A 57,671-nucleotide genomic window follows, 5' to 3' on the forward strand; every position below is an offset into this window, starting at 1 on the left:
TATCATTCCTCTTTTGTATATTCTAGTGAAATGACACAGATTTCTAAACACTACCAGGGTTTAAAAAACCTCTACTTTCCAACCTTTTACTACTCATACTAGTTAAATTACATTTTTTTCGTACTGCGACTCTAGTTTTAATGAATTTTTTAAAATTTTTAAGTTTAAGCTGGTCAAGCACAGCATCCTTCAAATACCCACTCATATATCCGCCTTTTAGTAGCTATAAATTTACTTAACTAGTCTTAGTTCAACCTTTTCTCTATCCAAAACGTAAATGTGGGCATCGTCGAAGTTTAAAATATACCTTTTTACTCTTTCATGCGCCATTACAGTTTTTTCGTATGAGAGAAGCTTGTCCGGCTCTGTGATTGCATCATGGACTTCAAGAAGGATGTTATTCTCGGATGTTCAGAAACTTCGTTTTTACCGTTGCTATGTTGCTCGATTAAATCAAGCAACCTTAACTCAAACTTGTTGGGCATATGACCTCCTTGAGAGGCAATATATAACCCAACAACCAATATAAGGCTTAAAAAACTCATTATTGCTAGCAGCCCCACCCTATGCCTCCTTTCGATTTAGTTTTCTTAGCATGTTTCTTATTGGGTGATTTGCTACTACAGCAAGTGTAGATATATTAAGCACAACTACGCCATACTGATAAAACGGAGTGATACGATTAGAATCGAGCAAACCATGTGAGACAAACTGCAACATTTGCAATGTCGACATTAAAAATGTGATATAGAGGCAGTTCCTTGCTGTCGGTGAAAATGAGCAACCTCTTATTTTGTGTAAGAAGAACAGAGCAGCAGCAAAAGCCATCGAACACGAGAACATACTAAAGTAAAAAAACTGTTGCAAAGCAAACTACTCCATTCCTTGAATGGTCACTATATGCTGCGCGAGGTTTGAACTCGTAAAATGAAATACCATTACAGTAAAAGCAGATAAAAAGCATGAATGCAATTCGTGATCTTGGATTGTTTTCAAGCTACTTTTACCGCCAAAGAACAAGCTCCAGCGCCGATTTTTGAAATTAAACAGTATGTACAGAACAATTAAGACTTCAAACATCCGAATTGCCCATCCAGTGATCACAAAAAAGTCACTCATGCTTTTCCCTAAACTACTTTAATTAGTTATTTTCTCGATTATCTATGCCTGAGGTGGAATAATGCCATCCCCACCACCGCCATTGTAGCTATTTCGGCTCTCAGCCTTTGGTGGCACGATACCGTCACCACCACCAGTTACGCGTTTCAATTCTTTTACATCAAGTGACTTGGAGTTCATTTTAAATCCTTATTTATTAAAGTTAATTAATCCTTACACTTGTTCACACAATGTTAATACAATTAACGCTACATGACAACAAGAAAAGTTAGTTTATCGCAATCAATAGTAACAGTTACACCCACTAAGAGTTTTTGTAGTCCTAGGGGGTGCTTTGAACAAGAAAGTTAACGGTGGGTGTTTTTGATGATTTTTGATGATTTCTCTCTAAACACTTGCCGAACAGTCAAAGAGCACACCCTAATGGCGTGCTCTTTAGCAAAGATTAAATCACCGAAAGCTCAACCTTGATATTGCCGCGAGTGGCATTTGAATATGGACACACTTCATGGGCCTTTTCTACCAGTGATTGCACGGTTTGTTTATCTATATCGCCCATGGCTACGGTAAGTTTCACTGCCAAACCAAAGCCGCCATCGGTTGGGCCAATGGATACTTCAGAATCAATGTGCGTATCTTCTGGTAAGTCGACTTTGGCTTTGCCTGCAACCAGTTTTAAGGCGCCTATAAAACACGCTGCATAGCCTGCTGCGAATAACTGCTCTGGATTTGTGCCTGGGCCATCGTCACCGCCTAAGCCTTTTGGTGTCGATAATGACACATCTAAACGACCATCATCAGATTGAGCTGAGCCACTACGGCCACCGGTTGCTTTTGCTTTGGCAGTGTACGCGAAACTTTGTAATTCTTGCATAAACGACTCCTATTTGAGTTTTAAGATGCTTGACTGAATTCTTACAAGCACAACAAATTAGTTTGCACACAAAATAATAAACCATATACAGCCAATTGCAAATACTTTGCACACAAACTAAAATGCATTTATTGGTTTTTCAGAACAAAGCAAACATGAAGTATCCACAATTAAAGTTAGATAATCAGATTTGCCATCGCTTATATATGGCGTCTAATGGTATAGCTCGCGCCTACCGGCAATGGTTAGAGGAGCTGGAATTAACCTACCCCCAATACGTTGTGATGATGGCGCTGTGGGAAAAGGACAACATTAGTATTGCTGAATTACTGGAAAAAACAGCCATCGATGGCGGTGCCATGACACAGATCTTAAAAAAAATGGGCGACAAACAATTGCTCAGCATCGTTAAAAACGCACAAGATAAGCGTAAGCGCGTGGTTAAATTACAACCTAAAGGTGTTAAATTGCAGCACCAAGCGGCGCTGATCCCAAAGCAGATCCGCTGCCGCTTTCCTAGCATTAATGAAACAGAAGCCCACTTGCTAATAGGATTACTTGATAAGATTAATCGTGATATATCGCTTAAGGACGGTGAGTAACTTAACCAAACAGACTACTCATTATTTCTTTGGTTATTCTTGGCTATACTTGAAGAAGATCACTGAGGAATTCTTCATGAAGAGAGTCAACTTACTCGCATTGGCTGCTGCCACTTTAGTAGCAGCCTGCAACATCTCTGCCGCTGAACACCCAAACCATGTCATAGCTCCAAAGCCAATAGAGGAAATTAAGGAACACGCTGAAAACGAGTGCGAACGTGATAAAGACAGAGCGGAAGCTGCTCGAGAGCGTGCTAAAGAGCGCCAAGAAACCGCCAAAGAGCACGCTGAAGATGAGCGCGAACGTGCCAAAGACACAGCGGAAGCTGCTCGAGAACGTGCTAAAGAGCGCCAGGAAGCCGCCAAAGATCGTGCTGAGGATGAGCGCGAACGCGCCAAAGACAGAGCTGAAGCCTCCCGTGAGAAAGATAAATCACAGTCACAGTGGCGTCGAGAAGAAGCCAAAGAGCAGCGCAAAATGGCCAAAGAGCGACGTAAAGCAGAAAAAGAAGCCCGTAAACAGGTCAAGAAAAATCGCAAAAAGTGCAAGGGCGATAAAGAAAATTGTGATGGTTAAAGCGACCGAGCTCAGCGCTAACAAATCAGAAGTGAGTAGCTCAAGCTAAATACCCACAGCCACCTTGAACTCCAATTCATAGTGGCTGCAACTTTATAAAAGCTTTTGTTGCCAATAATAAAAGGCTAAATGCTTGCCATTTAATCAGCCCCTTGGCGTTTTCAGTTTGCACCCAACTCGCTCTGTGCGACAATGACCCCTAATAAATAGATACTCATTGCAAAACTAGCAGGTATTTGGCTCAATGGCTGAACAAAACGAACAACCACTTCAACCAACGATTTATTGGCACGACTTTGAGAGCTTTGGCGCTACGCCACAAAAAGACCGGCCCAGTCAGTTTGCTGGGATCCGTACCGATTTAGATTTGAACATTATTGGCGAGCCCCTCATTGAATACTGCCAACCAGCGCCAGACTACCTGCCCCAGCCCCAAGCTTGCTTAGTGACCGGGATCACGCCGCAATTGGCCATGCAAAAAGGCCTAATTGAAGCGGAGTTTATGGCCAAAATCCACAACGAGTTTGCCCAACCGCAAACCTGTGTTGCCGGTTACAACAGCATTCGCTTTGACGATGAATTGACCCGCTACAGCCTGTACCGTAACTTTTATGACCCCTATGAGCGCGAGTGGCAAAATGGCAATAGCCGCTGGGATATTATTGATCTGGTGCGAGCCTGTTATGCGCTGCGCCCTGAAGGCATAGAGTGGCCTCTGCGTGAAGATGGCAACCCAAGCTTTAAGCTCGAGCATTTAACCGAGGCAAATGGCATTGAACACGGTGCAGCCCACGATGCTCTAAGCGACGTCACCGCCACCATCGCTTTAGCGAAATTAATTAAAACCAAACAGCCTAAACTTTATGATTTTTACTTTAATCACCGCCATAAAAAGGCAGTAAATGAGTTAATTGACGTATACAACATGCAACCCTTGGTGCACATTTCCTCGATGTTTTCGGCAGCTCAAGGCTGCACCACCTGGATTGCGCCAATGAGTTTTCATCCTGTGAATAAAAATGCGGTGATCTGTTTTGATTTAACCCAGCCGCCAGAAGTGCTTGAACAGCTTGACGTTGAGCAATTAAAAGCACGCCTTTACACCAAACGCAGCGAACTCAGCGAAGAGCAATTACCCGTCGGTTTAAAACTGGTGCACATTAATAAGTGCCCATTTATCGCGCCGGCGAAAACTCTACTGCCAGAAAATGCAGAGCGTCTAGGCATCGACCGCGAGGCCTGCTTAGCCAATCTTAAATATTTACGCGCAAGACCTGAGTTAAGAGATAAAGTAGCAGAGGTTTTCACCGAGCAAAACGGCTTTGATAAGCCAAGCAACCCGGATTATCAACTCTATGATGGCTTTACCAGTAAAGCCGACAAATCAAAGTTTGCCATTATTCGTGAAGCCTCTCCAGAGCAATTAGCTGATCTACAGTTAGATTTTGAAGACGCCAAGTTTCACACTCTGCTGTTTCGTTATCGAGCTCGTAACTGGCCTCAGACCTTATCACCACAAGAGCTTGATAAATGGCGTAAGTATTGTCAAAACAAGTTGATGCATAATGAGGATAACCCGTCCATTTCGGCCGAAGATTTTATGCTCGAGCTAGAAAACCTGGTTGCCGAGCACGAAGGCAACGAGCGTAATATGACTATTTTAAAGTCGCTCTATCACTACGCTCAAAGCCTGTAAAACACAGCTCACTGCAACCATGGCAGTGAGCTTTGTCATTAGCCATTACCAAGTACTTTCGCCGGATCGGTTTTAGTCGCTTGCCACGCAGGGTAAAGGCTCGCAACAGCTGCCATAATAAAAGTGGCTGCCAAACTAATATAGATGTCCGTCCATACTAATTTGCTGGGCAAATACTCAATAAAGTACACCCCTTGCAGTGGGTTATTGTCACTCAGGTTTACCCAAGCTTTAAAAAACTCAGGAATGTTAATGGCTAAAAACACCCCCACCACACTGCCTATTACCGCCCCGATTGCCGCATAAGTGATCCCTTGAATGGCAAAGGTGGCAAATAGGGTGCTGTCTTGTGCCCCCATGGTTTTTAAAATGGCAATGTCGGCACGCTTTTCTTTAACTTCCATCACCATTGATGAAATAATATTAAAACTCGCCACGGCAATAATTAAAAAAACCACTAAGTAAACAATGGTTCTCACCATCTGAATATCCTGGTACAAGCCACCTTGAGTACGAAACCACGAAGACACATACACTAAATCAGGCAAGGTTTTACCCGCTTGAGTGGCGATTTGGTGTGCTTGAAAGACATCGCTAACCTTGGCTCGCAAGCCCGTTACCGCATTACTCTCCATTGCCATGGCTTGTTGTAAGTCCTGAATTGGTAACAGTGCCAAGGTTTGGTCCAATGGCCCACCCATGGCAACCAGTCCAGCCACGGTGGCGGTTAAACGCTTGGGCGCAGCTAGCGGGTTGTCAGCATGACGATTGGCCACCAGCAATTGGATGCTGTCCCCGACCTCGACGGCGAGCTTTTTTGCAATCGCTTGACCAATTATGATTTCACCGGATGCTAATTGCGATAATGATTTTTCAGCAACAAACTCACCCACACTGGATACCTTTGTATGCAAATGTGGCACAATGCCTTTTAGCTGAGCGGCTTTTAACACCCCTTTATACTGCAGCATTGCCGTGAGGTTTATCTCAGCCGTGGCAGCAACAATAGCAGGATGCCGCTCTAGTAATTCAACTTTATCCGGCCAATTGGCAATGGGTTCATAAGGTGCTTCATAGCTGACCTGTGGCACCACCGACAATAAACGCTGCTCAAGTTGCTCTTCAAAGCCATTAATAACCGAAAGAGCAACAATTAACACCGTCATCCCCAGCATCACCCCAAGAGTTGATGCCCGAGTTAAAAAGCCAATAAAGCCAAGCTGACGTTTCGACTCACGAAAACGTTTGCTCAAAAAATAACTAAGCATGCTGGTATTCACCTACTTTGCCATCGTCGAGCTGCACCGCCCGACCAAGCTTATCTGCCAGTTCTAAATCGTGGGTCACTACCACAAAGCTAGTATTGAGCTGCTGATTTAATTCATTCAATAAGTCGTATATTTTCAGGGCATTGTGCTTATCTAGGTTACCTGTGGGTTCATCGGCTAATACCAGCGCCGGCTCGGTGACCAGTGCCCTTGCAATAGCGACCCGTTGTCGCTCGCCGCCAGACAGCTCAGAGGGTTTATGTTGAGCCCGGTGACTAAGCCCCACTTTTTCCAACATGGTCAGCGCTTGAGCATTGGCAGTTTTTGCGTCTTTGCCTGCAATTAACAGCGGCATGGCGACATTTTCTAACGCCGTAAATTCCATCAATAAGTGATGAAATTGATAAATAAAGCCCAGGTGTTGATTGCGAAACTCGGCTTGTTTTTTTCGTGATAATTTACCGACTTCCACCCCTTTGATTTTCACCACTCCCTCAGATGCCTTGTCCAACGTACCAAGAATATGTAAGAGCGTACTTTTTCCTGAGCCTGAGCTGCCAACAATGGCCAGCATGTCCCCCTGCTTGACGGCAAGGTCGACCCCTTTTAGTACTTTGACTTGTGTTTTGCCATCTTGGTAGTTTTTGACCAGCCCTTGGCAATGTATTACTAATTCACTCATATCTTAAAACCTCAGCTGGTAACACATTAGATGCTCGTTTTGCCGGATATAAAGTGGCAATAAAGCTAAGCAAAATACTGCCACACGCCATCATCACTAAACCAAGCATCTCAATTCTTACAGGCAGTGTTGCGCCGCCTAATAGGTTCAACCCCAATAACTGCAACACCTCATTAATGTAATTCGATAACAACAGCCCAGCCACAACCCCAATGAGGGTGCCAATCAAGCCGTTGTACATGCCTTGTGCCATAAACACTCGAGCAATCATTGCCGGCGTAAAGCCCAGTGTTTGCAGTATGGCCACTTCTCCTTGTTTTTCACTGACCATCATCGACAGTGCAGAAACAATGTTAAACACAGCGACGATAATGATCAGTCCTAACAGCAATGACATCACCCTTTTTTCCATGGCCACCGCAGCAAATAAGGTCCCTTGTTGGGTTTGCCAGTCTTGGTATTCCAGCCCCTGTAATTGCTCACCAAGTTGTTGATAAAAACCTTCTAATTCAAAAGCATCATAAAGATGGATATTAAGGTCGTATTGCGTTGGCTGCTTACGCATTAACCGCTGTAAACTTTTACCATCGGCAAAGGCTAGGTAGGTATCGGCTTCACTTTGGCCATCATAAACCGCTGCCACCGTAAATAACCGCTGCGTTGGCGTGCGCCCCAAAGGGGAATAGCTGGTGTATTCTGGTAGGATAACGCGCACTTGCTGACCGACACTCACTCCCAGCTTGTTAGCTAGGTAACGGCTGATGGCTAATTGATATTTTTGTTGTTGTAAGTGCTGTAAACTGCCAGCCTGTACGCTCTGTTGTAAAACACGGTTTGATTGCGCAAATAGTCCCTGTAACTTCACCCCCACCAAATCTTGATTGGTTTGCAATATGACATCACTGGCCAAGTAAGGCGATACTTGTTTGACTAAGGGGTGATTACTTAAGCTTTTGCGCTTTTCACTGCTCAGTTGCTCACTGTTTTTGACTTGAATATGCGGGATTAAATCTAACATCGCAGACTTTAAACTTTGTTCAAAGCCATTCATTACCGAGCTGACGGTGATCAAACTCATTAGCCCTAATGCAATACCTGCAATGGAAAAAAAAGAAATAAATGAAATAAATGCATTGCCCTTAGCAGCACGGCTATACCGCAAGCCAACAAACAAGCTAACTGGTTGAAACATAATTTATCTCGTCAAACTTAGCTGCGCCGATACTACCATATACCAAGCGTAAGTGAGGACTGAAAACGAAGAAAAAATGTGACAATATTTGAATAACAAAGCGCTGAAACGGTTTAGCACGTTTAAACGCTAAAAATCACCACTGAGCCATAGTAACAGCGAAAATGGTTACTGAGCACGGTTAAGCAAAACCTAAATTTTAGGCCTAGTGCGATTGCTCTTCTGCCCTCAAATGACGAGCAAGCAGCTGGACGATATCCGATTTTTGATACGGTTTTGTGATGACATCATCAAATAAGGCATTGAGCTCTTTTTCTTGAAAGACATCGGCGGTGACCGCTACTTTCGGTTTGCTTACCCCTTGTGACTTGAGTTGCTTCAAGGCTTCAATCCCAGACATTCCTGGTAAATTAATGTCTAGTAGAAAAATGTCGAAGCTTTGCAAACTGGCTTTGCTGAGCAAGGCTTCGGCATCGTCAAAAATGGTAAATTGACAGCCAAGCTGTTGCAATACTGCCTTAATTAACATTTGATTTAGGGGATTGTCTTCAACAACGCACACCCGAACGTTATCAAACTGCGTTTGCTGTGGTGTCGGTGCTAGAGTTGTCGAAGAGCAAGCCTCAATTGGCAAGGTGATGGTCACCACAGTGCCTTTTTTTAGTGCACTGCTGAGTTTAATGCTACCAGCCATTAACTCGACTAATCATTTGGTGATGCAAAGTCCAAGGCCGGTGCCTTCTTTTCTTTGCATGCCTACTTGTTTGTATTTATCAAACAACAGCGCCTGATCTTTTTTACTGATCCCCACTCCCTGATCGGCCACTTCAATATGTAACTGTTCATCGATAAGAGCAAAGCGGACATTCACTTTTTTACCCTTAGGGGTAAATTTAATAGCATTGCCCACTATATTGGTAACGATTTGTGCTAATTTGGTTTTGTCGAGATAAAAAGCGCGGCCACACAAATCACTATCGATATCGCTATGCAGAGTTATCCCGCCTTGTTTTGCCTTTACGCTGAGCATGTTGATAATGCGCTTTAAAAACGCATCCAGCACCACACTTTGTGGTTTTAACTCCATTCTACCAGCGTATATCTTTTCAAGGTCGAGCACTGAATTGACAATTTCAAGCAGTTGCTGGCCACTGAAATCGATGTTTTCAATGTAATTTACCTGCTCTGCCGGTAAGGTTTGCACCTCAGGCGCGTTTTTCAAAATCTCACTAAAACCGGTAATAGCATTCAATGGCGTGCGTAATTCGTGGCTAATGGTGGATAAAAACTCATCTTTTGCCTTACCGAGTTTCTCCAACGCTTTTATTTTCATTCGTAGCTCAAGCTGCGCTATCACCTGCTTTGCTAGTATTTCTAGCGCCAGCTTTTGCTCATCGTTTAATTTACTGGGCTGGTCACTGATAGCAAATAAAGTGCCTATCGCTTGGCCGTTTGGGGCTTTTAAAGGCGCGCCTGCATAAAAACGGATTTTGGGCTCGCCAGTTACTAAGGGATTGTCAACAAAACGGGCGTCTTGCTCGGTATCTTCTATTTCAAAAATATGTTGCTGTAAAATCGTGTGGGCACAAAAAGCAATATCGCGGCTGGTTTCACTGGCGTCTAACCCCACCTTAGACTTAAACCATTGACGGTCATCATCCACTAAACTCACTAAAGAAATGGGCGTGCCACAAATAACTGCTGCAAGTTGAGTAATGTCATCGAAGCATTGCTCAGCCTCGGTATCCAATACCTCGTAGAGTTTGAGAGTTTCTAACCTTTGTGTTTCTTCTTTTGGCAGCGGCGCGCTTTGCATTATTGATTTGCTCCTTAATATCCATCTATGACTCTAGCACTTAGCATAAAGCTAAGCCATGATCATTGAGATACACTGTGAATTTTATTCCTTCGTCGATTACCTGAACACCATATTATAGCTCGGCACTACTTTAACAGCTGCTTTGATGCTAGTGTTGCTGTAATAGTGTAATAAACGGTATAACAATTTAGATGTTTTGGTCGGAAAAAGAAAAAGGCACCATTGAAATGATAGTCGCCATGGTGCTTTCGGGCACTATTGGCTATTTCGTGGTTAGTTCGGGGCAGTCTTTTTGGAATGTGGTTTTCTTTCGCTGTGTTATCGGCGCCATCTGCTTACTTGCGTATGTTGCCTACACCAAGCAGTTTTCCCGCCAGCTTTTAACGCCACAAGCCTTTGCTGTGGTGTTACTTGGCGGTATGACACTGGTCGCTAATTGGCTGTTGCTGTTTGCCTCTTTTGATTACATTGCGTTTTCTATCGCCATTATTGCCTACCACATGCAACCCATCATGTTAGTACTACTCAGTGCCATTATTTATAAACAGTTACCCAGTGTTGCTGTGATGTTTTGGCTCAGCACCGCTGTGGTTGGCTTATGGTTAGTGGTTGATGTAGATTATCAAAATCTTGTAGCAGTGCTTATTTCAAACTCCGAGGACACTGCAGTGTATGGCCTTTTACTTGCCCTTGGTGCGGCATTTTTTTATACCCTAACCACGTTACTGACCAAAAAGGTCAGTCATCTGCCCTCGGCGGTAGTGGCGGTGATCCAAATTTTATTTGGGGGCTTGTTTTTATTGCCTTGGGTGGATTTTTCCGCACTGCCAGAATCCACTATCCAGTGGGGGCATATTTTCATGCTGGGTGTGGTGAACACCGGTTTTATGTACGTGATAATGTATGACGCGTTTGCCCGCTTACACACCACGGTAATCGCCATTTTATCCTTCATTTACCCCATTGTGGCGCTGCTGGTCGACTTCGCGGCCTTTGATCACACCATATCGTTATTGCAAGGTATTGGCATTGTGCTGATATTAACGGCGGTTGCAGCTGTGAAGTTAGATTGGCGGTTAGGCCGGTTATTTCGGCCCCGACGCCAATCGCTTTAATTGCTAAAAAGCGTTATTTAACGCGGGGTTTAAACTCCAATACTTGAGCATTAATGCAATATCTGTCGCTGCGATTTGGCCCTTCATTCTCGAACACATGACCAAGATGAATACCACTGCTTTTTGAGCGTATTTCGGTGCGAACCATACCATGGCTTAAATCACGGTGGTACGTCACACTACCAGCCACCGGTTGGGTAAAGGACAACCAGCCAGTACCGGAGTTAAAACGGTCTTGTGTATCAAACAGTGGCTTGCCACTGAGCTTATCGACGAAAACACCGTCTGGGGTATTTTTAAAAATGTCATATTGCTGGCAAAATGGCCGTTCAGTGCCTTTTTGAAAGGCGATTTCATACGCCTCCGACTGCCCTAATTTAAATGCGCCCAGCGCTTGGTAGAATGACTCTCTATCCATAAAACCTTGGAACCCTGCTACTTCTTCACCGTTTTCTAGAAATAGAATCGTCGGTGTCGCCCAGGTCGCGGTAGTAATACTGAGTTGCTGCAATTGATCTGCATAGCGGTAATGCAAAGGGATATCCCCCTGATAGTCGTTAAGCACTTGGGTTTTTAGCTTTTCACAATATGGGCAGTAATTTTTAGCATCAATAATGACGATGTGTTTGCCTGTTAAGAGTGTGCTATTATCTTGCTCTTTGGTGGTTACCGGAACAAAAGTAACGCCTGTGCTGTGATCTGGGCAGTAACCATTGGGGTTTTTGGCCAAATAATTTTGGTGGTACTCCTCAGCTGGGTAAAACTTCCTTAAGGGTTTTATGGCAGTGGTGATCTCGCCGAAACCAGCCTTCGTCAATAAGGTTTGAAACTGCGCTTTGGTTTGCTCTGCGGTGTGTTTTTGCTGTTCATCGGTGTAAAGCACAATAGAACGGTACTGGCTACCAACATCATTGCCTTGACGATTTTTTTGCGTCGGATCATGGGTCTCAAAGTATTGCTGTAATAGACGCTCAGTACTGATGAGGTTGGCATTATAAGTGACCTTAACCACCTCGGCGTAGTTATTTGGGTCGAAGCGGCGACTGGGCTTGGTAATTTCTCGATAACTAGGGTAAAACCCTTTACCATCCGCGTAACCGGACTCTGCATCTAACACGCCTTTGATGTTTTCATAACGCTTTTCTGGGCCCCAAAAACAACCCGAGCCCAAAACCAATGTTTTGATATGACTACTGGCGCCTTCGACATCAACCGGCATTTGCGAATTAGCGGTTAATCTACTTGAGTAGGTGCTGGCAGCAACCATGCTTAGCATTAACATAGCGATACTAATTAATTTCATGCTCTCCCCTTATAAATTGTCATCAATCGCTTAATGCCCGTGAATGAACTAAATTAATTGCACTGCGTACAGATAAAGACCGCCTGCTTTGCTGTAATATTTCATCTTAATGGTTTTAGATACGTAAGGAGTGCTTGTATAGTTTGCACTGTTAGCAAAGCTGCATAATCACGTTATAAGGAGAAGCTGTGAGTAAGATCAGCGAAAACATCTATCAAAAGTTAACCAATGACGACGCAGCAAGGGCATGCAAAGCCATTGACGACAAAGCATGTAAGGAAGTTCCAGGCAACTATTTATTGATCCTCATCAGTCAGCTATTCAGCAAGCTAGGTGACGCCCTGCTTAACCCTAAAATCACTTTGCCTTGGTTGATGCAGGCCTTAGGCGCTCCCGCTTACATGATTTCTGCGTTGGTCCCGATCCGAGAGTCTGGCTCGCTCATTCCCCAGCTGATCATAGGACAGTGGGTTCGCAGTCAGTCTCGGCGTAAGTTTTTATGGTCTTTAGGGGCTCTAATTCAAGCTCTTTGCGTTGCCGCCATGGCAGCGCTGGCATGGCAACAATCTGAAAACCTCATGTATGCCTGGTTAGTTTTGGGGTTACTGGTGGTGTTTAGTCTCGCCCGCAGCCTCAGCTCAGTTTCATCAAAAGACGTACTGGGTAAAACCATTCCAAAGCAAAAGCGCGGCCAGCTTAATGGTCAAGCCGCTTCGTTGAGTGGTCTAGTCACGGTTACTTTTGGAGTTGGTTTATATTTAGCCGCCACCACACTCGATAATGTTAATTTCGTCTTAACACTGGTATTAGCCGCGGTCTTCTGGGTCGTCGCTGCCTTGTGCTTTGTGCAAATTAAAGAATACCCAGGTGCAACTGAGGGTGGCAAAAACGGCATACAGCAAATTAAGGAAGAAGTAAGCTTATTGAAAACCGATCCGCTATTGAAAAAATTCATTTTAGCGCGCGGGCTGCTATTGAGCTCAGCCTTAATTCCGCCCTATTTTACTGTGCTCGCACAACAGCACCTTGGCGCCGGAGCTTGGGTTCTGGCATTACTGCTCGCGGTATCGGGCTTAGCCAGCTTATCCAGCGGCGCTTTTTGGGGCAAGATGGCCGACCACTCAAGCAAACAGGTAATGATACTCGGTGGCCTTATCACCGTTGCCATTACCAGCCTACTGACACTAAGTTCGTTCTTTTTCCCTGCGCTTTTGGCACAATTATGGTTTATTCCGCTGTGTTACTTTATTATTGCCATCGCTCACCAAGGCGTTCGAGTCGGCAGAAAAACCTATGTGGTTGATATGGCTGAGGGAAATAAACGCACCAGCTATGTCACCTTAAGTAACACCATTATTGGTCTGGTATTACTGCTGACCAGCTTAATGGGTGCCGTGGCCGCCATTTACTCCATCGAAGTACTGTTGATTTTGTATGTTTGCATCACTATTGCCGGTGTGACGGTAACCGCCAAACTTGACAATGTCACTGAACGGTAAAAGTCGTTAACTCAACGACAAAAAGTGTCAAAAACACTCATTTTAAGGTAAAACACAGCAATTTTAGTTATCTGAGGATAAATCCATGTCTTTGAAAACTCGCCTTTCAGCCTTGGCGTTGGCATTAACAAGTGCTACCGCAGTGCAAGCTGCGAATATCGAATTTAATAGCAAACTTGTCGATGCCGATGCTCTTGTCATTTTTCAAGCAGGAGAAAGCAGCACTGACTTAGACTTTTTAGACCGTGATACACGCAAACAATTACAGCGCGCTATCGCCGCTGACCAATTTAAAGGCGGCTATGGTAAAACACTCGAAGTGTTGGCCCCTGTCGACTCTGACTATGAGCGAATTTACCTAGTTGGTGTCGGCGATAGCGAGCAGTTAAATGCCAGCAAAATGACCAAATTGGGTGGTAATTTACATGCCACATTTGAAGCCAAAGAGCTGGCTAATGTTGCCCTTGCTTTTGATAAGTTAAGCGGTGAATTAGACAATGCCGAGCTTGCGGCACAATTTGCTCATGGTGCAAACCTTCGTGACCACACTTTTGAAGTATACAAAAAAGAGCCCAGTACTTTTACTGTTAGTTACCACATTGATGTGGCAGACAAATCCGCAGCGAGCAAACACTATGAAACACTAGCACACATTCAAGCTGGGGTATTTTTGGCGCGTGATTTAACCTCTGAAGTTGCCACGGAAATGACACCGGTTGACTTTGCCAATGCTGCCAAAGCGCTTGAACAATATGGTGTCGAAGTCAAAGTATTGGAGCCTAAAGAAATCAAAGAGCTGGGCATGGGTGCACTGGAAGCCGTAGGTCGCGGAAGTGAGCAAGGTGCTCGATTGGTGGTGGCCCATTATAAAGGCAATGATAACACCCCTATCGCGTTGGTGGGCAAAGGGATCACGTTTGATTCAGGTGGTTATAACATCAAAACTGGCTCTTCTATATCTCGTATGAAGTCGGATATGGCCGGTGCTGCTGCAGTGCTTGGCACCGTCAAAGCAATGGCAAAAGCCAAAGCAGACGTAAACGTTGTGGCCGTTATGGGCATGGCAGCCAACATGGTGTCGCAGCATTCATTTGCACCGGGTGATGTTCTGCGAACTGCTGAAGGGTTAAGTGTTGAAGTGCTTAACACCGACGCCGAGGGCCGCTTGGTACTATCAGATGCATTATGGTATGCCCGTGAATTCTACAAACCTGAAATCATGGTCGACGTGGCTACGCTAACAGGTTCAAAAATTCGTGCCGTCGGTAACCGTTACTCTGCAATTTTCTCTGAAGACGATTACCTTATTAACGAGTTTACTAGTGCTGGTAAGGTAGTAAATGAGAACGTGTGGCGTTTACCGCTAGGTTATAAAGACAAGCTAAAGTCGAACATTGCGGATTTACAAAACATTGGTTCAGGTGGACCAGGTGCAACAACAGCAGCAACGTTCCTACAGCAATTTACTGGCGATACCCGTTGGGTACACATTGATATCGCCGGTAATGCCCTAGCCAGTTCAGCCAAGGACGAAGTGCCTGCAGGCGGCACAGGCTATGGCGTACGTCTACTAAGCGAGTGGTTATTAAATAACAAATAACCGCTAGGTTACTGCAAAAAGCCAAGCCATGTCGCTTGGCTTTTTTGTGTCGGCTCGAAAATATCGACAACATTTTGTTAAAACACCGTCAACTCTGGGTTGTTGGTAGCAATAATTTCGTTTCATTTGTCAGGTATGATATAAAATTCAGCAAACCAATAAGATGAGCGTATTGCATTCATGTCTGATATTCAGTGTTATCTGCTGGGAGAAAACGCCCTAGTCGTCGAATTAACAGCTCACAGTAAGAGTGACAATAAGGAAGCGCAAAAGCCCTTTGCTTTGCAACAATGGTTGGCTAACAGCAGTGACTTTATTGATATCGTTCCAGCAGAGCGGTCCGTTACCGCTTATTTAAAGCCTGGTTGCGACAGTCAAGCTTGGCAAGCGGCGATCCTCGAGCAGTGGCCGGAGCTTGAAGTGGGCCAGCTGGAGCCAAACCACCATACTATTGAGGTTAACTATGCAAGCCATCCCGACTCGGATTTAGCTGCCGTTGCCACAGAGCTTGGCTTATCTGAAGAGCAGGTTATCGCGCTTCATAGTGGCGCAGAGTTCCAAGTTCAGTTTATCGGCTTTTTACCTGGATTTGCTTACCTAAGTGGTTTGCCAACACAATTGCAGTTGCCGCGTAAAACCACTCCTGCCACCAAAGTGGCAAAAGGCAGTGTTGCCATTGCCGGCGCTTACAGCGCTATTTACCCAACAGAATCACCCGGTGGCTGGCATGTATTGGGCACAACTGAGCGTATCTTGTTCGACCCTAACTCTGAGAACATCAGTTTACTACAACCAGGTGATAAGGTGCGTTTTGTTGCTAAGGAGAAGTCATGTTAGTTGTTCATAAGCCCGGTCCACTGGCGACCATTCAAGATCTGGGTCGACAAGGAAAACGCCATCTTGGCGTCAGTAATTGTGGCGTACTCGACCCCCTAGCTGTGGCCATCATCAATCGGTTGTTAGGCAATGATGACAACACCCCCGTGATTGAAATCACCATCGGTTTGTGCGAGTTTGAATTTACGGCCAGCACTAACTTTGCCATTGGCGGAGGTGACCTTAACGCGCAGCTGAATGACCAGCCAATTTACCCTGGTTGGCGCTACAGCGCAGCAGCCGGTGACAAACTGGTGTGTAAGCAAAATCGCGATAATCTGCGCGGTTACTTGGCCGTTGCCGGTGGCTTTGACAACCTAGACCATCACCTTGGCTCAGCTGCCACCGACTTAATGTCTCATTTTGGGGGCTATAAAGGCCGTAAATTGGCAGCCGGAGATAGCCTCGCTTACCAGAGTCAAGCAGCAAAACCACAGCGCGGTGCCTTGCAACCTAGTTATGAAAAGCTTATTCGCTTTATACCTGGGCCGCATAGAGGATGCGCTACTAGCAATGCCACTGAGATACTCAATCGAACTATTTGGAAGGTAAATCCCAGTAGCAACCGCATGGGGATACGCCTAAGTCAACATCAGCAGTTAACTCATCAGCAAAGCATTGCCACTCAGGCAGTGCACCCAGGTGTCATTCAACTGCCACCCAGCGGAGAGCCCATTATCTTGTTAAACGATTGCCAAACCACCGGGGGTTACCCCATTATTGGCTCTGTGATTGCGGCCGATCTTAGGCATTTAAGCCAACTGGGTGCTGGTGACTGCATCCATCTTCAAGCAACCGATATTAACCAAGCGCAACACGCACAGTCACAAACACAAGCGCATCTTAACCAGTTGCAGCTGGCACTGCAGTATAAAGAATAACACCATGACCGAACTCAATTTACTGCCATTAATCGGCATCCTCGTGATTATTGTTGGCTTTGCCATGCGCTTCAACCCCTTGTTAGTGGTCAGCGCCGCTGGTCTCATTACTGGCTGGGCTGTGGGCATTGACTTTATTAGCTTAATCGCCACCTTTGGTGAGAAGTTTATGAATGCCAGGCAATTAGCCAGTTTTTTACTCATTTTGCCAGTCATCGCTGTATTGGAGCGCTATGGTTTGCAGCAACGAGCTAAGACCTGGGTGGCCAACATTAAAGGGGCCACCACAGCGCGAATTTTAAGCTTGTATTTTATTGTGCGGGAATGCTCAGCGGCGCTGGGGTTATTAAGCTTAGCAGGCCAAGCCCAAACCGTGCGGCCACTACTGGCGCCCATGGCGGTGGGGGCAACAGCCAATCAATATGGTGATTTACCAAAACAAATTAAAGACTTAATTGGCGCCCATGCGGCTGCCTGCGACAATGTGGCGGTGTTCTTTGGTGAAGATATTTTTATCGCCTTTGGGGCAGTGTTGTTGATGGATGCCTTTTTAAAAGAAAACGGCATTGCAGGCATTGAGCCTTTGCATATCGGTTTATGGGCTATTCCAACGGCTATTGCAGCGTTAATCGTGCATTTATTTCGCCTAGCGCGACTGGAAAATAACATTCGTAAAGCCATTGCTCAGCATCATGAAAATACGGCCAGCAAACACGCAGATGCTACAGCGAATAAAACCGCACAATTGCGCGAGGAAACACTATGACACCAGTTAGTCATGAGCAAAGCAATAGCGCCTTGTTAACGATTGAAAATATCTACTTGATCATTGGTTTTGTGGTGATGTTTTTGGTGCTCAAAACCTTGCAAGACACGCAGCATCCCAAACGTTTTAGCACCGCATTATTTTGGTTTTTATTTGGTTCGGTGTTTGTTTTTGGCGATGCGTCTATCGCGCTGATTGGTGAGCAACTCACGTACCTTTGGGTGGGTGTCGCTGTTATCGTTATTGCACTACTGGCGGGCTTGAACTTAGTTGCTATGGGGCATTATCAACTACCAGAAGAAAAAGCCAAACAACAAGATGCCGAACGCTTTGGTAATAAGCTGTTTATTCCCGCGCTGATGATCCCGGTCGTGACGGTTGTCTGCACCCTAATTTTGGGCGATTTAACCCTAGCCCAGTGGTATCTGTTCGACCAACAGCATGTCACCCTTAGCGCCCTAACTTTGGCCTGCGGTTTGGCACTGCTAGCCAGCTGGAAAATAACCGGAGGGACACCGGTGCAGGCACTGTCTGAGTCACGCCGCTTAGTCGACTCCATTGGCTGGGCCGCCATTTTACCACAAATGTTGGCGATGCTTGGCGGGGTTTTTATCGTGGCCAACACCGGCACCGCTATTCAAGACTTGGTAACGCTGTTTATCTCACCCGATAACCGTTTTATGCTGGTGGCTTTATACTGTGTTGGCATGGCGCTATTTACTATGGTCATGGGCAATGCCTTCGCCGCCTTCCCAGTGATGACTGCCGGGGTCGCTTTGCCTTTTTTAATCCAAGGTCACGATGCCAATCCTGCAGCACTGGTTGCCATAGGCATGTACTCTGGTTACTGTGGCACCTTAATGACGCCAATGGCTGCCAACTTTAATATTGTTCCAGCCGCCTTGTTAGACCTTGAAGACAAGTATCAAGTGATTAAAGTGCAGATCCCCACCGCATTAACCTTGCTACTAATAAATATTTTGTTGATGTATGGAGTGATTTTTTAATGGCTAACCACAATAAACCCTGTGTACTGGTGACAGGTTTCACGCCTTTTGGCGGCGAAACCATTAATCCCTCTTGGCAACTGGCACAACAGCTGGAGGGTGAAACCATAGAAGGCCATCTGGTACACAGCAAAGAGTTGCCCTGTGAATTTGCAGCCAGCTTGCCGGCGCTGTATCAAGCCATCGACAAATACCACCCAAGCGTAGTGATCTGTTTAGGTCAAGCAGGTGGACGCTGTGATATTTCTATTGAGCGCGTGGCAATTAATATCAATGATGCCAGAATTGCAGACAACAAAGGCCAACAACCAATTGACACGCCGGTTATTGCCGGTGGTCCAGCGGCGCATTTCGCCACATTACCCATTAAAGCCATGCTGCAAAGTGCATTACAAGCTGGGATCCCTACCAGCATCTCAAATACCGCAGGCACGTATGTGTGCAATCATGTGATGTATGCCCTACTCGAATATATCCAGCAACATGAGCTCAACTGCCGTGCGGGCTTCATTCATATTCCTTATTTACCCAGCCAAGCTGCGCACCATAAGGGTGCAGCAAGTATGTCGTTAGAAAGCCTGGTTGAAGGCCTAAGAGTGATGCTGACAAGCGCCATAAACCAACACCACGATATTAAGTTAGTCGCAGGCACCACCCATTAGCACCAAGATGGTGCATTACTGCACCATCTTGAGCATAAAAAAACCCCATTTGTGTCTTTTTAGTGTGTGACTTATCAAATTTTTTTTGGTAGAACGGAATGTAGCTCAAGCTAACGAGCTATCAATACACACTGCCTACAAGGCTTAGCAGCCATAGCGATAAACCATTATCAAAGTGGTAGGCAATAACAGGAATGAGGAAATTATGTGTTCAATTTTTGGTGTGCTGGATATTAAGTCCGACCCACTTCGGCTGCGCGAGCAAGCCATCGAAATGTCAAAAAAACTGCGCCACCGTGGACCAGATTGGTCTGGGGTATATTCATCCGATAAGGCGATTTTAGTCCATGAACGCTTGGCGATTGTGGGCGTTTCCAGTGGCGCTCAACCACTTTATAACCCTGAAAAAACGCATATTCTGGCGGTCAATGGCGAGATCTATAACCACAAAGAATTAGCTCAGTCACTCACTGTGCCGTTCACATTTCAAACCCAGTCAGACTGCGAAGTTATCTTGGCACTGTATAAGCAAAAAGGGCCGGAGTTCTTAGATGACCTCAACGGCATCTTTGCTTTTTGTTTATACGATGAACAGCAAGATGCTTTTTTAATTGGCCGTGACCACATTGGTATTATTCCGCTTTACACTGGTCGCGATCAAACTGGCAACCTCTATGTTGCCAGTGAGATGAAAGCACTAACGCCAATTTGCAGCCACATTGAAGAGTTCCCCCCTGGCCATTATTGGTATTCCAAAGAAGGAGGACCACGTCCCTACTACCAGCGTGACTGGCAATCCTATGACGCGGTAAAGGATAATCCCGCCGCGGTTGCTGATGTCAAGCAAGGTTTAGAGGCGGCAGTGAAAAGACAACTGATGTGTGATGTTCCCTACGGTGTGTTGCTTTCTGGTGGTCTTGATTCCTCAGTAATTTCGGCCATTACCCAGCAGTTTGCTGCGAAACGAATTGAAGATAACGATGCCAGTGACGCTTGGTGGCCAAAACTGCATTCTTTTTCCATTGGTCTGGAAGGCTCTCCGGATTTAGCCGCAGCACAAAAGGTCGCAGATCAGATAGGTACCGTTCACCACCCGATCCATTTTACCGTGCAACAAGGCATAGATGCACTTAAAGAAGTCATCTACCACCTTGAAACCTACGATGTCACTACGGTAAGAGCGTCAACACCTATGTACTTAATGGCCCGTTACATCAAAGCCATGGGCATAAAAATGGTGCTCTCTGGTGAAGGTGCCGATGAATTGTTTGGAGGCTACCTTTATTTTCATAAAGCCCCTAACGCAGAAGAGTTTCACAACGAGCTAAACCGCAAGGTCTCTAAGCTGCATATGTTTGACTGCTTGCGTGCCAATAAATCGATGGCCGCTTGGGGCGTTGAGGCACGGGTGCCCTTTTTAGATAAAGAGTTTGTCGACACCGCCATGCGCACCAACCCGGATTATAAGATGTGCAAGGACGGTCGTATCGAGAAGCATATCATTCGTGAAGCCTTCGACGGTTATCTACCGGATGATGTGCTGTGGCGGCAAAAAGAACAGTTTTCTGATGGTGTGGGCTATTCTTGGATAGACTCGCTAAAAGAATATGTGGAGCAACAAGTGAGTGATGTCGACTTACAAAATGCCCATTATCGCTTCCCGATTAACACCCCAGACAGCAAAGAAGCGTATTTCTATCGCACTATTTTTACTGAGCACTTTCCCGGTGATGCTGCCGCCAAGTGTGTGCCATTTGGCAAATCAGTGGCTTGCTCGACACCTGAGGCTCTGGCATGGGATGAGGCGTTTAAACATAATGCCGACCCATCAGGCCGTGCGGCCAGCTCACACAATGATGCTTACAAACCACAAAAATAGCATAATGGCGACTGAGAGGAACTCTCTCAGTCGTTACACTTAGATAAAGCGTTTGATAATAAAGTCTACTTTGACTCGCTTGGCCTGACCTAAGAGCTTTTTCACCGGCGCAGGATAATCTGCTAGGGTTTCTAAGTCTTCATGAGACGTTAATCGCCGACAATGGCGAAGAATGGCCTGCTTTTCCGCTTCAATTTGTGCCAATAAGCTTTGCTCAGGATCTTCTATCAGAATGCCATTCTCAATATCTAACCCCCACGCTCTGGGGTTTAAGTTGTGACCACTCATTAGGTGTGTAGTGCCATCCTTACTCACACCTTTGAGGTGGAATGAGTGGTTATCGTGTTGCCACAGGTACACGTTTAAATCACCCGAGGCGATAAAACGGCGTTGTGATTTTATAAACTTATACAAGATGGTCTCATACAAATACGGCAACGCGCCAATGCGGCTAAACGGTTGTTCCGGGCTTATATAAAAGTCATTAGCGGTTTTATCCCCTACCACAATCGTAACTTTTTTGCCTTGTTTGAGTAAACGGCGCAGCGAGCGTAGTAATGGGGCTGGAAAGTTAAAATACGGCGTATAAAGCACCAATTCCTGCTCGGTGGTATCAAATAAGGCTTTAATTAACCGGTTCAGTTTATTGGTTCTGCGACCAAAGCCCAAATATGGCCTAATGGTTAAACCTGTGTGGCTATCTGCTTCACTGAGATCATAACTGGCTTTTTTCAGCTGCTTCATAAGCTGCTTTTGTTCAGTGCGAATGTCGAGCAACTTAGGCAGTGGGCGTTTATCTAACCTTGGTACGGCATCAGACGCTATCAATACCGAATCAGTAAAATGACAAAAGCTATTGGCCAGTTGCCGCTGTTTGATCACAAAGTAACGATCTAAGCGGTATTTTTCACCCTGGTGCAAGTAGACATTATTTAAGCTAGCGCCGCTGTAAAGTAAGGTATCGTCAATCACAAAACCCTTTAAGTGCAACACACCAAACAGTTCTTTGGCTTTAACTGGCACCCCATACACTTCAACTTGAGTGCCTAGTTTCTCGTGTAAATCACAATAAAGTTTGGCATTGCCTTCTGACTTTTCCGCCCCAATAAGCCCCCGTTGAGCGCGATGAAAATCGACCAGCACCTTAACGGTAAGGTTAGGATTTTTCCGAGCAGCAGCGTGTAATGCATTGAGCACCTGCTGACCTGCTTCATCGTCTTGTAGATAAAGTGCGGTGATGTAAATTCGCTCCTCGGCCGCTGCAATTAGCTTAAGCAGCGTCTGATGATATTGCTTAGCATCAGTTAAAACCTCGCAGTGCTGCGCACTTAGCCCAAATCCTGGGTATCCTGCCCAAAATGCCATATTTACCTTTTCAATTAGACCATCATCGAAGATAGCAAAACAAAATTCTCTAAAACATAACAAAAAAATATCCTGAGGTCATGAATTACTGATGTTTTTTGCCTTTGTACCTGTGTTTTGCTGACTTCTCGTACAGGAACTAAACAAACAGTACAGTTATTTTGACAACTGGCTTATTTAAAGAAAATCGGATTACGATTTTTTATTTACTTCGCTATTGAATTAAATAGAATCGAACAAACTTTTGCGTAATAGCATGAATTAGATTAGTTAGGAAAAACACATGAGCGATGCAAAACACTGCAAACTTTTGATTTTAGGCTCTGGACCTGCGGGTTACACTGCCGCGGTATACGCAGCACGTGCCAACTTAAACCCAGTTTTGGTTACCGGTATGCAGCAAGGTGGTCAGTTAACCACCACCACAGAAGTAGAAAACTGGCCGGGCGATGCCCACGGCCTAACTGGCCCGGCGTTAATGGAGCGTATGAAAGAGCATGCTGAACGCTTTGAAACGGAAATTGTTTTCGATCACATTAACAAAGTGGACGTATCTAAACGCCCATTCACGTTAACTGGCGACCAAGGCACTTACACCTGTGACGCATTAATCATTGCAACCGGTGCATCGGCTAAATACCTAGGACTGGAGTCTGAAACGGCTTTCCAAGGTCGCGGTGTATCAGCATGTGCAACTTGCGATGGTTTCTTCTACCGCGGTCAGAAAGTCGCCGTAGTGGGTGGCGGTAATACGGCAGTGGAAGAAGCATTGTATCTTTCAAACATTGCAGAAGAAGTACACGTAATTCACCGTCGTGACTCTTTCCGCAGTGAAAAGATTTTATCTGATCGGTTAATGGAAAAAGCCAAAAATGGCAATGTTGTACTGCACCTTAATCGTACCCTAGACGAAGTGCTTGGCGATGACATGGGCGTAAATGGTATCCGCATTAAAGACACTCAATCTGACGCCACTGAACAGCTCGATTTAGCAGGTGTATTTATTGCTATCGGTCATAAGCCAAATACCGACATGTTCGAAGGCCAACTGGAAATGAAAGACGGTTACCTCATCGTGCAATCAGGCCTTAATGGTAATGCCACACAAACCAGTGTTGAAGGTGTGTTTGCTGCCGGTGATGTGTCTGATCACATCTATCGTCAAGCCATCACATCTGCCGGCACAGGCTGCATGGCAGCTCTGGATGCAGAGCGTTTCTTAGACGGTCTATAAATAATTGTTCGGGCCAGTTCTGTGGCCCGCTTTCCTGATGACAATAATTTGCTATAGTGATGGGCAGTAATCACTAAGCCCATGCCCAAATGACTCAGCAGCTGTTTCACTTAACCCCAGATAACTTCAACTTTCCGCCCAATCATTTTGCCCTTAAAGAACCCGATGGCTTACTTGCCGTTGGCGGTTGTTTAACCGTAAAGAGGCTAGAAAATGCCTACCGCAATGGTATTTTCCCTTGGTTTAGTGAGGGGGAACCCTTGATGTGGTGGAGCCCAAGTGAACGTGGAATATTAGAGCTTAGTGATTTTCATTGTGGTAAAACGTTGCGTAAAGCGCAGCGTAAATTACAGCCTCGCGTGACCGTTAATACAGCATTCGAGCAAGTGATCCATGCCTGTCGTCAGCAGCGAATCGACAGTGAAGGGACTTGGATCACCAGCAAAATGTTACACGCCTATCAACAAGCGCATCGGGACGGCTTAGCCCACAGTGTGGAAATATGGCAACAACAACGCTTAGTGGGTGGCTTGTATGGCATTATGCAATCTGGGGTGTTTTGCGGCGAGTCGATGTTTCATCATACAGCCAATGCCTCTAAGCTTGCTATGTGGGCGTTAGTTAACTGGTTAAAAAGGCATCAGGCCTGCTTTATTGACTGCCAACTCGAAAACCCCTATTTGCGAAGTTTGGGGTTAAAAGTTGTACCAAGAGAAGAGTTTTTAGCTAGACTTAAAAAAGCGGAGGACTTTGTCCCTCCTGCCTCCATGTGGCAGCCTCAGGAGTTGAAAGATATCTATGAATGAGCACTTTCCCTCTAAAATTGGACTGAGCCAGCAGTTTGCATGTAGCTACCTGTCCGAGCAACAAGAGCAACTCTTGGTTATCTTGGATCCAAGTTGTTATCAAGCCGATAAATTTGAGCAATTGTTAGGTCTGGGTTTTCGTCGTAGTGGCGACCAAATTTATCGTCCTCACTGCCCTTCTTGCCACGCCTGCCAATCGGTGAGAGTGTTGGCAAAACACTTCCAACCCAGCAAGTCTCAAAAGCGCAAACGCAATAAGCTAAATAGCGACGGTTATCGCATCACAGTCAGCCACCAAGAACGTCATGAGTATTACCCATTGTATGAGCGCTACATTAGTTTACGCCATCAAGATGGTAGTATGTACCCGCCCAATCGGGTGCAATACGAAAGTTTTTTATTTTGTCGTTGGATGAACATTATGTTTATCGAGCTATGGCACCACGACAAGCTTATCGCCGTCGCTGTGACCGATTCGATGCCAAATGCTCTGTCTGCCATTTACACTTTTTTTGACCCTGATTATGAACACCTAAGCTTAGGCACCATTATGATCATGGCACAGGTTGAACACGCAGCAAAACAACAAAAAGACTACCTTTACCTCGGTTATCAAATTAATCGATGTCGAAAAATGCGATACAAAACGCAATTTTTACCCGCAGAAATGCTGGTGAACGATAGTTGGACCGCGGTGCAAAAAAGTTAGCTTGCGCTTGCCCTGCTTCCATGCGTTTGAGATTAGTTAAACGCATTTATTGTGCTATAATGCAGCATTCGCAGATTGTTGTACCGTTAAAAATCACAGTTACGCTGTATAGCATGTGATAAAAGCGGCGATATAGCTGTTGTTACGCTCATCGCTTGCTAATAATTAACAAAAAAACGGCTGGTAACTTTACTTATCCCCCGCTTTTGGGCAAAATCTGCTTCGATTAATTTAACCAAGAGGTGATACGCTACACATGGCGAAAGAAGACGTAATTGAAATGCAAGGCACGGTCCTTGATACACTACCAAATACAATGTTCCGTGTTGAACTAGAAAACGGTCACGTTGTTGTTGCTCATATTTCTGGCAAAATGCGTAAAAACTACATCCGTATTTTGACTGGTGACAAAGTAACTGTTGAAATGACGCCTTACGATCTAACGAAAGGTCGCATTGTCTTCCGCGCTCGTTAATCTGCGTATGTAGATTACTACTCGCAGTATCACACTGATACCCAAGAAACCTCAGAACACTGAAGTTATTTAGGTATAGCGTGGCTATATTGCAATACCGAGTAGACTACGAACGAATCAAATCAAGTGTTCCTGATAACATTTGATACCACGAAAAGCCCAGTTATGCTGGGCTTTTTGTTGTCTAATACCCGCTCACTTTGCCGAGCATAGCCAAGTGCTCTTACCCGTCTGACTCGATTAGTGGTTGCAAATGAATAGCCATAAATACTCTCGTGTTATTTTGCATAGAAAACTTAGATCATCATGTAGACACGACAGAGTTTTTCAGCTTTTGTTCCGCCATTGAATACGGCTTGGCAATAGAATTTCATACCAATCCGCATTAATACTTGCTCAATTTGAGGGAGTAAATTTGACGCTAACTGCGTTAAAAATTTCTTATTTAGAACAACTAAATAGCAAAATTTTTGCCTTGTTATCGACGAAATTTCCTTGCCTCAAAATAGACCACTTAATTAAGCGAATTGGTATCAGACAATAAAAAAGCCCAGTGTTCACTGGGCTTTAACTTTTTCAGATTAATCAATCAAGATTGCAGCGCTACTATGCAGAAACGGCCTCTGTCTGATAGTCAAAAGACAGCTTGTTGTCTTTGACATCCAACTTAACCGTACCGCCATCGGCTAGCTTGCCAAATAGGATTTCATTGGCCAATGGTTTTTTAACGCTGTCTTGAATGACACGTGCCATAGGTCGTGCGCCCATAGCCTTGTCGTAACCGGCATCAGCAAGCCAGTCGCGCGCCTTGGTGGTTAGCTCTAAGTTAACTGACTTTTTATCCAACTGTGCCTGGAGTTCAACAATGAATTTATCCACCACTTGTAAAATCACCTCTTTCTCAAGGTGGTTAAACCAGATGATGTTATCTAAACGGTTTCTAAATTCTGGGGTGAACACCTTATTGATTTCAACCATGGCATCGTGAGAATAATCCTGCTGTTGGAAACCAATAGACTGGCGTACGGTCTCTTGCACACCGGCGTTGGTGGTCATCACCAAGACCACATTTCTAAAGTCTGCTTTGCGGCCATTGTTGTCGGTTAAGGTGCCATGATCCATCACCTGCAACAGAATGTTGTAAATATCTGGATGGGCTTTTTCAATTTCATCAAGCAATACCACCGCATGGGGATGTTTGATCACTGAATCGGTTAATAGACCACCTTGTTCGTAACCAACATAGCCCGGAGGCGCACCAATTAGGCGACTCACGGCATGGCGCTCGGAGTATTCCGACATATCAAAGCGAATAAACTCAATGCCCATACACTTAGCCAACTGCTTAGTAACCTCCGTCTTACCCACACCGGTTGGGCCTGCAAATAAGAACGAGCCTACCGGTTTGTCTTCATTGGCCAAGCCAGAACGTGATAAACGAATGGCTGATGTGAGTGCATTAATCGACTCATCTTGACCAAACACCAGCATCTTCAAATTACGGTCAAGGTTTTTCAGTGTCTCTTTGTCACTGGATGAAACACTTTGCTGTGGAATACGGGCCATCTTAGAAACAATCGCTTCAATATCGGCGACGTTAATGGTTTTCTTACGCTTTGAACTTGGCTGCAAGCGTTGGTTTGCCCCTGCTTCATCAATAACGTCAATGGCTTTATCCGGCAAATGGCGTTCGTTGATGTATTTGGCACTTAGCTCTGCAGCTGCTTTTAGCGCCTTTTGCGTGTAACGAATACCATGATGCTCTTCATAGCGTTCTTTTAGGCCGGCCAAAATCTTAGTGGTGTCTGCAACACTTGGCTCAACCACATCGATTTTCTGAAAGCGACGCACCAAAGCACGGTCTTTTTCAAAGATGTTTTTAAACTCAGAATACGTGGTGGAGCCCATGCATCTAAGTTGGCCGCTGGAAAGCAATGGCTTAATCAAGTTGGAGGCATCCATTACCCCACCCGAAGCCGCGCCAGCACCAATAATGGTATGAATTTCATCGATAAACAAAATCGCCTGAGGCTTCGCTTGCAACTCTTTTAGTAGCGCTTTAAAGCGCTTTTCAAAGTCACCACGGTATTTGGTGCCAGCCAGCAGTGCTCCCATATCTAGTGAGTACACCACGGCCTCAGCGATAACATCAGGCACTTGCTCGTTAACAATACGGTACGCCAGCCCTTCGGCGATAGCGGTTTTACCTACGCCGGCCTCGCCAACCAATAATGGGTTGTTCTTTTTGCGCCGACACAGCACTTGTACGGTGCGCTCAACTTCTTCATCACGGCCCACTAAGGGGTCAATACGGCCGCTTTGTGCCATGGCATTGAGATTAGAGGTAAAGTTTTCTAACTTAGTCTTTTCCTCTTGTTGCATATCGCCACTTTCATCATGCATGTCTTCATGATCGTCTTGCTCATGGTCGTCTTCAATTTTTGAAATACCATGACTGATAAAGTTAACAATATCTAAGCGGCTAACGTCTGATTTTTTAAGTAAATACACCGCTTGGCTTTCTTGCTCAGAAAAAATCGCCACCAGCACGTTCACTCCGGTTACCTCGGAACGCCCAGACGACTGCACATGGAATACCGCGCGTTGTAAGACGCGCTGAAAACCAAGCGTAGGTTGTGTTTCTCTGTCTTCTTCCAGATCTGGAATAACAGGTGTGGTTTCATCAATAAACTCTGATAATTCGCGCTTGAGTGTTTCCATATCAACACCGCAGGCATCTAGCGCTTCACTAGCAGAGGGGTTATCGATCAATGCAAGTAGTAAATGTTCAACCGTCATAAATTCATGACGACGTGACCGCGCCTCGCGAAACGCAGCGTTCAGAGTAAGTTCTAGGTCTTTGTTTAGCATTGGCAACCCCCAACAAGAAATTTATAGGTCATTCCTGCTCACAACTACAGAGCAGCGGGTGCTCGTTGTCACGAGCATATCGGTTTACCTGCTCAGCCTTGGTATGGGCTATATCCGCAGGGTATATTCCACATACCGCTTTCCCTTTGTGATGTACTTCCAGCATCACCTCAGTTGCTCTTTCGCTATCCATATTGAAAAATGTCGTCAGTATCTCGACAACGAAATCCATGGGCGTGTAATCATCATTGTTCAATATCACTTTGTATTTTCGCGGCGGCTGTAGCTTTTGCTTTTCAGTCTCGCGAACGGCGTCTACAACACCCGATTCTTTTGTCCCACTCATAATTAAATATAGTCTTGTCTTATATACTCAAGCAAATAGAATTGAGAAATAAATAAAATGTTAAAAAAAAGAGCAAAATACTTGACTGCTTGCTCATTTAAACTACAGTAAATCTTGACTGTTTAATCTATGGGCAGTCTAGCAAAATTAAAAGAGTAGATTAACTTAAATTTAGTCAACTTATAGAAGGATGTAGAAGTATGGCTTGCGGAAAAGTCAAATGGTTCAATAACGCCAAAGGGTTTGGTTTCATCGTAGAAGACGGCAGTGACGAAGATATCTTTGCTCATTACTCAACGATTGTAATGGATGGATACAAGACGCTTAAAGCTGGTCAGGATGTATCATTCGAACTACAAAAAGGCCCCAAAGGGCTGCATGCCACTAATATCGCTCCTATTACGGAAGATATTGTGTAATGACTTTGTAGTTTAATTGGCTAAAGCGGGTTACGTTCGTGCTCGCTTCACCTCCCTCCTCTGTTCGCAGTTCTTTTTTACTTTTAGTTCCTCATAACGAAAATATCTATAACTTTTCACTTTTATACTTTAAATTTAATAATTAGCCCCCATATGCAAAGACTGTTAGACTAATGGACGTCTTGCAAATCCAGCTTCAGGTTGGTTAGATATTGTTAATACTTCCGTATTATGGCCTATGACTATGCCAACAATGCTACTTAAATGTATTGCTTAAGGCTGTCATAGCACAAACTTGATAACCAATAGCGGCAAACGAACATCGATTATATACGGTGATTTGTGCCTCTAATAACAAGTAACAATACCTAACAAACTTGCTAATGCTATGCCTTGTTGCTAGAAGCTCGGCTTCTGGTAGACAACCGTTTTGCCATTTAGGCTCCACGGTGCCTAGCAACACCTTAGCAAACGTTGAATGGCGACATGCCCACAACTATCTAGGAATGATGATGACATCGAAAATTATCTATACCAAAACAGATGAAGCACCAGCACTGGCGACGTATTCGCTACTGCCTATCATCCAAGCATTCACAAAACCTGCTGATATCGAGGTAGAAACCCGCGATATTTCATTAGCAGGTCGAATTATCGCCACTTTTCCAGAGCATCTAAAAGAAGATCAGCGTATCGCTGATGCCCTTGCAGAACTTGGTGATTTAGCTAAAACACCTGAAGCCAATATCATTAAACTTCCTAATATCAGTGCTTCTATTCCACAGCTGCGCGCAGCCATCAAAGAATTACAAGCCAAAGGGTATGCTCTGCCAGAGTATCCTTCTGAACCGAAAAACGAGGCCGAAGCTGAGATCAAAGCCCGCTATGACAAAATTAAAGGCAGCGCAGTTAACCCTGTACTTCGTGAAGGTAACTCAGACCGTCGCGCTCCGGCATCGGTTAAAGGCTATGTTCGCAAAAACCCACACTCAATGGGCGCATGGTCAAAAGACTCTAAGTCTTACGTTGCGTCAATGACAGATGGCGACTTTTTCGGTTCTGAGCAGTCTGTGACGGTTGCAGAAGCGACAGACGTACGCATTGAGCACGTTGCCAACAACGGCGACGTGACCGTATTAAAACAAAGCACGCCGCTGCTTGCTGGTGAAATCATTGATGGCTCGCGCATGAGCGCTAAAGCACTTCAAGCATTTTTAGCTGAGCAAGTACAAGAAGCCAAAGACAAAGGCGTTCTTTTCTCACTGCACATGAAAGCCACCATGATGAAGGTATCGGACCCAATCATCTTCGGTCACGCGGTGAAAGTATTCTACAAAGACGTATTTGCTAAACACGCCGAAACCTTCGCAGAGATTGGCGTTGATCCTAGCAACGGTATCGGCGATGTGTATGCTAAAATCGAAACACTTGACGACGCCAAGCGCAAAGAAATTGAAGCGGACCTAAGTGCCGTTTATGACACAGCACCTGATATTGCTATGGTTGATTCAGACCGCGGTATTACAAACCTACACGTTCCAAGCGATGTTATCATTGACGCGTCAATGCCAGCTGCGATCCGCTCAAGCGGTCAAATGTGGAATGCCGAAGGCAAGCAACAAGATACTGCGTTTGTGATCCCAGATCGTTGTTATTCTGGTGTTTATAAAGCCACTATCGACTTCTGTAAAGAACACGGCGCATTCGACCCACGTACTATGGGTACCGTTCCAAACGTTGGCTTGATGGCACAAAAAGCCGAAGAGTATGGCTCTCACGACAAGACCTTTGAAGCACCGGCAGACGGCACTATCCGTGTTGTTGATAGCGCAGGTAATACCTTACTTGAGCACCAAGTGGAAGAAGGTGATATCTGGCGTATGTGTCAGGTAAAAGATGCCCCAATCAGAGACTGGGTGAAGCTTGCGGTTAACCGTGCTCGTGCAACTAATACACCTGCTGTATTTTGGTTAAACGAAGCCCGTGCACACGATGCTGAGCTAATCAAGAAAGTCAACGCTTACTTGCCTGAGCATGACACGGATGGCCTTGAGATCCTAATCAAAGCCCCTGTGGAAGCGACCCTTTACTCACTAGAGCGCATGAAAAAAGGCGAAGACACGATTTCAGTAACTGGTAACGTATTGCGTGACTACCTAACGGACTTATTCCCAATTCTTGAACTAGGTACCAGCGCTAAGATGCTTTCAATCGTACCACTGATGAATGGTGGTGGTTTGTTCGAAACCGGTGCTGGCGGTTCTGCACCTAAGCACGTGCAACAGTTTGAAAAAGAAAACCACTTACGCTGGGATTCACTGGGTGAATTCTTAGCACTGGCGGCATCGCTTGAGCACCTAAGTCAAAACACCGGCAACGCTAAGGCACAAGTTCTGGCCGATACACTAGATGCGGCAACGGCTAAGTTCTTAGATGAGAACAAGTCACCATCACGTAAAGTAAAAGAGCTGGATAACCGTGGTAGTCACTTCTATTTAGCGCTTTACTGGGCACAAGAGCTGGCAGCACAAGACCAAGATGCTGAGCTTAAAGCGAAGTTCTCTAGTGTTGCAACAGAGCTAACTGAAAAAGAAGCTGACATTGTGGCGGCACTGAATGAAGCTCAGGGCCAAGCAATGGATGTGGGTGGTTATTACCAGCCAGAAGATGACAAAGCATTCGCTGCAATGCGTCCATCTCAGGTATTCAACCAAATCTTAGCTTCACTGTAATCAGGTGAATGAAATCAGCTTAAGGCGGCCATAGTGCCGCCTTTTTTGTCCCTTATGCACAATCGCAGCCGCGGTTATGCCTTTGTACACCTGGCTTGATGCGATAGAATGACTGGTATCATTGGCTCACAAAGAAACACCATGACTTCGCAACACCGCAACAACCCAAACAAAAAACGCACTCACAACCCGCACAAAGCTAACCGTGGCCGTTTTAGCAAGCCTCGCAGAGCCGTTAAACCGGCTTTGCCTCCAGAGCAAGTCAAAGTGGTGCTGTTTAACAAGCCATATGACGTGTTGTGCCAATTTAGCGATGATCAACAGCGTAAAACGCTTGCCGACTTTATTGATATTAAAGACGTTTACGCCGCAGGCAGACTCGATAGAGACAGTGAAGGTCTATTGCTGCTAACCAATTGTGGTAAATTACAAAACCGCCTTACTGCTCCGAAAAAAGCCACCTATAAAAGCTATTGGGTGCAAGTAGAGGGAGAGCCCAGTGAACAAGACCTGCAAGCGTTACGTGATGGCGTTACCTTAAAGGATGGCCCCACGTTGCCAGCCCAAGTTGAGGTCATGAGCGAGCCCAACGTCTGGCCACGTAACTCACCGATCCGGGAACGAAAAAATATTCCCACTACCTGGTTATGCATTGCTATTAAAGAAGGTCGTAATCGTCAAGTTAGAAGAATGACGGCGCACATTGGTTACCCAACCCTGCGTTTGATCCGCGCTACCATAGGCCCTTATCAGCTTGACGATTTAGGCAATGGCGATTACCGAGTCGTTAAACCTTTGTAAGCAGCTCCCCGCAGCTCAGCGATGCCGCCCATGGCCATGATCGCAGTCAGTGTGGGCGTGCATTTTAAGCAGACTTGGGTATAATAAGCGCTTTCAATTAGAGCATTTAAATTTAAAGCGAAATTATGAGCGATAATAGTCACATTAAAGTCATCGTTGGCATGTCCGGCGGGGTAGATTCTTCAGTTTCAGCCTACTTATTAAAACAGCAAGGCTACCAGGTTGAAGGCCTGTTTATGAAAAACTGGGAAGAAGACGATAATGATGAATATTGTGCTGCTGCCGAGGATTTAAAAGACGCACAAGCCGTTTGCGATAAGCTTGGTATTGAGCTGCACACCGTTAATTTTGCCGCCGAGTATTGGGATAACGTCTTCGAGCACTTTCTCGAAGAGTATAAAGCTGGTCGCACACCTAACCCCGATATCATGTGCAACAAAGAGATTAAGTTTAAAGCCTTTTTGCAATTTGCAGCTGAAGCTTTAGGTGCGGATTATATCGCCACCGGTCACTATGTGCGTCGTGCTGAGCGCGATGGCAAGTTTGTGATGTTGCGTGGTGAAGACAACAACAAAGACCAAAGTTACTTTCTCTATACCTTAAGTCATGAGCACATTGCCCAAACCTTGTTCCCTGTTGGTGAAATTGAAAAGCCAGAAGTGCGTAAAATCGCTGAAGAGCAAGGACTTATTACTCATGATAAAAAAGACTCAACCGGTATTTGTTTTATCGGTGAGCGTAAATTCAAAGACTTTCTTGCTAAGTATTTACCCGCACAACCAGGCACTATTGAAGACTGCGAAGGCAATCCTGTGGGCGAACATGAAGGCTTGATGTATCACACACTTGGCCAACGTAAAGGCCTATTAATTGGTGGCCTCAAAGAAGGCAATGGTGAGCCTTGGTATGTGGTCGACAAAGACATTGAACGCAACGTATTAGTAGTGGGTCAAGGTAAAAACCATCCTCGGCTATACAGTAATGGCTTAAATGCCAGCCAATTGCATTGGGTTGATCGAGTTGGGCCGCAAGGCACCACCCGTTGCACGGTGAAAACCCGTTACCGCCAAACTGACATCCCTTGTACTTTGTTAGTGGGTCAAGACGGTATGGCGCGAGTGCTATTCGACGAGCCGCAAAAAGCAGTAACGCCGGGTCAATCTGCGGTATTTTATGCCGAGGATGTTTGCCTAGGTGGTGGTATTATTGAGTCGGTGATCAAATAATGCAAAACCAGTCTGTGATGCCTCTCGCTGCAATGTGCCAAATTAGTAAACTGGTGCAAAAGTGCGCCCGTTACGGCACCTTCAACGAACACGAAGTAGAAGGCTTACTAAAAAGTATTCTTAATACTACGCCAGAACGTCCTGAAGATGTTTACCCAGATCGCAGTGCCATACAAAATGGCTGCAAAACGTTAATCGCGCAACTTTCTGCCGGCGGTGAAAAAGACGTTGAAATGGTTAAATATGTCGGTGCCATGATGCAACTTGAGCGCGTTCTCAGCAGTGATAAACGAGCACTGGATTTACTGGCACAAAAACTTCAAGGTGTTGAGCGTCAACTGCTCCATTTTGATATTTGTGAAAGCCAAATCATTGCTTCACTAGCCGACGTTTACGGCGAAGTTATCAGTCCTTTAGGACCTAAAATTCAAGTATTTGGTAAACCCGAATTACTCAAACAAACCAGCACTCAACAAAAGATCCGAGCATTATTGCTCGCCGGGATCCGCAGTGCGGTATTGTGGCGGCAATTAGGCGGAAAACGCAGGCATTTCTTTTTTGCCAAAAAGAAAATCATTCACGCCGCCAAAAGTTATCTATAACCATTGTGGTAGCAAGTCATTGCTGCCAATTAAAGTATCGTTCATTACAAATTGTTAGGAGTTATTATGGAGCTTTCAGCGTTAACCGCTATCTCTCCTGTAGATGGTCGCTATGGTAGCAAGACCACCGAGCTGAGAAGTATTTTCAGTGAGTATGGTTTAATTAAATACCGTGTGATCGTCGAAGTACGTTGGTTGCAAGCACTCGCCAGTAGCGATGCCATCGCCGAAGTGCCGGCATTCAGTGATGAAGCCAACGCCCTACTAGATAGCATCGTTGATAACTTCAGTGAAGCCGATGCGGCTCGAGTAAAAGAAATTGAGCGCACCACCAACCACGACGTAAAAGCCGTAGAGTACTTATTAAAAGAAAAAGTGGCCGATAACGCAGAGCTTAATGCCGTCAATGAGTTTATCCACTTTGCTTGTACTTCTGAAGACATTAACAACCTGTCTCATGGCTTAATGCTAACCGAAGCACGCGATAAAGTATTACTACCCTACTGTGATGAACTACTCGCTGCGATTAAAGCCAAAGCGGTGGAATACAAATCAGTACCAATGATGACTCGTACCCACGGTCAGCCTGCGTCACCATCTACCATGGGTAAAGAATTTGCCAACGTCTATGTACGTCTGCAACGTCAGCGCCAACAAATTGCCAACGTTCAGTTACTAGGTAAAATAAACGGCGCGGTAGGTAACTACAACGCCCACCTAAGTGCATACCCAGAGTATGATTGGCATGCGCACAGTGAGCGTTTTGTTGCCAGCCTTGGCCTGACTTGGAATGCCTTCACCACGCAGATTGAGCCACACGACTACATTGCCGAATTATTCGATGCTATTGCTCGTTTCAACACCATTCTGATCGATTTTGATCGTGATGTTTGGGGCTATATTGCCTTGAACCACTTCAAGCAAAAAACGGTTGCCGGTGAAATTGGCTCATCAACGATGCCGCACAAGGTGAACCCTATTGACTTCGAAAACTCTGAAGGCAACCTAGGTATCGCCAATGCCATTTTCGGCCACTTAGCGCAAAAGCTTCCTATTTCACGCTGGCAACGTGATCTTACCGACTCAACAGTTCTTCGTAACTTGGGTGTGGGCATGGGTTATGCGTTGATCGCATATCAAGCGACCTTAAAAGGCGTAAGCAAATTAGAAGTAAATGCCGACCGTCTACTGGCGGAATTGGACGACAACTGGGAGCTGCTTGCAGAGCCCATCCAAACCGTGATGCGCAAATACGGCATCGAAAAGCCGTATGAAAAATTAAAAGACCTAACTCGAGGCAAACGAGTAAACCAGACTATTATGGCTGAATTTATCGATAACCTTGAGCTACCGGATGCGGTTAAAACCCAAATGAAGGAAATGACGCCGGCAAATTACATTGGCCGCGCTGAAGCTTTCATCGATGAGCTAAACTAACGCTCAAGCTACGTTATTATGCTAAAACTAAGCGAAAGAGTGCCCTCTTTCGCTTTTTTTTATGGAATGCGCTATGTATCAATTAAACATTAATGACCTCACTCGCGAAGAGTTTTTACAACACTACTGGCAAAAGCAACCACTGCTAATCAAACAAGGCTTTAGCGACTTTGCCGACCCAATCACACCGGAAGAGTTGGCAGGCCTAGCAACCGAAGAGTGTATTGAATCGCGCATTGTTAATAACCATGATAACCAATGGCAAGCACATCACGGCCCCTTTGCCGAGTTTGATTTACTCAGTGAAAGCAACAGCACTTTGCTGGTGCAAGCGGTCGATCATTGGCACCCTACCGCGGCGCAATTACTCGAGCCATTTCGATTTATTCCAAACTGGCGTATCGATGATTTGATGATTAGCTTTTCCACTCCAGGCGGCGGCGTAGGCCCTCACCTTGACCAATATGATGTGTTTATTATCCAAGGGCAAGGAAAGCGTCATTGGCGCGTTGGCTTACGTGACGACAAGCTTAAACAATTTGCGCAAAACAAAAGCCTGTTACAAGTTGAAGCCTTTGATGCCGTCATTGATGTGATTTTACAGCCCGGCGATATCTTGTATATTCCACCGGCTTGCCCCCATGAAGGTTACGCGGTAGAAAATGCCTTAAATTACTCCGTTGGCTTTCGCGCGCCAGACCAAAAAGATCTCATCTCCAGCTTTGCTGACCATATTATCGATAACGAAGCAGGTCAGTTGCGTTACAGCGATCCAGATCTGCTTCCACGCCACTCTGTTGGTGAGGTCAATAAAGACGATCGCCAGCAAATAAAGCAGCTGTTACAGCAACTGCTTGAGGATCAACACAGCTTAACCGAGTGGATAGGTAAAACCCTAAGCGAGCCAAAGCATGAAATGGATTTAGCACCACTGGAGCCGCAAATTAGTAGCACTGAACTGGATACTTGGCTGACAGAAAACCCTTTGATTACTCGTGCAGGCGGTGTAAGGGCCATCTACCAGCAAGTGGATAAAGTAATCTTACTCAGTGTTAATGGCGACAATTTTAGTTTACCAGCGCAACATCTTAATGCCGTTAAACAGCTCACCGACACCACAACATTTGAGTTAATAGCAATAAAAGAAGCCCTTTCTTGCTTGGAATTTAAACAAACGTTAACTAGACTAATTAATGATGGGTCCTACTTCGTTGATGACGGCGATACAGCCATGGCCGAATTTGACGAGGGCTGGGAGTAGAGCCTGTTAGAACAAGAGAGTCGTGCTCAACAAAAATTACAATAGCAGGCTTATTACCTAAATTGCCTTGGTAAAAGCCTTGCATAAGCTCTAGCTTGTCACATAACAGGGATTACGGTCTGTAAATGGGGGCAGTATGTGTTATAGAGTAAGTCGTGTAAGCTGGCAAAATAGAAAACGGGAGCTCAAAGCGATCCGCGAACGGGTGTTTGTTTGCGAGCTTCATATTCCTAAAGAAGTTGAGTTCGACCAGCAAGACATAACGGCCGAACACCTTATTATTATTGATGACGATGATGGACCTGTGGGCACCGGAAGGCTTTGCAGCGACGGGTTATTAAGTCGTATCGCTATCTTCCGTTCTCACCGAAATCGAGATGCCTATTCATCACTCATTGAAGGTCTGATTGAACTTGCTAAAGACAAGGGCCATGATGAAATTTTTATTCAGTGTATACTCGATGAAGTGCCTGAGTTTGTGCAGTCAGGGTTTTCTGAATACGGCTATGTTTTTATGGAAGCTGGGATCCCAAGACAGCGCCTGAGATGCCCAGTTCAAAGTCTAAAAGTAGAACCGTTTACGATGCTTCACTAGCCCAAAGCTCATCGTTGCTGTATAGCTCGTAAAGTCCATGCGCTCGATTGATGAGTAAATTTGCGAAGTCAGCTTGGGTTTTATCAATTGGCTTAACTGACAGTATTCCTTCAGCTTTCATTTGCCAGCTAAGGCTAAAGTGACGAAGTGCATCGCGCGGTGTTGTCGCAGCGGTAGACTCCACGTGATCAGTAGGCAGATTCCCTGTTACTACCCAATAGCGCTTGCCATTTTGCCCTTTGATTTTCCATAGTGCGACAAGTGGTTCTATATATCGACATTCTTTTTCGATGATAGCATCTGGTAGAACCCCCTTGTCAGCCAAGTGCTTCTGTGCTGTTTGAATACACTGACGCTGCCACTGGATAGAGCGTTCCTTTTGCTGCTCTGGTGTTAATGCTGGTTGCTGGTTTTGCTCTTCACTCATTGTGGATTCCTAGTTTTTATTATTTTGTTGCTATAGAGTGCCCATTTGTGTGTAATGATAAACTTCACGGCTTTGATGTATCTCAACTGCCAATGATTTTATCATAACCGCCAATTGAGCCGCGATGTATCAGCTTATCACCTTAGTTTAAAAGCGACTTTAACTGGTTAGGCTTATTTAATCAGCATGCATGTTACTTTACTGGGCAAATGCATACATGGCCACAACAAAGCACTCATTACCTATACCTGATAGTAAGCTTTTGCACCACACTCAGCAATGCAAATACTGCTATTTTTAGTTTGATTGCTTAAATACTGGCCGCCTGTCGCTATAGTTTACGTCATTTTGACTTATGCCGCCTCTAGGCCCGTATTTTTTACCAATTGCACTGGGTTAATGTTGCTACCCAGCTGCCATGCTCTGTCAGCGGTTCGCTATTTGTGGTTGTTTTTATCGCTACTGTCACTGCCATCGGTGCTGCCAAATATTGCTTTATAACACGTTGCAGACCAACATCATCAATGACACTGAATTGTTCGCTGAGATAGTGCTTTTGCTTATCGCTCAACGGTTCTGTTTGCTGAAATCGATACGCCAATTTTATCCAATCCAGATACGCTAACCGAGACAAGTTGTTGTACTCCTGTGTCAACTTCTCAACTCTTGTGATCAGACGCTGATAGAGTATTAGATCTTCGCTCATTAGCGCAGCAAATAGCAGATTGAGACCCGCATTTAGCCTTGCAGCTTGGTGATCCATCATTTGAAACTGCTTAAAAGCAGCAGCAAACGCGGTTTTTGCCAAAGAGAACTTGGCGTCATCAAGGTACACAGTACCTAGGTTATTTTGTAAAGAAGCAATAGCCAGTTTATCTTCTGCCTTTCGCGCTTTGCTAATCGCTCGTTGATACATAACAGCCGCAGTAGCAAAATCGCCTTGCTCGCGGAGAATATTTGCTAAGCCATTTAACGCTCTAATTGCCTGGCGTTGCGTTTGTGCTTTTTTTAACGCGCAGCGGTAGGCATCCATTGCTGCTTGATGATGGTTAGCTCGTCGTAACCAAATAGCAGAAACATATAGGTTATCAAACAAGTGCTCTGTAAAATCGCTACTATCTACATACTTATACATTTGGCTAATAGGCAGTTGAGCCGCCATATTTTGTCGTTGTGTCAGTAACGCTTTCGCTTGCAGTAATAATTTTTTAAGCTCTATGGAGCGTTCAAGTTTACTTGCGGACTCCAGTTCAGCCAATATGGTTAAGGTGCGATTAGGGTCTTTAAGTAAAAAATATTCAGCTTTACTGAGCAGGTACTCGTGACCTCCGGCTTCCTCGGTGACAGCTGCACTTGCGCTGCTAACAACACAGCCCAACAAACTGCAAATAAAAATAAGAGAACGGAATAAATAGCTCATGGCAGCTTTCCACTTTAAACGATAGAACTATTGAAGATGGCGTAAGTGTACCAAATTAATAACAGGTAAGTAGCATAATAGTATACTAAACCACCTCGACATGGCTTACTGATGGCCTGCTTTAGCTTGCGTCATTGAGGCCAGCTTTGCTTCTAGTTGCAGGGCAATATGCAGGACGGTGTTATTGTCGTCGCGACCTTTACACAATAACTGTAAAACTTGTTCCGGGTTTGCTATTTTGCCTTTTGCTTTTGTGTGACTGGGTATGATGATGTCCATTCGCTTAGCGAGGATACCAAGCTGTTGCAGCACAGTCGGTTCGCCGATGTCATGATAAATGCGCATCAGCTTATCCTCTACTGACTGAGGGACCTGTTGTAATTGCCTAACGGAATACGCGGTATGCAGCCACTGGTAGTAGCCAAGAAGATCTTTACTATCGAGACGTGCAGTATTACGCGCTGCTCGCTGATCCAGTCGCTTAAACAAATCCCAGTTTTGCTGTAAATAAGCAACCAGTAACATATTGGTTAGATTAATCGCGGTTCCAGTTATACGAGCATCACGCTCATTGATTAATAAAGCGCCGCGGAATTGCTCAAGGGCGGTATCATAGTGTTCACGCTGCAAGGCAATGAGACCTAAATTATTAGTGAATACTGAACGCATTACGTCGTTATCTAGGTGATTGCCAATTTCCATACCTAATTGAAAAACCCGCTCAGCCCCCTCTACGTCATCCTTGAGCAACAAGGTGATACCAGCGGTTCCTGCGACCCTAGCAATATCAGTGCTGTTGTCGGCATGGCGAACAGCACATTGCGCTGCAGCCATAGCGCTAAGATAACCTTGATTGCGACGAAACCACACTGAGGTTGCCGCAAGCACTTCTGACAGGGAAGAGTTATACGCTTCAAACTGCACCATGGAAGCCAATGCTCGCGCATATTCAGCCACTTGTTGATGATCGTAAACGTAAGCAGATGCCCAAAAACCAGTACGATAATAACGAAATTGCTCAGGCAGACTCAGTGCAGATACCTTACCTTGGTGCTGCTGAATAATATCCAAACTGTGGCGGGGTTTGACATTGAGATAGGCATCGGCTTCATCAATGAAGCTGGCACTGGGTTGTGCCGCGGTTAGCGGCGAAATGAGCAGCAATATCAGTCTAGCACTTGTAAACAGTGCTCGAAGTAAAGGTGAGCAAAGAGTCATTCCAAATGGCCAAATGTGGTGTTGCTTGGCTGCGAATAATCCCATCAATAATTGTAAATAGCAACTTAAAGAATCAATTTCGTGAAGGAATGTATCGCCAGTATCGCTGTCGTCGGCCCAGCTCTAAACCAGCAAGGGTAGTAAATAATCGACTAATAAAAAAAGCGGCAATATAGATTGCCGCTTCACACACTCAAGTAGGAACTTGGACTACTTAACGTAACACCAAGCCTATTTTTCGTTACAAGCGAATGCCGCCATCAATTTCAACGACACGGCCGGTAAAGAAATCGTTTTCAATAATGTACTTTGCGGTATGCGCAATTTCTTCCGCCTCACCAAGACGCCCTACAGGCTTCATTTTCACTAAGCGTTCTTTGGCTTCAGGTTTCATCGCGTCGGTCATCTTAGTACGGATCACCCCAGGCGCTATGGCACCTACACGAATACCATAACGACCAAGCTCTTTGGCCCAACTGGTGGTCATGGCTACGACACCAGACTTAGCTGCAGAGTAATTGGTTTGACCCATGTTGCCAGCGCGCGCGACACTCGACATATTAATGATCACTCCACCTTCGCCGGCTTCAACCATTTTCACTGCCGCTTCGCGACCACACAAAAACACGCCTGTTAGGTTGACATCTATAACCGATTGAAATTGCGAAAGCGACATTTTATCGACGATTTGACCTTCTTTTGCTTTTAATAGCAGGCCATCACGGAGAATACCGGCATTATTGATCAGCACACTAATACCACCAAAATCACCGACGATATCATTAAATACTTTTTCCACCTCGGCTTCCACAGCGACATTGGCGGCATAGGTTTTCACCTCAACACCCAGCTTTGACAACTCGGCTTGCGCATCACTTAATAACTCCTGCTGCATATCAATAAGCGCTAGGTTTGCACCTTGCTGCGCCATTGATGTGGCCATAGCAAAGCCTAAGCCTTGAGCGCCACCGGTGATTACCACGGTTTTGTTTTTAATATCCATAACTACTTCTCTGAATAAAGCTTAAATATAGAACTGAAATCTTCGCTGCCTTTACCTTGATTTTGCATCAAGTTATACAGATTTTTGGCCAGTGCCCCCATCGGCGTTGCTGAATTGGTTTGCTGTGCCGATTGCATTGCCAGGCCCAGATCCTTTGCCATTAAGTCCAGCATAAAGCCCGGTTTATAACCGTTAGAAGAAGGCGCATTCTCCAGCACATCAGGACATGGGTTATACAACTCTAGCGTCCAGTTGCGACCTGAGCTATTGAGCATGATTTCACTAAGCACTTTGGGGTCTAGACCGTGATCAATTCCCATTTGCAATGCTTCGCTGGTGCCTGCCATCAAAATAGACAACAGCATGTTGTTGCAGATTTTGGCAACCTGACCGGCACCAATATCGCCGGCATGGAAAATGTTTTTCCCCATGCCTGCCAATACCACTTGGGCTCGTTCAAAGTCAGCTTTAGCACCGCCAACGATAAAGGTTAATGTACCTGCAGCAGCGCCAGCAACACCACCTGACACAGGGGCATCAACAAAAGCGATCCCCGCCTCGGCGAGTGTATTGCCAACGAATTGGGCCGATTCGGCATCAATGGTTGAACAGTCAATAACCTGAGTATTTTTTGCTAGATAATTAATTAAACCATCGTCGCCGGTATAAACGGCACGAACGTGTTTGCCCGCCGGGAGCATGCTGATGACGTAATCCGCTTCGCGACAGACATCACTGACGACAGTTGCTTTAGTCGCGCCTTGTGATTCTAAAGCCGCAACAGCTTCAGCACTTAAGTCAAATACACACACCTCGTGACCTGCTTTGAGCAGGTTGCTGGCCATTGGTCCGCCCATGTTACCTAAGCCAATAAATCCAATCTTTGCCATGATTATACTCCTTACAGATCCGCTAACGGATGGTTATCATCGTTCCAGCGCGGGGCGAAAAAGCTTTCTAACGCTTCCTCGCTGACTTCGCCGACGGATTTAAATTGCCAGTTAGGTTGACCATCTTTATCAATAAGCAGCGCTCTCACGCCCTCCTGAAATTCACCAAACTCGCCCGCTCTGACCGACATGCCAAGCTCTTGCATAAAGCAAGCTTTTAAACTTTTACCTTTACTACGAGCTAGCTGTGCTTTGACAATCGCCGCGCTCATAGGTGAGCCGTGCTGTAATGCCGCTTGCGCTTTGCTGAGCCACTTGTTGTCGCTGCTATCCAAATCGAGAATAAACGCCACTTGTTTTTCTAACTCGGCAATTTCATCAAGCTCTTTTAACTGCTCTAGTAATGGCTCAATTTGACTCTCAGGCATTACTTCATGCGAGGCGTCTTCTAGTGAGTCTAATAGCAAAGTGAGTTTTTCATGGTTAAGCACATTGGTTTGCTCCCAATTCACTTCCACCAGGTTTTGCAGTAACACCTCAAGCTTTTCTGCGTCCATAAAGTGATCGCCAAGCCCCACCAATTTGGCATCGGTGGCATTAATGTTTGCCGCGGTGAGGCCTAGGAATAAGCCAACACCCGGCGGCATTTTATTGAGGAAATAACTGCCACCAACATCCGGATACAAGCCGATGGTAATTTCTGGCATGGCAATACGCGACGTTTCGGTCACTACTTTGTGACTCGCGCCGGCGGTTAAACCAAGACCACCGCCCATAATAATGCCGCTGCCCCACAACAAGATTGGCTTGTCGTAATTGTGAATTTGGTAATCAAGACGGTACTCTTCAGAGAAGAAGGTTTCCACTAGTGTGTTGTCTTGACCCGTGGCCATTTCGCGATACAAGCTCACCACGTCGCCGCCGGCGCAAAACGCTTTTTCTCCAGCGCCTTTTAGCAACACCATGACCACTTCCTGGTCTTGCGCCCAGGCTTCTAGCTGTGGTGTTAACAGGCGGATCATATCGAGATTAAGTGCGTTCAGTGCCTTAGGTGCATTTAACGTAGCAATGCCAATGCTCATGCCATTATGGCACTTGGCCAGCTCAAAAATGACTGGCGCATCTGCTTGATTCAGTTGCTGTATTTCTACCATTAGCCATTCACCCAGTTTGCTTTGCGTTTTTCTAAGAAAGCATTGACGCCCTCTTTTTGATCTTGGGTGTCAAACAGCGTGACGAATAATTCACGCTCAAGAGGTAATGCGCTTTGAATGCTGCCACTGCGGCCTTTTTGAATAAGCGCTTTACAGGCGGTAACAGCAACCGGACTTTGATCTTCCACTTTTTTCGCGAGCGCCAAAGCCGCTTCTAACGCTTGACCTTGCTCTACTACTTCTTCCACTAAACCAATTTGCTCGGCTTTTTCGGCTTTCAAGCGCTCTCCACACAGGATCATACGCTTTGCCCAGCCCTCGCCCACTAACCAAGATAGGTTTTGGGTGCCACCAGCACAAGGTAGCAGACCTACCTTTGCTTCAGGTAAGGCCATTTGCGCTTGTGCTTCGGCAATACGAATATCACAGGCCAAGGCAACTTCTAAACCACCGCCCATAGCAAAACCGTTAATGGCTGCGATAGACACGCCTCTGAAGTCACTTAAGGTTTCAAACGCCTCACCAAACACACGGGACATATCGGCGGCTACGCCTTTGTCACCGTCTGCAAAAACGTTTAAGTCAGCGCCTGCTGAAAAGAACTTCTCCCCTTCACCAGTCAGCACTAAGGCATAAATATTCTTATCGGCATTGAGCTCTAGAACTAATTCTTTTAGTCCCACCAAAGTGTCTTTAGTCCAAGTATTGGCTGGCGGGTTTGACATGGTCACAACCGCAACGTGACCTTGCTTTTCAAGTTTTAACTGTGCAGTCATAATGCTCTCCTTATAAAACGCTTGCCGCGCCTTCAGCTAAGATCCGGCGTGCAATAATGACACGCATGATTTCATTGGTGCCTTCGAGAATTTGGTGAACACGCACATCACGTAAATGGCGCTCAAGTGGATATTCTTTGATGTAGCCATAACCACCGTGAATTTGTAAGGCATCGTCACAAATTTTGGTGCCGGCATCGGTTGCAAAACGCTTTGCCATCGCACAGTAGGTTGTTTTTTCGGCATCATTGGTGTCAAGTTTGAACGCCGCTAAACGAACCATCTGGCGCGCTGCCACCAGCTCAGTGTTCATATCGGCAATTTTAAACTGCAGCGCTTGGAAAGCAGCCAAGGGCTTGCCAAACTGCGAACGTTCCTGCATATAGTCTTTAGCCGTGTTTAACGCTTGCTGCGCCGTACCGATTGAACAGGTTGCGATGTTTATACGACCACCATCTAAGCCCTGCATGGCAAATTTAAACCCTTCGCCTTCTTGACCTAGTAAGTTGCTCGCTGGAATGCGAACGTTTTCAAACGTAACAAGGCGCGTTGGCTGCGCATTCCAGCCCATTTTTTCTTCTGCTTTGCCATAGATCACGCCTTCAGCGTCGGCTGGTACGACGAACGCAGAGATCCCTTTAGGACCAGCTTCACCCGTTCTTGCCATCACCACTAAGACATCGGTTTCACCGGCACCAGAGATAAACATTTTTGAACCATTAAGAACGTAGTCATCTCCTTCCTTAACAGCTTTAGTCTTTAATGAAGCTGCATCAGAGCCTGAACCAGGTTCAGTTAAGCAGTATGATGCCAATAGTTCACCAGTAACGAGTTGATCCATATAACTGGCTTTGGTTTGCTCAGTGGCAAAACTGGCGATCATCCAGGTGGCCATATTATGGATGGTTAACATGGCTGTGGTAGCAGTACAGCCCATTGAAAGTTGCTCAAAAATAATACTGGAATCTAGACGTGATAATCCTAAACCACCTGCTTCTTCAGGGGTGTATAAACCACAAAAGCCCAGCTCACCGGCTTTTTTAATTACATCCTTAGGAAAAATGTGTTCTTGATCCCATTTCGCCGCATGTGGTGCAAGCTCACTCATTGCGAATTGGTATGCCATATCGGCGAATGCTTGTTGATCTTCATTTAGATTAAAGTCCACGCTAGACCTCTCTTGCTGTTCTGACACCCTGATTGTGCGTCGGTAATTCTTATCATCACACGGATTGTGTGTACTTCTAAAAAAGCGTGCTTTCCCTGCAAAGCACGCTAGTAATCGGCGTTATCTGAGGTTAATACTCATGTTTGGACCGCTCACGGCTTCGTCATCAAACCAACGAGAGGTGATGGTCTTGGTTTCAGTATAAAAACGCACACCTTGTTTACCGTAAGTGTGCTGATCGCCATAGAACGAGTTTTTCCAACCCGTGAATGAGAAAAACGGCAGTGGCACCGGAATTGGAATATTAATCCCTACTTGACCTACCTCAATTTCGCGCTGGAACTTACGCGCTGCACCACCACTGGCAGTAAACAACGAAGTACCATTGCCATAAGGGTTGTTGTTAATTAGTTCAATGGCTTCATCTAAGCTGTCGACAAAAACACAACACAATACCGGACCAAAGATCTCTTCTTTGTAGATGTCCATATCTGTGGTGACGTTAGAGAACAAGGTTGGACCTACCCAGTTGCCTTGTTCATAGCCCTCTAAGGTAAATTCAGAGCCGTCTAACAAGCAGGTTGCGCCTTGCTGTTTACCACTGTCAATTAAAGAGAGAATACGAGCCTTAGCTTGAGGTGTGGTCTGCGGGCCGTATGCCGCTTCAGGATCATCCCAAACGCCAGGGCGAACTTTTGCCATGGCCTCTTTCAATTCCTCGACCCATTGCTGCGACTGACCTACAAACACAGCCACAGAAATGCCCATACAACGCTGACCGCCAGCGCCCACAGAAGAGCCTACTAAATTGTTTATGACCTGCTCTTTTTTCGCATCTGGCATCACCACCATGTGGTTTTTCGCGCCAACACAAGCCTGCACACGTTTTAAGTTTTGTGTACCTTTAGAATATATATACTGACCCACTCCACAAGAACCAACAAAAGAAATAGCGCGGATTTCAGGCGCTTCTAAGATCTGGTCAACTTGTTCTTTGCCACCATGTACCACTTGAAGCACCCCTTTAGGCGCTCCCGCTTCTTCAAACAGCTCTACTAAACGCATCGGCGTGAGCGGATCTTGCTCAGAAGGTTTCAAAACAAAGGTGTTACCGCAAACAATCGCCATTGGGAACATCCACAGAGGGATCATGGCTGGGAAGTTAAACGGGGTAATACCGGCACACACCCCTAGAGGCTGAGTATAAGAATAGGTATCAATGTTGCGAGCAACGTTTTCTACCGTTTCTCCCATCATCATTGAAGGTGCATTACACGCCTGCTCTACCACTTCAATACCGCGCCAAACATCGCCTTTAGCGTCTTCAAAGGTTTTACCTAGCTCATGACAAATAATAGTGGCAATTTCTTCTTGATGCTCTTTAAGTAAAGCCGCGTAGCGCATCATGATCCGCGCACGCTCTGTTACCGGTACATTGCGCCAGGTTTTAAAGGCCTCTTGAGCCGAATCAATTGCGCTCTGAACTTCTGCTTCAGTGGCGCACGGGACTTTGGCTAACACTTCTTGGTTAGCTGGATTTACTACGTCTAACCATTTGTCAGACTGAGATTGTGAGAATTCACCGTTGATGTATAAAGGTACTTGGTGCATGAAGCACTCCTCCCCGTAATGCGAATGTATGCGCTGCGTAAATGATTAGTGTTATGGAAAGCGCAGCGCGCCTTGAACGAATATAATCGTAACCGTTGTGCTAGCTTATACTTCAACTGCCATGGCAACGGCTTCGCCGCCACCGATGCAAAGTGAAGCCACCCCTTTGGATAAGCCGCGATTTTTCAATGCATGGATAAGCGTCACTAAAATGCGCGCACCACTTGCGCCAATCGGATGGCCTAGTGCACAAGCACCACCATTGACATTGACTTTATTGCTGTCGAGTTTCATTTCGTTAATCGCCAGCATAGTAACCATGGCAAATGCTTCATTGATTTCCCATAGATCCACGTCTGCCGCGCTCCAGCCTGCTTTATCGAGAAGCTTGTTCATTGCACCCACTGGTGCCACGGTAAATTCCGCAGGGGCCTGTGAATGGGTCGCGTGAGCAACAATCTTACACAGCGGTGTTAAGCCATGCTGTTTAGCTTCAGACTCACTCATTAAAATAAGTGCAGCCGCGCCATCCGAAATAGAAGATGAATTCGCCGCCGTGATGGTGCCGTCTTTTTTAAAGGCCGGACGTAGCGATGGAATTTTATCTGGACGGGCATTGCCAGGTTGCTCATCGATGCTCACTTCAACGTCGCCCTTGCGAGTTTGCATTACGTGAGGCGTGATTTCGCTGCTAAAGTCGCCATTCTCAATGGCAGCATTGGCTTTACTTAACGAGCCAAGCGCAAACTCATCCATGTTTTCGCGAGTGATACCATATTGATCGGCTGTGTCTTGAGCAAAGCAGCCCATGGCTTTGTTATCGTAGGCGTCTTCAAGGCCGTCTGCCATCATGTGATCTTTAATCTCACCGTGACCCATGCGCATGCCGCCACGGGCTTTAGGAATAAAATACGGTGAGTTGGTCATGCTTTCCATGCCGCCGGCAATCGCAGAGCGAATGCTGCCAGACTTGATCAAGTCATGGGCAAACATCGCCGCTTTGAGACCTGAGCCACACACCTTGTTAATGGTAGTAGCACCAGTTGAGCGAGCCAATCCTGCGTGTAACATGGCTTGACGTGCTGGCGCCTGACCTAGACCGGCAGGCAATACACAGCCCATGATCACTTCTTCAATACTGGCGTCACTTAAACCAGTGTCGTTAATTACCGCCTTGATTGCCGTGGCGCCTAAGTCGGTTGCAGCCGCTCCAGACAAGCTTCCCATAAAGCCACCCATAGGCGTTCTTTTTGCCGCGACGATGACAACAGCTTCGTTACTCATTGCAAAACTCCTGTTTACAAGCCACACTATTGGCTTGTGAAAATTTAACTCTTAGGTTGAGCATACATAATATTTACGTTTACGCCAACGTAAATCTAAAATCAACCATTGTGAGATCAACCGAAGTGTAAAGCTGAGTTACACAGTTTGCTTTCCACTCCTTACTATTTAAGGCTTGTAGCGAATTTTTACGGTATTTATAAGCCATTTTCGCATTTCTATATAAGACTAAAGCAGGATCCACCCTCACCCCTTTACCTTTACGTAAACTTCACTTATATTGGTCTAATCAGTGACGTTGTAAGTGTAAATAGAAAATGCAAGAACCTAACGAACCAACTTATTCAATCAGCGAGTTAGCTAAAGAGTTTGATATCACCACTCGCAGTATTCGTTTTTACGAAGACCAAGGGCTACTCTCACCGAGACGCCAAGGTCAAACCCGGATCTACTCAAAGCGCGATAAAGTGCGCTTAAAATTGATCCTTCGGGGCAAACGTCTGGGCTTTACACTTGCCGAAACTGGCCGCTTATTTGAGCTTTATGACGCCGACAAGTCGAGCGAAAAACAGTTACAAACCATGTTGCAACTGATCGAAGAGAAAAAAGCCGACCTAAGCCAGCAAATGGATGACATAAAAGTTGTTTTAATGGAGCTGGTCACGGCGGAACGTCGTTGTCGCGACACCCTTAACGAGCTCGAACAATAAACTCTCACAACAGGATGACTACCTATGAGCACAGTATCTCTATATAAAGAACTCAATTTTGGTTTAGGTGAAACAGCGGATATGATCCGCGACCATGTGAACAGCTTTGCCAGCAGTGAAATTGCCCCTCTGGCGGAAAAAACCGATGAAGAAAATGCCTTTCCTAATCACATGTGGCCAAAGTTTGGTGACATGGGTCTGCTAGGTATTACAGTACCGGAAGAATTTGGTGGCTCGAATATGGGTTACCTTGAGCACGTTATTGCCATGGAAGAAATCAGCCGTGCCAGTGCCTCTATTGGCCTAAGCTATGGCGCTCACTCAAACCTGTGTGTTAATCAAATTAACCGCAACGGTAATCAAGCACAAAAAGAAAAATATCTGCCTAAATTGATCAGTGGTGAACACATTGGTGCCCTTGCCATGAGCGAGCCGAATGCCGGCTCAGATGTGGTATCAATGAAACTAAAAGCTGAGAAGCAAGGCGATAAGTACATCTTAAACGGCAACAAAATGTGGATCACCAATGGTCCTGACGCCGATGTTTTGGTGATTTATGCGAAAACGGACACTGCCGCAGGCCCACGTGGGATCACTGCCTTCATCGTAGAAAAAGACTTCCCAGGTTTTTCCACTGCACAGAAGCTAGACAAGCTAGGCATGCGTGGCTCAAACACGTGTGAATTAGTGTTCGAAAATTGTGAAGTTCCCGCAGAAAACATCCTTGGCGAACTCAATGAAGGGGTCAAAGTGCTCATGAGTGGTTTGGACTATGAGCGCGTGGTATTGGCTGGCGGACCGCTTGGCATTATGCAAGCTTGCATGGACGTGGTAGTGCCATACATCCATGAACGTAAGCAGTTTAATCAGTCTATTGGTGAGTTCCAGCTGGTGCAAGGCAAGGTGGCGGACATGTATACGCAAATGAACGCAGCGCGCTCATACGTGTATACCGTTGCCAAAGCTTGTGACCGCGGTGAAACCACCCGTAAAGACGCAGCAGGCGCCATCCTATATTCTGCCGAGTTGGCGACAAAACTGGCGTTAGATGCCATCCAACTACTCGGCGGCAACGGTTACATCAACGAGTATCCAACAGGACGTTTGCTACGCGATGCCAAGTTATATGAAATTGGTGCCGGCACCTCTGAAATTCGCCGTATGTTAATTGGTCGTGAGCTGTTTAACGAAAGCCGCTAGGAGTTTATATGACGGTACTCAATTCTGCGGTTAATCCTCAAGACCCGCAATTTAAAGCCAACAGCGATGCCATGTCAGCGCTGGTGGCGGATTTAAAAGACAAGGTCGCCCACCTTAGCCAAGGGGGCGGAGAAGCCTTAATTGCACGGCATCAAGGTCGCGGCAAGTTGTTTGTTCGTGACCGCATTGAAACTCTCCTTGATGAGGGGTCGCCTTTTCTTGAAATAGGCCAGTTTGCTGCTTATGGCGTATACGAGCAGGATATCCCTTGTGCCGGTGTGGTCGCTGGTATTGGTCGCGTTCAAGGGGTGGAATGCATGATTGTCGGCAACGATGCCACCGTCAAAGGCGGTACTTATTTTCCACTGACAGTGAAAAAACACCTCCGCGCACAAGAAATTGCCGAGCGCTGCCACCTTCCTTGTATTTATTTGGTCGACTCCGGTGGTGCTAACCTGCCTGAGCAAGATGAAGTGTTCCCTGATAAATTGCATTTTGGGCGAATTTTTTACAACCAAGCGCGTATGTCTGCCAAAGGGATCCCCCAAATTGCAGTGGTGATGGGCTTATGCACTGCCGGTGGCGCCTATGTGCCAGCAATGGCCGATGAGAGTATCATCGTTAAACAGCAAGGCACTATTTTCTTAGCTGGTCCACCGCTTGTTAAAGCGGCTACTGGGGAAGAAGTGTCAGCAGAAGATCTCGGTGGTGCAGACGTTCACTGTAAGGTCTCAGGTGTTGCCGATCACTACGCCGAAAACGACGAGCATGCCCTGTCGATTGCTAGACAATGCGTGTCACGATTAAATCATCAACGCCCTACTCGACCCATTTTAAAAGATGCCCCGGCACCACGTTACGACATCAATGAAATCTATGGCATTGTAGGCACCGATCTGAAAAAGCCATTTGATGTCCGTGAAGTCATTGCTCGAATTGTTGATGATTCGCAGTTTGATGAGTTTAAACGTTATTTTGGCGAGACCTTGGTCACCGGATTTGCCGAAATCTACGGCCATCCAGTGGGCATTGTTGCCAACAACGGCATTTTATTTTCTGAGTCAGCACAAAAAGGCGCACACTTTATCCAATTGTGCGCGCAGCGGAATATTCCTTTGCTGTTTTTACAAAACATTACCGGCTTTATGGTGGGTCAGAAGTACGAAGCCGAAGGCATCGCCAAGCACGGTGCGAAAATGGTGACTGCGGTTTCTTGTGCCGATGTGCCCAAGTTCACTGTCTTGATTGGCGGCTCTTATGGCGCTGGTAACTACGGCATGTGTGGCCGCGCTTACGAGCCAACCATGATGTGGATGTGGCCTAATGCTCGGATTTCAGTCATGGGTGGCGAGCAAGCCGCCGGGGTATTAACTCAAGTTCGCCAAGATGGCTTAGCCCGTAAAGGTCAAAGCATGAGTGACGCCGAAGTGGCTGAATTTAAAAAGCCTATTGTTGAGCAATATGAAAAGCAAGGTCACCCTTATTACGCCAGTGCACGGCTTTGGGATGACGGCGTAATCGACCCCGCAGACACCCGTACCGTACTTGGACTAGCACTCGAGGCCGCCAGTAACGCCCCCGAGCAAGCGTCTAAGTTTGGCGTCTTTAGAATGTAAGGAGCACTTATGCCAGTCACTTTAACCATAACAAAAACCAAAGTGGCGATTTTAGAGCTAAGTCGCCCAGAAAAACACAACGCCTTTAACGCTGAGGTGATTGCTGAGTTAATTAAAAACATTGAGTATGCCGGCACCTTGGATGTCCGGGCATTAGTATTAAAAACCCAAGGTAAGCACTTTTCAGCTGGCGCCGATCTGGCTTGGATGAAGTCCATGGCCGCTAACGACTATGATGAAAACGTCGCCGATTCCATGGAACTTGCAAAACTAATGCAAGTATTGGCTGAGTGCCCCCACCCAACCTTATGTCTTGTTCAAGGTGCAGCGTTTGGCGGCGCACTAGGACTTATTGCCTGCTGCGACATTGCCATTGCACAGCCAAGTGCTAAGTTTTGCTTGAGTGAAGTTAAGCTAGGCCTTATCCCAGCGGTGATCAGCCCCTATGTCATTAAAGCCATTGGTGAACGCCAAGCGCGTCGTTACTTCCTAACAGCAGAAGTGTTCGACGGCGAAAAAGCACAAGCACTGGGCTTGGTTCATGAACTGAATGACGACCTTGAGCAAGCCGAAGCGGATTTTATTGCTACCATTTTAAACAATGGTCCTGCGGCAGTAAAAAGCGCCAAAGCGCTTATCTCAGAGGTGGCTGGCAACAACATCGATGGCCCTCTTATTGCCCATACCGCTGAGCGCATTGCACAGATCCGCGTTAGTGAAGAAGGCCAAGAAGGCCTCAGTGCTTTTTTTGACAAACGCGCGCCAGCTTGGCAACACACTGCGAGCGAATAGGAGTAACTATGCTAACTAAAATTCTAATCGCAAACCGGGGTGAAATAGCATGCCGCGTGATGCGCACAGCCAAAAAAATGGGATTAACAACCGTGGCGGTCTATTCCGACGCCGACAGCAATGCCATGCACGTCAAAGCGGCTGATGAGGCCTACCATATTGGTCCGGCTCCGAGTAAAGACTCCTATCTGGTTGCCGATAAAATTCTTGAGGTGGCCAATGCCGCAGGAGCAGACTGCATACACCCAGGCTATGGCTTTTTGTCAGAGAATGAAACCTTTGCCAAAGCCTGCGAGCAAGCCGGTATTGCCTTTATTGGCCCACTGGCCAGCTCCATTGAAGCCATGGGCTCTAAAACGCGCGCCAAAGAGATCATGCACGCGGCTAACGTCCCACTGGTGCCTGGTTATTATGGCGATAAACAAGACGATGACTTCTTACAAGCCGAAGCCGATAAGATTGGTTACCCTGTTTTAATCAAAGCCGCCTACGGTGGTGGTGGTAAAGGCATGCGAGTGGTTCGTCAAAGCCACGAGTTTATGGCGGCATTAAACGGCGCTAAACGTGAAGCGGCAGCCAGCTTTGGCAACGACCTAGTGTTGCTGGAGCGGTTTGTTGATAAACCGCGCCACGTTGAAGTTCAAGTGTTTGCTGACAATCATGGTAACTGTATTTACCTAGGTGATAGAGACTGCTCTTTGCAACGTCGTCACCAGAAGGTAATTGAAGAGGCCCCGGCTCCGGGTTTGAGCGATGAGCTGCGCAAAGCCATGGGTGAAGCCGCGGTGCGCTGTGCTCAAGCCATTGATTACCGCGGAGCCGGTACCGTTGAGTTTCTTCTTTGTGGCGATGAGTTTTTCTTTATGGAGATGAACACGCGGCTGCAAGTAGAACACCCCGTCACGGAAATGGTCACCGGCGTTGACTTAGTGGAGTTACAGCTGTTGGTGGCCGCCGGCGAACAGCTGCCACTGACGCAATCACAAGTGAGCCTAACCGGCCATAGCTTTGAAGCGCGTATTTACGCTGAGGACCCAGAGCAAAACTTTATGCCTTTCTCTGGTACCCTTAGCCACTTAAGCTTTCCCACAGCACAACACAGTATTCGCATCGACACTGGGGTGCAACAAGGCGATGAAATAAGCCCTTTTTATGATCCCATGATTGCCAAGCTCATTGTGCATGGTAATTCGCGTGAGCAGGCCCTGATGAAATTAGCTGCCAGTTTAGAGCAAGTGCATTTAGCTGGGCTGAAATCGAATATTGCCTTCTTGCATCACCTTGCCGGTCACCCTACTTTCCAAGCCGGTGCACCGGATACCCACTTTATCGATACCCAAACCGAGACCTTAACGGCCTCTGTCGTTCCTGAGCAAAAGATGTTGCTGTTAGCCTGTGCTGCTTATTTAAGTCATGACCAACCTCAGCGTAACTCGGTGTGGAGTAACCTTGGCTTTCGACTCAACCAAACGGCGAAAATCGACATCCCTTTGAGTGAATATAAAGCCAGCGCTTATGCCAGCAAACAAGGCTGGAAAGTGGCGTTAGACGAGCAAATTCATGAATTGCATGGTGAGCTTGATGGCTCACAATTACAGGTAGTTATCGATGGCGTGAGAATGACCGCGGATGTGGTTATCACGGATACTGAGATAACGGTCATGTACGGCCCTTACCAAGCACAATTTGAACGTCAGTCGAAGCACTATATTAGTGAGCATGAACACGATGCTGCGCCTTTATCTGCCCCCCTTAATGGCACAGTGGTTAAGCATCTATTAGCCGTCGGTAGCCAAGTTAGCAAGGGCGATGCGGTAGTGGTGATTGAAGCCATGAAAATGGAATACACTCTGAACGCGCCTTTTGATGGTACCTTAACAAGCTATTGCTTTGGCGAAGGTGAGCTGGTCAGCCATGGCGATATGCTTGCCATTGTTGAGGAGAGTGAATAATGGCGAGTTACCCAAAACACGTCAAAATTGTTGAGGTGGGAGCACGAGATGGCTTACAAAATGAAGCCAGAGTCACCACCCAAGCTAAGATTGACTTAGTTAATGCCCTCGCTGCAGCTGGCCTCAAGCATATTGAAGCAGGCGCGTTTGTTTCACCTAAATGGGTGCCACAAATGGCCGATTCAGGCGATGTTATTGCCGGTTTCAAACGTCAGCCTGGAGTGGCAATAAGTGCCCTCACCCCCAACTTAAAAGGGGCCGATATGGCACTGTCGCATCAGGTGGATGAATTTGCCATTTTCACCGCCGCCAGCGAAGCGTTTACGCAAAAAAACATAAACTGCTCGATTGCACAAAGTATCGAACGCTTTCAAGGAGTGGTTGATCTGGCAAAAACAAATAACGTTAAGGTACGCGGGTATGTTAGCTGCGTAGTCGGCTGCCCATATCAAGGCGAAGTAGAACCTGAAGCCGTTTTAGATGTGTGTAAACAATTGTTGGCACTGGGGTGCTATGAAATCAGCCTTGGTGACACCATAGGTGTAGGTACGCCCAACAAAGTCAAAGCGTTATTGGATTTGTTACTACAACACATCCCAGCCAATAAGCTGGCGGTGCATTTCCATGATACCTATGGCCAAGCGTTAGCCAATATTCATACCGCCCTTGAAATGGGCATTGCTACCATCGATAGTGCTGTGGCAGGTCTGGGCGGCTGCCCTTATGCCAAAGGAGCGTCAGGAAATGTTGCCACTGAGGATGTGGTTTACTTGCTGCAAGGGCTTGGCATTGACAGTGGAATTGATTTAGAAAGGCTAGCAAAAGCAGGATGGGCAATTTGTGAGGCGCTGGATAAAACACCAACCAGCAAAGTGTCTTTGGCACTTAAGCAAACTTGCCAATCTTAAAACAATAACATTATTAGGAGTGGGCTTATGGCCGGTTTCGATAAAGTCGTATCGAGTTACGATGAAGCAATGGCAGGGCTAAAAGATGGCGATACCGTTATTGCCGGTGGTTTTGGCTTATGTGGTATCCCAGAAGGCTTGATTGCTGAAATAAAAAGAATGCAAACCAAAGAGTTAACTGTAGTTTCTAACAACTGTGGCGTTGACGACTTTGGCCTTGGGATCTTGCTTAAAGACCGTCAAATCAAAAAGATTATTGCCTCGTATGTCGGTGAAAATGCCCTGTTCGAGCAGCAGTTACTGGATGGCATCATCGATGTCGAACTCACACCACAAGGAACGTTAGCAGAAAAAATGCGTGCCGGTGGTGCTGGAATTCCAGCTTTTTACACTGCCACAGGGTATGGTACGCCCGTGGCTGAAGGCAAAGAGGTAAAAGAGTTTGATGGTCGTCCTTATATTTTAGAGGAGTCAATTACCGGTGAGTTTGCCATTGTTAAAGCCTGGAAAGCCGATCGCTATGGCAACCTAGTGTTCCGTCATACCGCCATGAACTTCAACCCGATGGCGGCAACCGCTGGCAAAATTACCGTCGCTGAGGTAGAGGAAATTGTTGAACCTGGAGAACTTGAGCCAAGCCAAATTCACACCCCAGGGATTTATGTCAACCGCGTTATCAAGGGTAACTTTGAAAAGCGCATTGAACGTGTTACTACGCGCAACTAGGAGGCAATCATGGCGTTAAATCGTGAACAAATTGCAATGCGCGTGGCGCAAGAACTGCAAGACGGCTATTACGTAAACTTAGGTATTGGTATTCCGACCCTAGTGGCTAATTATGTACCACAAGCCATTGAAGTCATGCTGCAATCCGAAAATGGCTTACTTGGCATGGGGCCATACCCAACCACAGAGCAAGTGGATGCAGATATGATTAACGCGGGTAAAGAAACCGTGACAGCAGCCACAGGTGCAGCTATTTTTAATAGCGCTGAAAGCTTTGCCATGATCCGTGGTGGTCATGTAGACTTAACGGTATTAGGTGCATTTGAAGTGGATCAACAAGGTAATATTGCCTCTTGGATGATCCCGAAAAAATTAATCAAAGGCATGGGTGGCGCAATGGATTTAGTTGCCGGTGCGCGCAACATCGTTGTCACCATGACCCATGCCAGTAAGCATGGTGACTCTAAACTATTAGAGTCATGCACATTACCGCTTACCGGGGTAAATTGTGTGAAAAAGA

Annotated in this window: 53 protein-coding genes (1 of these 53 running past the window's edge); 32 read left to right on the forward strand and 21 right to left on the reverse strand. The window is 46.0% G+C overall.

The genetic code is table 11. The annotated features are described in order from the left end of the window. Positions 1 to 1,161: 1,161 nt before the first annotated feature. Both ACNKW2_RS02110 and ACNKW2_RS02115 read right to left on the reverse strand, forming a co-directional pair. On the reverse strand, positions 1,162 to 1,299 hold the full coding sequence (locus ACNKW2_RS02110) for a hypothetical protein (protein WP_419147072.1): 138 nt from the start codon (positions 1,297 to 1,299) through the stop codon (positions 1,162 to 1,164). 265 nt (positions 1,300 to 1,564) lie between these two features. Continuing rightward, complete coding sequence (locus ACNKW2_RS02115) at positions 1,565 to 1,993, reverse strand: organic hydroperoxide resistance protein (RefSeq protein ID WP_419147073.1); 429 nt, start codon at positions 1,991 to 1,993, stop codon at positions 1,565 to 1,567. Between the two features lie 155 nt (positions 1,994 to 2,148). Here ACNKW2_RS02115 and ACNKW2_RS02120 point away from each other — a divergent pair, with 155 nt between their 5' ends. From ACNKW2_RS02120 to sbcB, 3 genes are all read left to right on the forward strand, one after another. Beyond that, positions 2,149 to 2,595 (forward strand): MarR family winged helix-turn-helix transcriptional regulator, encoded by a 447-nt coding sequence (locus tag ACNKW2_RS02120; RefSeq protein ID WP_419147074.1) that lies wholly within the window; start codon positions 2,149 to 2,151, stop codon positions 2,593 to 2,595. A 76-nt stretch (positions 2,596 to 2,671) separates the two neighbouring features. After that, positions 2,672 to 3,172 carry a hypothetical protein gene (locus ACNKW2_RS02125; protein WP_419147075.1) on the forward strand — a complete coding sequence of 167 codons (501 nt, stop codon included), beginning with the start codon at positions 2,672 to 2,674 and terminating at the stop codon, positions 3,170 to 3,172. Between the two features lie 244 nt (positions 3,173 to 3,416). Continuing rightward, positions 3,417 to 4,868, forward strand: a complete 1,452-nt coding sequence (sbcB, locus tag ACNKW2_RS02130) for an exodeoxyribonuclease I (RefSeq protein WP_419147076.1) — start codon at positions 3,417 to 3,419, stop codon at positions 4,866 to 4,868. A 38-nt stretch (positions 4,869 to 4,906) separates the two neighbouring features. Here sbcB and ACNKW2_RS02135 read toward each other — a convergent pair whose 3' ends face one another. The 5 genes from ACNKW2_RS02135 to ACNKW2_RS02155 all read right to left on the reverse strand — a co-directional run bounded on the left by ACNKW2_RS02135 (position 4,907) and on the right by ACNKW2_RS02155 (position 9,826). Continuing rightward, positions 4,907 to 6,136 (reverse strand): lipoprotein-releasing ABC transporter permease subunit, encoded by a 1,230-nt coding sequence (locus ACNKW2_RS02135; protein WP_419147077.1) that lies wholly within the window; start codon positions 6,134 to 6,136, stop codon positions 4,907 to 4,909. Beyond that, positions 6,129 to 6,818, reverse strand: a complete 690-nt coding sequence (gene lolD, locus ACNKW2_RS02140; protein WP_419147078.1) for a lipoprotein-releasing ABC transporter ATP-binding protein LolD — start codon at positions 6,816 to 6,818, stop codon at positions 6,129 to 6,131. The genes ACNKW2_RS02135 and lolD overlap by 8 nt, the downstream gene beginning before the upstream one ends. Then, positions 6,811 to 8,010 carry a lipoprotein-releasing ABC transporter permease subunit gene (locus ACNKW2_RS02145; protein WP_419147079.1) on the reverse strand — a complete coding sequence of 400 codons (1,200 nt, stop codon included), beginning with the start codon at positions 8,008 to 8,010 and terminating at the stop codon, positions 6,811 to 6,813. The genes lolD and ACNKW2_RS02145 overlap by 8 nt, the downstream gene beginning before the upstream one ends. Positions 8,011 to 8,215: 205 nt before the next feature. Next, positions 8,216 to 8,704, reverse strand: coding sequence for a response regulator (locus ACNKW2_RS02150; RefSeq protein ID WP_419147080.1), 489 nt, complete (start codon positions 8,702 to 8,704; stop codon positions 8,216 to 8,218). 12 nt (positions 8,705 to 8,716) lie between these two features. Beyond that, positions 8,717 to 9,826: a GAF domain-containing sensor histidine kinase gene (locus ACNKW2_RS02155; protein ID WP_419147081.1), complete on the reverse strand. Its 1,110-nt coding sequence runs from the start codon at positions 9,824 to 9,826 to the stop codon at positions 8,717 to 8,719. Positions 9,827 to 10,020: 194 nt separating this feature from the next. On the opposite strand from ACNKW2_RS02155, the gene ACNKW2_RS02160 reads away from it, so the two are divergent. After that, positions 10,021 to 10,944 (forward strand): DMT family transporter, encoded by a 924-nt coding sequence (locus ACNKW2_RS02160; protein ID WP_419147082.1) that lies wholly within the window; start codon positions 10,021 to 10,023, stop codon positions 10,942 to 10,944. A 13-nt stretch (positions 10,945 to 10,957) separates the two neighbouring features. Here ACNKW2_RS02160 and msrA read toward each other — a convergent pair whose 3' ends face one another. Continuing rightward, positions 10,958 to 12,163, reverse strand: a complete 1,206-nt coding sequence (gene msrA / locus ACNKW2_RS02165) for a peptide-methionine (S)-S-oxide reductase MsrA (protein ID WP_419147188.1) — start codon at positions 12,161 to 12,163, stop codon at positions 10,958 to 10,960. Positions 12,164 to 12,435: 272 nt separating this feature from the next. Here msrA and ACNKW2_RS02170 point away from each other — a divergent pair, with 272 nt between their 5' ends. The 8 genes from ACNKW2_RS02170 (at position 12,436) to asnB (ending at position 21,417) form a co-directional block, all read left to right on the forward strand. Beyond that, the gene (locus ACNKW2_RS02170) at positions 12,436 to 13,746 is read left to right on the forward strand and encodes an MFS transporter (protein ID WP_419147083.1); all 1,311 of its coding nucleotides are present in this window, start codon (positions 12,436 to 12,438) and stop codon (positions 13,744 to 13,746) included. A gap of 85 nt (positions 13,747 to 13,831) precedes the next feature. Beyond that, positions 13,832 to 15,346, forward strand: a complete 1,515-nt coding sequence (locus ACNKW2_RS02175; RefSeq protein ID WP_419147084.1) for a leucyl aminopeptidase — start codon at positions 13,832 to 13,834, stop codon at positions 15,344 to 15,346. 180 nt (positions 15,347 to 15,526) lie between these two features. Then, complete coding sequence (gene pxpB, locus ACNKW2_RS02180) at positions 15,527 to 16,183, forward strand: 5-oxoprolinase subunit PxpB (protein ID WP_419147085.1); 657 nt, start codon at positions 15,527 to 15,529, stop codon at positions 16,181 to 16,183. Further along, positions 16,177 to 17,103 (forward strand): 5-oxoprolinase subunit C family protein, encoded by a 927-nt coding sequence (locus tag ACNKW2_RS02185; RefSeq protein WP_419147086.1) that lies wholly within the window; start codon positions 16,177 to 16,179, stop codon positions 17,101 to 17,103. Before pxpB ends, ACNKW2_RS02185 begins: the two co-directional genes overlap by 7 nt. A 4-nt stretch (positions 17,104 to 17,107) precedes the next feature. After that, a complete protein-coding gene (locus tag ACNKW2_RS02190; RefSeq protein WP_419147087.1) occupies positions 17,108 to 17,869 on the forward strand; it encodes a DUF969 domain-containing protein in 762 nt (253 codons plus the stop codon). After that, positions 17,866 to 18,876: a DUF979 domain-containing protein gene (locus ACNKW2_RS02195; protein WP_419147088.1), complete on the forward strand. Its 1,011-nt coding sequence runs from the start codon at positions 17,866 to 17,868 to the stop codon at positions 18,874 to 18,876. Before ACNKW2_RS02190 ends, ACNKW2_RS02195 begins: the two co-directional genes overlap by 4 nt. Continuing rightward, the gene (pcp, locus tag ACNKW2_RS02200) at positions 18,876 to 19,538 is read left to right on the forward strand and encodes a pyroglutamyl-peptidase I (protein WP_419147089.1); all 663 of its coding nucleotides are present in this window, start codon (positions 18,876 to 18,878) and stop codon (positions 19,536 to 19,538) included. Before ACNKW2_RS02195 ends, pcp begins: the two co-directional genes overlap by 1 nt. A gap of 205 nt (positions 19,539 to 19,743) precedes the next feature. After that, the gene (asnB, locus tag ACNKW2_RS02205) at positions 19,744 to 21,417 is read left to right on the forward strand and encodes an asparagine synthase B (RefSeq protein WP_419147090.1); all 1,674 of its coding nucleotides are present in this window, start codon (positions 19,744 to 19,746) and stop codon (positions 21,415 to 21,417) included. Positions 21,418 to 21,456: 39 nt separating this feature from the next. Here asnB and pssA read toward each other — a convergent pair whose 3' ends face one another. Continuing rightward, positions 21,457 to 22,782, reverse strand: a complete 1,326-nt coding sequence (gene pssA / locus ACNKW2_RS02210; protein ID WP_419147091.1) for a CDP-diacylglycerol--serine O-phosphatidyltransferase — start codon at positions 22,780 to 22,782, stop codon at positions 21,457 to 21,459. 283 nt (positions 22,783 to 23,065) lie between these two features. Between pssA and trxB the strand changes: the two genes are divergently transcribed. The 4 genes from trxB (at position 23,066) to infA (ending at position 26,006) form a co-directional block, all read left to right on the forward strand. Then, positions 23,066 to 24,016, forward strand: coding sequence for a thioredoxin-disulfide reductase (gene trxB / locus ACNKW2_RS02215; RefSeq protein WP_419147092.1), 951 nt, complete (start codon positions 23,066 to 23,068; stop codon positions 24,014 to 24,016). A gap of 89 nt (positions 24,017 to 24,105) precedes the next feature. Then, positions 24,106 to 24,822, forward strand: coding sequence for a leucyl/phenylalanyl-tRNA--protein transferase (gene aat, locus ACNKW2_RS02220; protein ID WP_419147093.1), 717 nt, complete (start codon positions 24,106 to 24,108; stop codon positions 24,820 to 24,822). Then, positions 24,815 to 25,531: an arginyltransferase gene (locus tag ACNKW2_RS02225; protein ID WP_419147094.1), complete on the forward strand. Its 717-nt coding sequence runs from the start codon at positions 24,815 to 24,817 to the stop codon at positions 25,529 to 25,531. The genes aat and ACNKW2_RS02225 overlap by 8 nt, the downstream gene beginning before the upstream one ends. Before the next feature lie 256 nt (positions 25,532 to 25,787). Continuing rightward, entirely contained in the window at positions 25,788 to 26,006 is a 219-nt protein-coding gene (gene infA / locus ACNKW2_RS02230; protein WP_058029687.1) for a translation initiation factor IF-1, read from the forward strand. A 606-nt stretch (positions 26,007 to 26,612) separates the two neighbouring features. Here the strand turns inward: infA and clpA are convergent. After that, complete coding sequence (gene clpA / locus ACNKW2_RS02235) at positions 26,613 to 28,877, reverse strand: ATP-dependent Clp protease ATP-binding subunit ClpA (RefSeq protein WP_419147095.1); 2,265 nt, start codon at positions 28,875 to 28,877, stop codon at positions 26,613 to 26,615. 28 nt (positions 28,878 to 28,905) lie between these two features. After that, positions 28,906 to 29,223 carry an ATP-dependent Clp protease adapter ClpS gene (gene clpS, locus ACNKW2_RS02240; RefSeq protein WP_419147096.1) on the reverse strand — a complete coding sequence of 106 codons (318 nt, stop codon included), beginning with the start codon at positions 29,221 to 29,223 and terminating at the stop codon, positions 28,906 to 28,908. 200 nt (positions 29,224 to 29,423) lie between these two features. Between clpS and cspD the strand changes: the two genes are divergently transcribed. The 8 genes from cspD to ACNKW2_RS02280 all read left to right on the forward strand — a co-directional run bounded on the left by cspD (position 29,424) and on the right by ACNKW2_RS02280 (position 38,296). Then, entirely contained in the window at positions 29,424 to 29,642 is a 219-nt protein-coding gene (gene cspD, locus ACNKW2_RS02245) for a cold shock domain-containing protein CspD (RefSeq protein WP_336566484.1), read from the forward strand. Positions 29,643 to 30,154: 512 nt separating this feature from the next. Beyond that, positions 30,155 to 32,374, forward strand: coding sequence for an NADP-dependent isocitrate dehydrogenase (locus ACNKW2_RS02250; protein ID WP_419147097.1), 2,220 nt, complete (start codon positions 30,155 to 30,157; stop codon positions 32,372 to 32,374). Between the two features lie 108 nt (positions 32,375 to 32,482). Further along, positions 32,483 to 33,175: a pseudouridine synthase gene (locus tag ACNKW2_RS02255; protein WP_419147098.1), complete on the forward strand. Its 693-nt coding sequence runs from the start codon at positions 32,483 to 32,485 to the stop codon at positions 33,173 to 33,175. A gap of 125 nt (positions 33,176 to 33,300) precedes the next feature. Next, entirely contained in the window at positions 33,301 to 34,401 is a 1,101-nt protein-coding gene (mnmA, locus tag ACNKW2_RS02260; protein WP_419147099.1) for a tRNA 2-thiouridine(34) synthase MnmA, read from the forward strand. After that, complete coding sequence (gene hflD, locus ACNKW2_RS02265) at positions 34,401 to 35,003, forward strand: high frequency lysogenization protein HflD (protein ID WP_336566488.1); 603 nt, start codon at positions 34,401 to 34,403, stop codon at positions 35,001 to 35,003. The genes mnmA and hflD overlap by 1 nt, the downstream gene beginning before the upstream one ends. A gap of 66 nt (positions 35,004 to 35,069) precedes the next feature. Beyond that, positions 35,070 to 36,440: an adenylosuccinate lyase gene (gene purB, locus ACNKW2_RS02270; RefSeq protein WP_419147100.1), complete on the forward strand. Its 1,371-nt coding sequence runs from the start codon at positions 35,070 to 35,072 to the stop codon at positions 36,438 to 36,440. Positions 36,441 to 36,513: 73 nt separating this feature from the next. Beyond that, positions 36,514 to 37,701, forward strand: coding sequence for a JmjC domain-containing protein (locus tag ACNKW2_RS02275; protein WP_419147101.1), 1,188 nt, complete (start codon positions 36,514 to 36,516; stop codon positions 37,699 to 37,701). Between the two features lie 136 nt (positions 37,702 to 37,837). Further along, positions 37,838 to 38,296, forward strand: a complete 459-nt coding sequence (locus ACNKW2_RS02280) for a GNAT family N-acetyltransferase (protein ID WP_419147102.1) — start codon at positions 37,838 to 37,840, stop codon at positions 38,294 to 38,296. Here ACNKW2_RS02280 and ACNKW2_RS02285 read toward each other — a convergent pair. The 10 genes from ACNKW2_RS02285 to ACNKW2_RS02330 form a co-directional block, all read right to left on the reverse strand. Then, a complete protein-coding gene (locus ACNKW2_RS02285; protein ID WP_419147103.1) occupies positions 38,280 to 38,723 on the reverse strand; it encodes a DUF4826 family protein in 444 nt (147 codons plus the stop codon). The genes ACNKW2_RS02280 and ACNKW2_RS02285 overlap by 17 nt on opposite strands. A gap of 379 nt (positions 38,724 to 39,102) precedes the next feature. Next, a complete protein-coding gene (locus ACNKW2_RS02290; RefSeq protein WP_419147104.1) occupies positions 39,103 to 40,143 on the reverse strand; it encodes a tetratricopeptide repeat protein in 1,041 nt (346 codons plus the stop codon). 105 nt (positions 40,144 to 40,248) lie between these two features. Then, positions 40,249 to 41,406: a hypothetical protein gene (locus tag ACNKW2_RS02295; RefSeq protein ID WP_419147105.1), complete on the reverse strand. Its 1,158-nt coding sequence runs from the start codon at positions 41,404 to 41,406 to the stop codon at positions 40,249 to 40,251. A 196-nt stretch (positions 41,407 to 41,602) separates the two neighbouring features. Further along, positions 41,603 to 42,364 (reverse strand): SDR family oxidoreductase, encoded by a 762-nt coding sequence (locus ACNKW2_RS02300; protein WP_419147106.1) that lies wholly within the window; start codon positions 42,362 to 42,364, stop codon positions 41,603 to 41,605. A 2-nt stretch (positions 42,365 to 42,366) separates the two neighbouring features. Next, positions 42,367 to 43,254, reverse strand: coding sequence for a 3-hydroxyisobutyrate dehydrogenase (gene mmsB / locus ACNKW2_RS02305; RefSeq protein WP_419147107.1), 888 nt, complete (start codon positions 43,252 to 43,254; stop codon positions 42,367 to 42,369). Positions 43,255 to 43,265: 11 nt separating this feature from the next. Further along, positions 43,266 to 44,408 carry an enoyl-CoA hydratase/isomerase family protein gene (locus tag ACNKW2_RS02310; protein ID WP_419147108.1) on the reverse strand — a complete coding sequence of 381 codons (1,143 nt, stop codon included), beginning with the start codon at positions 44,406 to 44,408 and terminating at the stop codon, positions 43,266 to 43,268. Beyond that, complete coding sequence (locus tag ACNKW2_RS02315) at positions 44,408 to 45,184, reverse strand: enoyl-CoA hydratase (protein ID WP_419147109.1); 777 nt, start codon at positions 45,182 to 45,184, stop codon at positions 44,408 to 44,410. Before ACNKW2_RS02315 ends, ACNKW2_RS02310 begins: the two co-directional genes overlap by 1 nt. 10 nt (positions 45,185 to 45,194) lie before the next feature. After that, complete coding sequence (locus tag ACNKW2_RS02320; protein WP_419147110.1) at positions 45,195 to 46,352, reverse strand: acyl-CoA dehydrogenase family protein; 1,158 nt, start codon at positions 46,350 to 46,352, stop codon at positions 45,195 to 45,197. Positions 46,353 to 46,472: 120 nt separating this feature from the next. Then, positions 46,473 to 47,963: a CoA-acylating methylmalonate-semialdehyde dehydrogenase gene (locus ACNKW2_RS02325; RefSeq protein WP_419147111.1), complete on the reverse strand. Its 1,491-nt coding sequence runs from the start codon at positions 47,961 to 47,963 to the stop codon at positions 46,473 to 46,475. 105 nt (positions 47,964 to 48,068) lie between these two features. Next, on the reverse strand, positions 48,069 to 49,247 hold the full coding sequence (locus tag ACNKW2_RS02330; RefSeq protein ID WP_419147112.1) for a thiolase family protein: 1,179 nt from the start codon (positions 49,245 to 49,247) through the stop codon (positions 48,069 to 48,071). A gap of 317 nt (positions 49,248 to 49,564) precedes the next feature. On the opposite strand from ACNKW2_RS02330, the gene ACNKW2_RS02335 reads away from it, so the two are divergent. The 8 genes in view from ACNKW2_RS02335 to ACNKW2_RS02370 are tightly spaced (at most 27 nt apart) and all read left to right on the forward strand, a layout consistent with a single transcriptional unit that may run on beyond the window. Further along, a complete protein-coding gene (locus ACNKW2_RS02335) occupies positions 49,565 to 49,957 on the forward strand; it encodes a MerR family transcriptional regulator (RefSeq protein ID WP_419147113.1) in 393 nt (130 codons plus the stop codon). 24 nt (positions 49,958 to 49,981) lie between these two features. Further along, complete coding sequence (locus tag ACNKW2_RS02340; protein ID WP_419147114.1) at positions 49,982 to 51,157, forward strand: isovaleryl-CoA dehydrogenase; 1,176 nt, start codon at positions 49,982 to 49,984, stop codon at positions 51,155 to 51,157. A gap of 8 nt (positions 51,158 to 51,165) precedes the next feature. Further along, positions 51,166 to 52,773, forward strand: coding sequence for a carboxyl transferase domain-containing protein (locus ACNKW2_RS02345; RefSeq protein WP_419147115.1), 1,608 nt, complete (start codon positions 51,166 to 51,168; stop codon positions 52,771 to 52,773). A gap of 9 nt (positions 52,774 to 52,782) precedes the next feature. Beyond that, positions 52,783 to 53,565: an enoyl-CoA hydratase-related protein gene (locus ACNKW2_RS02350; protein ID WP_419147116.1), complete on the forward strand. Its 783-nt coding sequence runs from the start codon at positions 52,783 to 52,785 to the stop codon at positions 53,563 to 53,565. Between the two features lie 8 nt (positions 53,566 to 53,573). Further along, the gene (locus ACNKW2_RS02355; RefSeq protein ID WP_419147117.1) at positions 53,574 to 55,517 is read left to right on the forward strand and encodes an acetyl/propionyl/methylcrotonyl-CoA carboxylase subunit alpha; all 1,944 of its coding nucleotides are present in this window, start codon (positions 53,574 to 53,576) and stop codon (positions 55,515 to 55,517) included. Beyond that, positions 55,517 to 56,425 (forward strand): hydroxymethylglutaryl-CoA lyase, encoded by a 909-nt coding sequence (locus tag ACNKW2_RS02360; RefSeq protein ID WP_419147118.1) that lies wholly within the window; start codon positions 55,517 to 55,519, stop codon positions 56,423 to 56,425. Before ACNKW2_RS02355 ends, ACNKW2_RS02360 begins: the two co-directional genes overlap by 1 nt. Before the next feature lie 27 nt (positions 56,426 to 56,452). Then, a complete protein-coding gene (locus ACNKW2_RS02365) occupies positions 56,453 to 57,151 on the forward strand; it encodes a CoA transferase subunit A (RefSeq protein WP_419147119.1) in 699 nt (232 codons plus the stop codon). 9 nt (positions 57,152 to 57,160) lie between these two features. After that, positions 57,161 to 57,671 carry the 5' portion of a 3-oxoacid CoA-transferase subunit B gene (locus tag ACNKW2_RS02370; protein WP_419147120.1) on the forward strand. Its footprint extends 155 nt past the window's final position, so only the first 511 of its 666 coding nucleotides appear in the window; it begins with the start codon at positions 57,161 to 57,163; the stop codon falls past the right edge of the window.

The organism is Pseudoalteromonas 'SMAR' (genome assembly GCF_048515945.1).
Classification (GTDB): Bacteria; Pseudomonadota; Gammaproteobacteria; order Enterobacterales; family Alteromonadaceae; genus Pseudoalteromonas.

Excerpts from the sequence above, each read along its gene's own strand:
- ACNKW2_RS02345 (WP_419147115.1), top strand. The coding sequence starts at position 51,166 with ATGACGGTACTCAATTCTGCGGTTAATCCTCAAGACCCGCAATTTAAA.
- mnmA (WP_419147099.1), top strand. The coding sequence starts at position 33,301 with ATGAGCGATAATAGTCACATTAAAGTCATCGTTGGCATGTCCGGCGGG.
- pssA (WP_419147091.1), bottom strand. The coding sequence starts at position 22,782 with ATGGCATTTTGGGCAGGATACCCAGGATTTGGGCTAAGTGCGCAGCAC.
- sbcB (WP_419147076.1), top strand. The coding sequence starts at position 3,417 with ATGGCTGAACAAAACGAACAACCACTTCAACCAACGATTTATTGGCAC.
- ACNKW2_RS02120 (WP_419147074.1), top strand. The coding sequence starts at position 2,149 with ATGAAGTATCCACAATTAAAGTTAGATAATCAGATTTGCCATCGCTTA.
- aat (WP_419147093.1), top strand. The coding sequence starts at position 24,106 with ATGACTCAGCAGCTGTTTCACTTAACCCCAGATAACTTCAACTTTCCG.
- ACNKW2_RS02160 (WP_419147082.1), top strand. The coding sequence starts at position 10,021 with ATGTTTTGGTCGGAAAAAGAAAAAGGCACCATTGAAATGATAGTCGCC.
- cspD (WP_336566484.1), top strand. The coding sequence starts at position 29,424 with ATGGCTTGCGGAAAAGTCAAATGGTTCAATAACGCCAAAGGGTTTGGT.
- asnB (WP_419147090.1), top strand. The coding sequence starts at position 19,744 with ATGTGTTCAATTTTTGGTGTGCTGGATATTAAGTCCGACCCACTTCGG.
- ACNKW2_RS02325 (WP_419147111.1), bottom strand. The coding sequence starts at position 47,963 with ATGCACCAAGTACCTTTATACATCAACGGTGAATTCTCACAATCTCAG.
- ACNKW2_RS02290 (WP_419147104.1), bottom strand. The coding sequence starts at position 40,143 with ATGAGCTATTTATTCCGTTCTCTTATTTTTATTTGCAGTTTGTTGGGC.
- ACNKW2_RS02255 (WP_419147098.1), top strand. The coding sequence starts at position 32,483 with ATGACTGGTATCATTGGCTCACAAAGAAACACCATGACTTCGCAACAC.
- hflD (WP_336566488.1), top strand. The coding sequence starts at position 34,401 with ATGCAAAACCAGTCTGTGATGCCTCTCGCTGCAATGTGCCAAATTAGT.
- mmsB (WP_419147107.1), bottom strand. The coding sequence starts at position 43,254 with ATGGCAAAGATTGGATTTATTGGCTTAGGTAACATGGGCGGACCAATG.
- ACNKW2_RS02280 (WP_419147102.1), top strand. The coding sequence starts at position 37,838 with ATGTGTTATAGAGTAAGTCGTGTAAGCTGGCAAAATAGAAAACGGGAG.
- pcp (WP_419147089.1), top strand. The coding sequence starts at position 18,876 with ATGGCTAACCACAATAAACCCTGTGTACTGGTGACAGGTTTCACGCCT.
- ACNKW2_RS02125 (WP_419147075.1), top strand. The coding sequence starts at position 2,672 with ATGAAGAGAGTCAACTTACTCGCATTGGCTGCTGCCACTTTAGTAGCA.
- ACNKW2_RS02175 (WP_419147084.1), top strand. The coding sequence starts at position 13,832 with ATGTCTTTGAAAACTCGCCTTTCAGCCTTGGCGTTGGCATTAACAAGT.
- ACNKW2_RS02335 (WP_419147113.1), top strand. The coding sequence starts at position 49,565 with ATGCAAGAACCTAACGAACCAACTTATTCAATCAGCGAGTTAGCTAAA.
- ACNKW2_RS02355 (WP_419147117.1), top strand. The coding sequence starts at position 53,574 with ATGCTAACTAAAATTCTAATCGCAAACCGGGGTGAAATAGCATGCCGC.
- trxB (WP_419147092.1), top strand. The coding sequence starts at position 23,066 with ATGAGCGATGCAAAACACTGCAAACTTTTGATTTTAGGCTCTGGACCT.
- ACNKW2_RS02225 (WP_419147094.1), top strand. The coding sequence starts at position 24,815 with ATGAATGAGCACTTTCCCTCTAAAATTGGACTGAGCCAGCAGTTTGCA.
- purB (WP_419147100.1), top strand. The coding sequence starts at position 35,070 with ATGGAGCTTTCAGCGTTAACCGCTATCTCTCCTGTAGATGGTCGCTAT.
- ACNKW2_RS02155 (WP_419147081.1), bottom strand. The coding sequence starts at position 9,826 with ATGCAAAGCGCGCCGCTGCCAAAAGAAGAAACACAAAGGTTAGAAACT.
- ACNKW2_RS02350 (WP_419147116.1), top strand. The coding sequence starts at position 52,783 with ATGCCAGTCACTTTAACCATAACAAAAACCAAAGTGGCGATTTTAGAG.
- ACNKW2_RS02250 (WP_419147097.1), top strand. The coding sequence starts at position 30,155 with ATGACATCGAAAATTATCTATACCAAAACAGATGAAGCACCAGCACTG.
- ACNKW2_RS02190 (WP_419147087.1), top strand. The coding sequence starts at position 17,108 with ATGACCGAACTCAATTTACTGCCATTAATCGGCATCCTCGTGATTATT.
- ACNKW2_RS02285 (WP_419147103.1), bottom strand. The coding sequence starts at position 38,723 with ATGAGTGAAGAGCAAAACCAGCAACCAGCATTAACACCAGAGCAGCAA.
- ACNKW2_RS02365 (WP_419147119.1), top strand. The coding sequence starts at position 56,453 with ATGGCCGGTTTCGATAAAGTCGTATCGAGTTACGATGAAGCAATGGCA.
- clpS (WP_419147096.1), bottom strand. The coding sequence starts at position 29,223 with ATGAGTGGGACAAAAGAATCGGGTGTTGTAGACGCCGTTCGCGAGACT.
- ACNKW2_RS02110 (WP_419147072.1), bottom strand. The coding sequence starts at position 1,299 with ATGAACTCCAAGTCACTTGATGTAAAAGAATTGAAACGCGTAACTGGT.
- ACNKW2_RS02340 (WP_419147114.1), top strand. The coding sequence starts at position 49,982 with ATGAGCACAGTATCTCTATATAAAGAACTCAATTTTGGTTTAGGTGAA.
- clpA (WP_419147095.1), bottom strand. The coding sequence starts at position 28,877 with ATGCTAAACAAAGACCTAGAACTTACTCTGAACGCTGCGTTTCGCGAG.
- ACNKW2_RS02330 (WP_419147112.1), bottom strand. The coding sequence starts at position 49,247 with ATGAGTAACGAAGCTGTTGTCATCGTCGCGGCAAAAAGAACGCCTATG.
- ACNKW2_RS02135 (WP_419147077.1), bottom strand. The coding sequence starts at position 6,136 with ATGCTTAGTTATTTTTTGAGCAAACGTTTTCGTGAGTCGAAACGTCAG.
- infA (WP_058029687.1), top strand. The coding sequence starts at position 25,788 with ATGGCGAAAGAAGACGTAATTGAAATGCAAGGCACGGTCCTTGATACA.
- lolD (WP_419147078.1), bottom strand. The coding sequence starts at position 6,818 with ATGAGTGAATTAGTAATACATTGCCAAGGGCTGGTCAAAAACTACCAA.
- ACNKW2_RS02195 (WP_419147088.1), top strand. The coding sequence starts at position 17,866 with ATGACACCAGTTAGTCATGAGCAAAGCAATAGCGCCTTGTTAACGATT.
- ACNKW2_RS02145 (WP_419147079.1), bottom strand. The coding sequence starts at position 8,010 with ATGTTTCAACCAGTTAGCTTGTTTGTTGGCTTGCGGTATAGCCGTGCT.
- ACNKW2_RS02295 (WP_419147105.1), bottom strand. The coding sequence starts at position 41,406 with ATGGGATTATTCGCAGCCAAGCAACACCACATTTGGCCATTTGGAATG.
- ACNKW2_RS02310 (WP_419147108.1), bottom strand. The coding sequence starts at position 44,408 with ATGGTAGAAATACAGCAACTGAATCAAGCAGATGCGCCAGTCATTTTT.
- ACNKW2_RS02185 (WP_419147086.1), top strand. The coding sequence starts at position 16,177 with ATGTTAGTTGTTCATAAGCCCGGTCCACTGGCGACCATTCAAGATCTG.
- ACNKW2_RS02275 (WP_419147101.1), top strand. The coding sequence starts at position 36,514 with ATGTATCAATTAAACATTAATGACCTCACTCGCGAAGAGTTTTTACAA.
- ACNKW2_RS02300 (WP_419147106.1), bottom strand. The coding sequence starts at position 42,364 with ATGGATATTAAAAACAAAACCGTGGTAATCACCGGTGGCGCTCAAGGC.
- ACNKW2_RS02150 (WP_419147080.1), bottom strand. The coding sequence starts at position 8,704 with ATGGCTGGTAGCATTAAACTCAGCAGTGCACTAAAAAAAGGCACTGTG.
- ACNKW2_RS02115 (WP_419147073.1), bottom strand. The coding sequence starts at position 1,993 with ATGCAAGAATTACAAAGTTTCGCGTACACTGCCAAAGCAAAAGCAACC.
- ACNKW2_RS02360 (WP_419147118.1), top strand. The coding sequence starts at position 55,517 with ATGGCGAGTTACCCAAAACACGTCAAAATTGTTGAGGTGGGAGCACGA.
- pxpB (WP_419147085.1), top strand. The coding sequence starts at position 15,527 with ATGTCTGATATTCAGTGTTATCTGCTGGGAGAAAACGCCCTAGTCGTC.
- ACNKW2_RS02315 (WP_419147109.1), bottom strand. The coding sequence starts at position 45,184 with ATGACTGCACAGTTAAAACTTGAAAAGCAAGGTCACGTTGCGGTTGTG.
- msrA (WP_419147188.1), bottom strand. The coding sequence starts at position 12,163 with ATGCCGGTTGATGTCGAAGGCGCCAGTAGTCATATCAAAACATTGGTT.